Origin of the sequence: Halomonas sediminis (genome assembly GCF_044871105.1) — a bacterium.
GTDB lineage: Bacteria > Pseudomonadota > Gammaproteobacteria > Pseudomonadales > Halomonadaceae > Vreelandella > Vreelandella zhuhanensis.
Genome location: NZ_CP085246.1, coordinates 3,100,454 through 3,157,440 on the forward strand (window position 1 = coordinate 3,100,454; position 56,987 = coordinate 3,157,440).

Below are 56,987 nucleotides of genomic sequence, written 5' to 3' on the forward strand. Positions count from 1 at the left end.
ATGTGGAAAATGGTGAGCGTTTCACCACCTATGCCATTCGCGGTGAAGAAGGTTCACGGATGATTTCCATCAATGGCGCCGCCGCCCACTTGGCCAGCCCCGGCCACCGGGTAATCATCTGCAGTTACGCTCACTACAGTGAAGCGGAGCTGGATGCTCATCAACCCGCCCTGGTGTATTTACAGGAAGGCAATGTGGTCAGCCACACCAGTAACGCAATTCCGATACAGCTAGCGTAACTCCCCGGTTTTGCTTCCCTTTACGGGCCGACGTTGTCGGCCCGTTTTGCGTTACACGATGTAAACGAAAAGCTTATTGTCGCACTGCACTACCCTCCCCTATGCTGACAGGGTAATGTCACTAATCGGGCAGCCGCCCTCCGGCCTGTCTGCTCTATCCTGTTGAGGAGTTATGTTATGCAAGAAGTGGTAATTGTAGCCGCCCGCCGTACCGCTATCGGCACTTTCGGCGGCTCTCTCGCCGGTATTCCTGCTAGCGACCTAGGCGCGCTCGTAATCAAGGATATCCTGGCTTCTACCGGTGTTGCTCCCGACCAGGTGGATGAGGTCCTGCTGGGCCAGGTATTAACGGCGGGTGTCGGCCAAAACCCGGCACGCCAGGCTTCTATCAAGGGCGGATTGCCTGACAGTGTTCCAGCCATGACCATCAACAAGGTATGTGGTTCCGGCTTGAAAGCATTGCACTTGGCGACCCAGGCAATTCGCTGTGGCGATGCTGACTTGATTCTGGCTGGTGGCCAGGAAAACATGAGCCTCTCGCCCCATGTCCTGCCCAATTCACGCACCGGTCAGCGCATGGGCGATTGGAAAGCCCTCGATACCATGGTGCACGATGGACTGTGGGATGCTTTTAATAATTATCATATGGGCATTACTGCCGAAAATCTGGCAGAGAAATACGGGATCACCCGTGAGCAGATGGACGAATTTGCCGCAGCGTCCCAACACAATGCGGCCCAGGCGATCAAGGAAGGTCGGTTCAAGGGCCAGATCGTGCCGGTGGAGATTCCCCAACGCAAAGGCGACCCGGTCGTGTTCGATACCGATGAAGGGCCACGCGAAGTAACGGCGGAAAAACTCGGCGGCATGCGCCCGGCCTTCAAGAAAGACGGCGCGGTGACTGCAGGTAATGCCTCTTCGATCAATGATGGCGCTGCCGTGGCCATGCTCTGCTCGGCGGAAAAGGCCAAGCAGCTGGGCCTTGAGCCGCTTGCGCGCATCGTCGCCTATTCCAATGCCGGCGTCGACCCGGCGATCATGGGCCTGGGTCCGGCACCCGCTACTCGCTTGTGCCTGAAAAAAGCCGGCTGGAGCCTGGATGACCTGGACCTGGTCGAAGCCAACGAAGCCTTCGCCGCTCAAGCCCTTTCAGTCAACAAGGAACTGGGCTGGAATACCGACAAGGTCAATGTCAATGGCGGTGCGATTGCCTTGGGTCATCCGATCGGCGCTTCCGGCTGCCGGGTACTGGTCAGCCTGCTGCACGAAATGATTGCGCGTGATGCCAAGAAAGGCCTGGCAACACTCTGTATCGGCGGTGGCCAAGGCGTGGCACTCGCCATCGAGCGCAACTAACACCAAGCGGCTAAGACTCGCCTAAAACAAAACGCCCGCGACAAGGTTAGTGAAACCTCATCGCGGGCGTTTTCTTACTGCGCTTTCTTGCAGCGTGGCTACATCCTAACGGTTAGAGTTATTCCGTTGTCGCCACACCTTCCGCGTCGAAAGCCGTCTTTTCTTCTTCGGTGATTTCCTTGATCGAGAGCTTTACCCGGTTACGGTTATCGATGTCGAGCACCTTGACCACGACATTATCACCCTCGTTGAGGTATTCGCGCACATCATTGACCCGTTCCGGCACGATCTGGGAGATATGCACCAGACCGTCGGTACCCGGCATGATGTTGACGAAAGCACCAAAATCGGCAATACGCACGACCTTGCCCATATAGAGCTTGCCGATTTCCGCTTCTGCGGTGATTTCCAATACCGTGTCGATGGCACGTTGCGCAGCGGCCTTGTCTTCCGCGTAAATACGCACACTGCCGTCATCGTCGAGGTCGATGGAGGCACCGGTATCTTCACAGATCTTGCGAATGGTCGCGCCGCCCTTGCCAATCACGTCACGGATCTTGTCCGGCGCGATCTTGATGGTGGCCATCGAGGGAGCATTGTCGGACACATCGGTACGGCTCTGGCCAATGACGAGGCTCATCTGGTCGAGAATCTGCAAACGCGCCGTATTTGCCTGTTGCAGCGCGGTCTCCATGATTTCTTCGTTGATGCCTTCGATCTTGATGTCCATCTGCAGCGCGGTCACGCCTTCAGCGGAACCGGCCACCTTGAAATCCATGTCGCCCAGATGGTCTTCATCACCCAGGATATCGGTGAGTACCGCAAAACCATCGGCATCTTTCACCAACCCCATGGCGATACCGGCTACCGGCGCCTTGAGCGGCACCCCGGCATCCATCAGCGCCAGAGAGGTACCACACACCGAGGCCATCGAGCTTGAGCCGTTAGATTCGGTGATTTCCGACACCACACGAATGGTATAGGGGAAAGCCTCTTCCGAGGGCAGCATTGCCTGCACGCCCCGGCGAGCTAGACGACCGTGTCCGATTTCACGACGCTTGGGCCCACCCATGAAGCCCGCTTCGCCCACGCAATAAGGGGGGAAGTTGTAGTGCAGCATGAAGCGATCCTTACGCTCGCCTTCCAGTGATTCGATCAGCTGAGAGTCGCGCAAAGTGCCTAGAGTGGCAATTGCGATCGCCTGAGTTTCACCTCGGGTGAAAATGGCCGACCCATGTGCCTTGGGCAGCGCACCAACTTCAATGGCCAACGGACGAACGGTAAAGTTGTCACGACCATCGATGCGCGGTTCGCCTTTGATGACACGCGAGCGCACCACCCGCTTTTCAAGAGCGGAAAAGGCGGAAGCAACGTCTTCGGCACTGAAAGCGCTTTCTTCTCCAGCCAGGACTTCGATAGCCTGGGCCTTGAAAGCACTTAACGCATCCTGGCGCGCCATCTTGTCGATAATGCGATAGGCTTCACCGACCTTGGCTTCAAAGGCATCGGCAACGGCGGCTTTCAGAGCGACGTTTTCTTCCGCCGGCTGCCAACCCCACTTGGGCTTACCCGCTTCGGCCGTCAGTTCCTTGATGGCACTGATAGCGATCTGCATTTCCTGATGAGCGTACAAGACGGCGCCCAACATCTCGTCTTCGAGTAGCTCCTGGGCTTCCGATTCCACCATCAGGACAGCTTTTTCAGTACCCGCCACCACCATGTTCAGCTCGGAGGAGGCCAGTTCTTCCACTGTCGGGTTGAGAAAGTAACCCTGCTCTTCGTTCAAGCCCACGCGTGCCGCGCCGATCGGCCCATTGAACGGCACACCGGCAATCATCAACGCCGCCGAAGTGCCCAGCAGCGCGGCAATATCGGGGTCGTGATTACGATCCGTCGAAAGCACCGTACAGATCACCTGAACTTCGTTCATGAAGCCTTTGGGAAACAGCGGACGAATCGGGCGGTCGATCAATCGCGATGTCAGGGTTTCTTTCTCGGTCGGGCGACCTTCACGCTTGAAGAAACCGCCAGGAATCTTGCCTACCGCGTAGGTTTTTTCCTGATAGTGGACCGACAGCGGAAAGAACGGCTGAGAGGGCTTGGCTTCTTTCTTGGCTACGACCGTACACAACACCACGGTATCATCCATGGTGACCATGACAGCGCCAGTGGCTTGACGGGCGATACGCCCGGTTTCGAGAGTAACGGTACTACGACCGTACTGGAACGTTTTCTTGACCGGATTCACGGCGACTTCCTTCAGCATTATCGATATCTACTTGTCTATTCTGTTTGGTCGTTTTGACTCTCGTCATTCTAGGCGCTGTAGCGCCCGAGGGCTACCATCGTTGCTCACCACCCCCATAGCAAAACGGGCAACCCCTTGGGGTTGCCCGTTTTGGTACCTCGGCTGCGTGCTGTTTAGCGACGCAGACCCAGACGCTGGATCAACGCTTGATAACGCGCCAGATCCTTACGCTTGAGGTAATCCAGCAGCTTACGACGCTGGTTAACCATACGGATCAGGCCACGACGAGAGTGGTGATCCTGCTTGTTGGTCTTGAAGTGATCCTGCAGGCCATTGATGTTGGCGCTCAAGAGTGCGACTTGCACTTCAGGGGAACCGGTATCGTTGTCGCCGCGTGCGAAATCGTTGACGATTTCGGCTTTCTGTTCAGCGGTCAGTGCCATCTGTTTCTCCAGTAAGCAATATGCCTAATAAATGAATGTGTGAGACCACGCATATTTGCAGTCTCAAGCGTGCTGTTCCATTTTACGTTCGTTGCCTGGCCCCATTTCAAGAAATGGCCACCGTACTCAACAAACGCTTGGGCGCGACTTCCTGTGCGCCCTTCACCACACCGAGACCGATAAAGGCCGCGTCATGGTAAAGTCTTGCCAGCTCACCCGAGCCTAACGGCAAGGTATCAAGCTGGGCACTCTGGCCATGGCTCAATCGAGCAGAGGCTTGAGCATCCACCGTCAATACCGGCAAATGCTCAACCAAGGCATCCACCGAAAGCAGCTGCGCTTCGCGCGCGGCCTGATCCGGTAGCGCCTCAAGGGCTTCAAGCGTCCACATGTGGTGCGCCGTGAAGGGGCCTGTCTTGAGCCTGCGCAGTGCGCTGATGTGCGCCCCGCAGCCCAAGGCATGCCCGATATCTTCAGCCAGGGTACGGATGTAAGTGCCCTTGCTGCAGTTGACTTCCAGCTCGAAAGCCAGCGCTTCACATGCCAGCAGGCGCGCATCATACACGCTTACGCGACGCGCTGCACGCTCGACCGTCTTGCCCTCACGGGCCAGTTCGTACAACTTGCGGCCCTGGTGCTTCAACGCCGAATACATCGGGGGAACTTGCTCGATTTCACCACGAAAACGCTCAAGCACCGCCTCTATTTCGGCATTTGCCAAGAGTGGCACCTTACACCGTTCGATGACCTCACCTTCGGCATCTCCGGTCTCGGTTATCACCCCTAGCTCGACACGGGTACGGTAAACCTTGTCGGCTTCCAGCAAGTGTGCAGAAAACTTGGTCGCCTCCCCCAGGCACACCGGCAGCAAGCCGGTCGCCATGGGATCGAGCGTGCCGGTGTGCCCCGCCTTTTGCGCCTGAAACAGGCGCCGAACACGTTGCAAGGCATGGTTGCTGGAAAGCCCTTTAGGCTTGTCCAGCAGCAGTACGCCATTCACTGGCAAACCGCGACGTTGACGCGCCACTAGCGAGTTTCCTCACTTTGCTCGGTGTCAGTATCATCCTCATCGCCTTGATAGCGTGCACGGTCAGTGGTGACGGCCTCATCAATCAGTGAAGAGAGATGCTGACCGCGTACCACGCTCTCGTCGTAGTGAAAGCGCAATTCCGGTACGTGGCGCAACTTGATGCGTTTAGCGACCTGGCTTCTCAGAAACCCGCCGGCACGCTTGAGTGCCTTCAGGTTTTCCTTGATGTCCTCATCGCTATTTTCACCTAGTAGCGTGATATAGACATCGGCGTAGCCCAGATCGCGGCTTACAGTCACACCACTGACAGTCACCATGCCCAGACGTGGGTCTTTCACTTCACGCTGGATGAGTACCGCCAGCTCCTTCTGGAGCTGGTCGGCGACTCTGTCGGTACGCTTGAATTCACGCATCGTTATCTCCCGCTAGGCGTTACAGGCTACGCTCGACTCTGATCTGGTCGAAGACTTCGATCTTGTCGCCGGCCTGAACATCGTTGTAGTTCTTCACCCCGATGCCGCACTCCATGCCGTTACGCACTTCCTGGACATCGTCCTTGAAGCGACGCAGCGATTCGAGCTCGCCTTCGTAGATGACGACGTTTTCACGCAACACACGAATCTTCTTGTTGCGATGCACGCTGCCTTCGACAACCATGCAGCCTGCCACGGCGCCAATCTTGGGTGCGCGGAACACATCACGCACTTCGGCGATACCGACGATCTCTTCCTTCCACTCGGGCGCGAGCATACCGCTCATCGCCTGCTTGACCTCGTCGATCAGCTGATAGATGACGCTGTAGTAGCGCAGATCCAAGCCTTCACGCTCGATGATCTCACGGGCCGCGACATCAGCACGCACATTGAAGCCGACCACGATAGCGTCACTGGCCAAGGCCAGGTTGGCATCGGTACCGGTGATACCACCCACACCGGAAGACACCACCGCCACTTCGACTTCATCGGTGGACAGCTCTTCAAGCGCGCCCTTGATCGCTTCCAGTGAGCCTTGAACGTCAGCCTTGAGCACGATGTTGACCTTGGCCACTTCATCCTGACCCATCTGGCTGAACATATTCTCCAGCTTGGATTTCTGCTGGCGTGCCAGGCGTACTTCGCGGTACTTGCCTTGACGGAAGTTGGCGACTTCACGCGCCTTTCTTTCGTCCGCGACGACCATGAAGTCATCACCGGCATCAGGTGTGCCGTCTAGCCCTTGAATTTCCACAGGCATTGCCGGGCCGACTTCCGCAACTTGTTTGCCAAGTTCGTTGGTCAGAGCACGTACGCGGCCGTAATGCAGGCCAGCCAGCACGATATCGCCCTTCTTCAAGGTACCGTTCTGTACCAGCACCGTGGCGACCGGGCCGCGGCCCTTGTCCAGGCGTGATTCGACCACCACACCTTTACCCGGCGCTTCCGGCACGGCTTTAAGCTCAAGCACTTCCGAGACCAGCTGAATGGCTTCCAGCAGTTCTTCGATGCCGTCACCGGTCTTGGCGGAGACATACACGAACTGCGTATCGCCACCCCACTCCTCAGAAATGACGCCGTGTTGCGACAATTCATTACGGATACGATCGAAATCGGCACCTGGCTTATCGATCTTGTTGACCGCCACCACCATGGGAACTTCGGCAGCCTTGGAATGCTCGATCGCCTCGACCGTTTGCGGCATAACGCCGTCATCGGCCGCCACTACCAGAATGACCACATCGGTTGCCTTGGCACCGCGAGCACGCATGGCGGTAAAGGCCGCGTGGCCGGGTGTATCCAGGAAGGTGACACCACCGTGCTGATCTTCAACATGGTAGGCACCGATATGCTGGGTAATACCGCCGGCTTCGCCGGTTGCCACCTTGGCGCGACGAATATGATCCAGCAAAGACGTCTTACCGTGATCAACGTGACCCATCACCGTGACCACCGGTGAACGAGTGATCTCTTCGCCTTCATAGGAGATGCCCGCGAGCATTTCAGTCTCGAGCGCATCGTCCTTGACCAGCTTGGCCTTGTGACCCATCTCTTCGACAACGACCGCAGCGGTGTCCTGATCGATAGTCTGATTGATGGTGACCGCGGCGCCCATATTGAACATCGCCTTGATCACTTCATTGGACTTGATCGACATCTTGTCCGCCAGCTCAGCAACGCTGATCGATTCAGGAATCGACACTTCACGCACGATCGGCTGCGTAGGCTTCTGGAAGCCATGCTTGCCGCCGCCCTGGCTGCCACCGCCACTGCGACGGCCACCACGACGCTCGGCGCGCTTGACTTTTTTAGCGCCGCCGCCCCGTTTGCGCTCTTCGCGATCACCACGGTCCTCGTCATCCCGATGCCCTTTCTTGGCTTTCGCCGCGGTCTTCTTGGGCGGTGCGGTACGACGGTCGCTGCGACCTTCCTTGGGCGGTGCCGGAGGCTGCTCCTCGGAAGGCTGATTGTCGTCAAGCTCGGGAACCGGCACCTCAGGTACTTCTTGAGATTTGGCAGTGGCGAGTCTCACGGCAGCCTCACGCGCTTCTTTCTCAGCGGCCTGAGCCTTGGCTTGCTCGGCTTCACGCACGCGAGCTTCTTCAGCGTCACGGACTTTCTTTTCAGCCTTGGCTTGCTGGGAATCCGCCATATCACCGACCAGCTGACGCGGTCCGCTATGTTTGGGTTCCGGTGCCTTGGGCTTTTCTTCCTCGTCACTCTTGACGTAAGTACGCTTCTTACGCACCTGAACTTCAATCGTCTTGCCACGTTCACCGGTTTTTATCCGGCTGCGCGTCTTACGGGTCAGCGTGACCCGATTCTTGCTGGCATCACTTTCATCACCATGACTTTTCTTCAGAAAACTCAGCAATTTATGCTTATCTTCTTCGGACACCACGGCGTTTTCAGACGCGTGTTCCAATCCGGCTTCTTTCATTTGTTCCAGCAGGCGGGGCACATCGCGGCCCACCTTTGCTGCAAAATCTTTTACTGTCATATCTGACATCTCGACCCTCCTCAGCCCGTGACCTGTTTACTGTGTGTTTGATTCCGACACGGCGTCGTCTTCAAACCAGGGCGCACGGGCAGTCATGATCAGTGCCGCTGCGCGCGCTTCGTCCAACTCCTCGATATCGACCAGATCATCGACAGCCTGCTCGGCAAGATCTTCCATTGTGACAATACCGCGACTGGCAAGAATGAACGCCAGATGACGCTCCATGCCTTCCATTTCCAGCAAGTCTTCTGCCGGCTGGGCCCCGTCGAGTGCTTCTTCCGAGGCAATCGCCATGGTCAGCAGTTCATCCTTGGCGCGCGCTCTGAGCTCTTCCACCGAATCTTCGTCCAGCTCCTCGATTTCAAGCATTTCTTCCAGCGGCACGTAGGCAATTTCTTCCAGGGTAGTGAAGCCCTCTTCCACCAGCAGCCGGGCAACATCGTCATCGATGCCCAGGTGCTGAACGAAGGAATCCACTAACGTATCAATTTCCTGATCGCGCTTTGACTCGGCTTCGCCCTCGGTCATGACGTTGATCCGCCAGCCGGTAAGCTCCGACGCCAGGCGTACGTTCTGGCCACTGCGACCAATCGCCTGAGCCAGATTATCTTCGGCCACCGCGACATCCATGGCGTGGGCATCTTCATCCACCAGGATGGAACCCACATCCGCCGGTGCCATGGCATTGATAACCAGTTGCGCTGGGTTGTCGTCCCATAGCACGATGTCCACACGCTCATTTTGCAGCTCACTGGACACCGCCTGCACCCGCGAACCACGCATGCCGACACAGGCGCCGACCGGGTCAATGCGGCGATCGTTGGTCTTGACCGCGATCTTGGCCCTTGAGCCGGGATCACGGGCTGCGCCCTTGATCTCGATAAGTTGCTCGGCAATTTCCGGCACTTCGATTTTGAATAGTTCAATGATCAGCTCGGGGCAAGTGCGTGACAGCAGCAGCTGTGCGCCACGTGCCTCCGGATCCACCTTGACCAGCAACGCCCGCACTCGTTCATTCATGCGGTAGCGTTCGCCGTGGATCATTTCCTGGCGCGGCAGGAACGCTTCTGCGTTATCCCCAAGGTCGATGATCAAGCCGTCGCGGGTCGTCTTCTTGACAATACCCGCCACCAGTTCGCCTTCGCGATCGGTATATTGCCGCACGACTTCCGCTCGCTCGGCCTCGCGCACTTTCTGCACGATGACCTGCTTCGCGGTTTGTGCCGCAATGCGTCCGAACATGGCATTGTCGATCAGTTTTTCAACCACATCGCCACGCTTGAGCGGCGGATCACGCTGCTCGGCAATGCTTTCCTTGATTTCGTAATCCGGGGTTTCGAACTCATCGTCTTCTACCACCGTCCAGAAACGAAACGTTTCATATTCGCCGGTGCGCCGATCGATATGCACGCGCACATTAGCTTCTTCGTTCTCGAACCGCTTACGCGACGCGCTAGCCAATGCTGCCTCGACCGCTTCGAAGATTACATCTCGCGGGACGCCTTTTTCATTGGAGATCGCGTCAACGACCATTAGAATTTCTTTACTCATGCGTTTGCCTCGCCAGAAAACCTGTCCTTATGTGCATCAGCCCGGCTGCCTGCCGACGGCGTCACCCCATAGAGCACTACTCGAACTGCGGTACAATATGCGCCTGGTCAATACTTTCTATGGGAAAACAGTACTCTTCACCTTCGAACTGGAGCAGCACGTCGTCCCCTTCAACACCGGCTAGCAATCCTTGAAATTTGCGTCGTCCATCAAAAGGAAGACGTAACTTCAAGGCTATCTGGTGCCCCTGAAAGCGGATGTAATGGTCCAGGGTATAAAGTGGGCGCGCCATACCCGGAGAAGAGACTTCAAGCCGATATTCACCAGCAATGGGATCTTCCACATCGAAGACAGCGCTTACTTGACGACTGACATCGGCGCAATCTTCAACGCTGATGCCACTATCGCGTTCAATGTAAACTACCAGTCGCGAGTGCTTGCCTTGGGACAGATGGTCGATACCCCATAGCTCAAATCCCATGGCGGCAACGACAGGCTCGATCAGCGCGTGAAGCGCAGCGTGTTTAATGGCCACAGACAAAGCTCCTATAGCCGTTGCATCAGGCACCTGGCCAGGCGTTGAAAGAGAAGCTAGGTGGCTGATTGGCATTACCCGGAAACGTGTCTCCGGTAAACCGGCAGACATCCGCTATTGAGAAGGCTTGCTAACAAAAAGCCCCTTCACAGGAAGGGGCTTTTTGAAAGAAACCTGTTGTACCACTTAGGCTATCCCCACATGCTTCCACTCAAGTGGACCAACAAGTGACTGCCTAAAAAATGGTAGCGGGGACCGGATTTGAACCGATGACCTTCGGGTTATGAGCCCGACGAGCTACCAGACTGCTCCACCCCGCATCAATCTAGGTTGACGATAATAGACCTACTTGGCGCTTACGTCAAGCTAATCTTTTTCGTCTCAGGTACCAAACCTGAATTCTGGAGAACTGACGTTAAAGCTGTCAGTAAATCAGATGGTGCCGAAGGCGGGACTTGAACCCGCACGACCATACGGTCACTACCCCCTCAAGATAGCGTGTCTACCAATTCCACCACTTCGGCATCAGGGGAGGCTCAAGAAAGCTAGTCGCTGCTTTCCTCAAGCACTGGCGCGGTATTATCCACACTTGGGGCTTCGTCGTCAAGCGTTGGCAAACTGCGTTGTTGATCGATTAAACGTGCATCCGGCACACCGGCCTCAGGCGCCTGACCGGCCTGGGTGGCGAAATACGCCAAGGTCATTGATGTCACGAAGAACGCCGCTGCCAGGAAGGCGGTAAAACGCGCAAGAAAACTTCCGCTACCGCGTGAGCCGAATACGGTTTGCGAGGCCCCCCCACCAAAAGCGGCACCAGCTTCTGCGCCCTTGCCCTGCTGTAACAGGATCAAGACAACCAGGGCGATCGCGATCACCACATGAATCATGAGAATTGCAACTTGCATGGAATTATCCTGCTGACTGACAAATGGCGTAAAAGTCTTCGGCCTTGAGCGAGGCTCCCCCCACCAGGCCGCCGTCGATATCCGGCTGAGCAAGCAGCTCAGCCGCATTTTTGGCGTTCATGCTACCGCCGTAAAGCAAGCGCAACTGCTGCGCCAATTCTTCATCATAACCCGCTTGATGGTGGCGAATCCCGGCCATGACCTCCTGAGCCTGCTCAGGCGTTGCCGTGCGACCGGTGCCAATGGCCCATACCGGCTCATAGGCGACTACCAACTGGGCACGCTGCACTGGACCCAGAGGCGCCATCACACACCCCACCTGCCGCAACACCACGTCCATGGTGCGCCCGGCATCACGCTCTTCAAGTGTTTCTCCGACACACAAGATAGGCTTTATATCCGCATTCAAGGCTGCCAGCACACGATCGTAAACGTGGTCATCGCTTTCACGATACAGCTCGCGCCGCTCGGAATGGCCGATGAGCACGTATTCGACACCCAGTTCCTTGAGCATGCCTCCACTCACTTCGCCAGTATGCGCTCCAGAGTGCAACGGGTTCAGTGTTTGCGCGCCCAGGGTAAGCCGCGTATCGGCGAAGGCACGCCGCGCCGCTTCCAGATAAGGGAAAGGCGGATGAATCGTAACGTCCACGTTCGCCGGCAACCCTGGCTGTGAGAATACCTTACCAAAAGCTTCCACCAACGCAGTGGAGCCATTCATTTTCCAATTGCCGGCAATCAAGGGCGTACGCATCGTACTTTCCTAACTCAAGGTGGAGCGAAATGGTATAGGAGCGGCCTTGTCAAGACAACCGCTGACGCAAGCACAGCTGGACTAATCGAGCAAGGCTTGTACCTTTCGGGCCAGCGTCTGCGCCAGCGCCTCGACATCCAGATGCGCCCTGCCTTCGACCATCACGCGGATCAAAGGCTCGGTGCCCGAGGCCCGCAGCAAGACACGCCCCTGATCGCCGAGCTCGGCTTCCAGCGCTATCACCGCCTGCTGCAACGGCTCCGATGCCATTACCGTCTTGGCATGAGTGCCGGTCGGCAAACGTACATTAACCAGCACCTGAGGCACTTTCTCCAAACCGGCGAGCAGTTTCGACAAGGGCCTGCCCTCGCGCATCATTATCGCCACCACCTGCAGCGCAGAGACGATCCCGTCACCAGTAGACTGTACATGGCCACAAACGATGTGCCCGGAGGATTCCCCTCCCAAATACCAGCCATTGGCCGCCATGCGCTCCACCACATAGCGGTCGCCAACCTTGGCCCTCTCGAAAGGAATGTCCAACTGCTCCATGGCCATGGCCAACCCAAAGTTGGACATCAGGGTGCCCACCACGCCGCCGTTGAGATTGCCTTGCGCATGACGGTTCGTGGCAATCAGATACAAAATGTCGTCGCCATCGATCTCACGGCCATCGGCATCCACCAGCAAGACACGATCGCCATCGCCGTCAAAGGCGATACCCAGCTGCGCGCCCTGCTGAATCACTGCGGCGCGCAGAGCCGCCGGATGGGTGGAACCCACTTCGTGGTTGATGTTCAAGCCATCCGGGCTGGCGCCGATGACACTGACATCGGCGCCCAACTCCCTGAATACATTAGGCGCGATATGATACGTCGCCCCATGCGCGCAATCGAGTACGATCTTCAGCCCATGCAGGCTCAAGCGATCCGCTAGCGTTGATTTACAAAACTCGATATAGCGACCTGCTGCATCGTCGATACGCGCCACCTTGCCCAGCTGTGATGCAGCCACCGTGGTCAACGGCTTTTCGAGTTCAGCTTCGATCCGCTCTTCGATTCCGTCGTCAAGCTTGGTGCCTTCCGAAGAGAAAAACTTGATGCCATTATCGGCAAAAGGATTGTGCGAAGCAGAAATTACGATGCCCGCATCGGCACGAAATGTACGCGTCAGGTAAGCAATACCCGGCGTCGGCATCGGCCCAAGCAGTGACACATCGACACCTGCCGCCGACAACCCTGCCTCCAGAGCAGATTCGAACATATACCCCGAAATCCGCGTATCCTTGCCGATCAAGACCCGGGCGCGCCCACGCTCGCGATTCAACACACGGCCTGTCGCCCAGCCCAGCTTGAGCATGAAGTCAGCGGTAATCGGGGCTTGCCCGACTGTCCCTCGAATACCGTCGGTACCAAAATAACGTCGAGTCATGAGCCGGCCCTCTCTCTTGCCTGCTGTTCATTTCCTTCCTGGAGCACCGCCCACGCCATGTTGATGGCATCCACTGTAGGGGCGACGTCATGCACCCGTAGAATTCTGGCACCGCGCTCCACCGCCATGGCGCTTAACACCAATCCACCGGCCAGGCGCTCTTCCACGGGGCGTCCGAGCACTTTGCCGATCATGCTCTTGCGCGACATCCCCACCATCAGCGGCAATCCTAGCTGGGTTAATCCCTGCATACGGCTGAGCAGGCGCAGATTGTGCTCCACGCTCTTGCCGAAACCAAAACCTGGATCCACAAGTAACCGCTCTCGACGCAGACCGGCGGCTTCGCATTGGGCGACTCGCTGGATCAGGTACTCGGCCACTTCCTCTTCAATCGGCAGCGTATAGTACGGCGCCTGCTGCATATCCTGCGGTTCACCCTGGCGATGCATCAAACATACCGGCAGACCACTTCCCATGGCCGCCGCCAGCGCCCCTTCACGTTCAAGCGCCCGCACATCATTGATCATGCTTCCCCCCAAGGCGGAAACCTCACGCATCACCTTCGGGCAACTCGTGTCCACCGATACCAACGCATCCAGCTCGCGCACCAACCGCTCAACAATCGGCGCAACGCGGTCCAGTTCCTGTTGAGCACTGACCGGCGATGCGCCAGGACGCGTCGACTCCCCGCCGACATCGATGATTGCCGCCCCTTCGGCCAACATCGTCTCGGCATGGCGCAGGGCATCCTCCTGAGCCAGATGCTGGCCGCCATCGGAAAAGGAGTCCGGCGTTACATTAAGGATTCCCATGACGCGGGGAAAGGAAAGATCCAGAAGGTGTCGCCCACAACGCAAATGGGGCTCGTGGTCGGTATGGGTGTCAACCGTGGATTGCATGTCGTCGCCTGGTTAAAAAGAAGAAATGTTACTGATTCTCTCCAGAATAGCAAAAAGGCGCCCCACTAGGGACGCCCATCAGTACGAAAGTAGATATCAAGCGGACCAGCGACTAGGAGCCGGCCGGCCCACCCAAGGGGTCGGAGGGGCGACGATTCGGCTCGTCATCACCTTCCCCATCGCTATCGTCACTTGGCTTGGATGCCTTGGTATCGTTTCGAACATCATCTTCGACCTTGGCACCTCCACTGGAATCACCTTCATCCCAGTCCTTGGGCGGCCGAGGAGCACGCCCTCCCATGATATCCTTGAGCTGGTCGGCATCGATGGTTTCGTACTTCATCAATGCTTCGGCCATGGCATCAAGTTTGTCGCGATTGTCTTCCAGGATTTGCTTGGCCTGGTGGTAACAACCATCGATGATCTTGCGCACTTCCTTGTCGAGCCGCGTGGTCGTGTCACCGGACTTCATCTTGGAGCCGCCCTGACCCGGACCACCGAGGAACTGATGTGACTCGTCCTCATCGTACATGATCGGGCCCATCTCATCGGAAAGGCCCCACTTGGCCACCATGTTATGGGCCAACTCGGTAGCACGCTTAATGTCGTTGGAGGCCCCGGTGGTCACGCCATTCGGCCCCAAGGTCATCTCTTCGGCAATGCGCCCGCCGAACAGTGAACATATCTGGCTGATGATCTGCTGGCGCGACAGGCTATAGCGATCCTCTTCCGGCAAGAACATGGTCACACCCAGCGCTCGACCGCGCGGAATGATAGTCACCTTGTAGACCGGGTCGTGCTCCGGCATCACAAGACCGATCACCGCATGACCGGATTCATGATAGGCGGTATTGAGCTTTTCCTTGTCGGTCATGACCATGGATTTGCGCTCGGCACCCATCATGATCTTGTCCTTGGCAAGTTCCAGCTCGTCCATACCCACCAGACGCCGATTACGCCGTGCGGCGAACAGTGCCGCCTCGTTGACCAGGTTGGCCAGGTCGGCACCGGAAAAGCCCGGGGTACCCCGTGCGATAAGTTGCGGCTTGACGTCATCCGCCAGCGGCACCTTGCGCAGGTGAACGCCCAGAATATGCTCGCGACCACGAATATCGGGCAGGCCCACCGTTACCTGGCGATCGAAGCGGCCCGGACGCATCAGCGCCGGATCCAGCACGTCGGGACGGTTGGTGGCAGCGATGACGATAACGCCTTCATTGGCCTCGAAACCGTCCATTTCCACCAGCAACTGGTTCAGCGTCTGCTCACGCTCGTCATTGCCGCCGCCCATGCCTGCACCGCGTGAACGGCCTACGGCATCGATTTCATCGATAAAAATGATGCAAGGCGCTTGCTTTTTAGCCTGCTCGAACATGTCACGCACACGGGATGCACCAACACCCACGAACATCTCGACGAAATCGGAACCCGAGATCGAGAAGAACGGCACCTTGGCCTCGCCGGCAATCGATTTGGCCAGCAGCGTCTTACCGGTACCCGGTGGCCCCACCATCAGCACGCCACGGGGAATGGTACCGCCCAGACGCTGAAACTTGGTGGGTTCGCGCAGGAAGTCGACCAGCTCTTCAACTTCTTCCTTGGCTTCATCGCAGCCGGCTACATCCGCAAACGTCGTCTTGATCTGATCTTGGGAAAGCAGCTTGGCCTTGGATTTACCAAAGCTCATGGGGCCACCCTTGCCGCCGCCAGCACCGCCCTGCATCTGGCGCATGAAGAACATGAAAATCGCCAGGATCAGCAGGATCGGGAAGCTCGCGATCAACAGTCGCGTCCAGATACTTTGCTGTTCGGGTTCCTTGCCTACCACGGTGACGTCATTAGCCAGCAAATCATCCATCAGCTTGGGATCTTCCGCCGCCGGACGGATGGTCTGGAACTGCGAGCCATCCGCACGCTCACCGCTGATGGTGTAACCATCGATGGTGACGCTGCGTACCTGCTGATTTTGCACCTGTTCCACGAACTGAGAATAGTTCATGGTCTGAGGAGCGCTTTCCGTCGTGAAATTATTGAACACTGTCAGCAGAACGGCCGCGATGACCAACCACAGAATCAGGTTCTTCGCCATATCATTCAAGGGAGTACCCTCATTGCAAGAATCTGTCAGTTAAACGTTGATGGTTTGACCTACTCCGGCATCAAGCGTTCAACCATTACCGAAGCCGACCGGCTTCGGGCCATCTGTGTCACGCCTGTCAATGCTGCCTAATGTGACACACCTTGCGCTGCCTGTCCGGCAATCGCTTCGATTAATTCAGTCTATTGCAGCTTCAATCCATTCAAGAGAAAACATTCACCTTGGCATTGATACAGCTAATATCGAGTTTAGCCACGAAAGCCTTCCGCCAACAGATACACTTCCCGCGAACGCGCACGAGAGGCCTCTGGTTTGCGCGTTACCACACGTTTGAAGTGGACGCGCAGCATTTTCAGGTAGGCATCAAATCCTTCCCCCTGAAACACCTTGGCCAAAAAACGGCTTTGCGGAGAAAGCGTTTCCCTCGCCAATTCCAGCGCCAACTCGATCAGGTACATCGCTTGAGGCTGATCAATGGCCGCCATACCACTCATATTGGGGGCCATATCCGACAACACAAGATCAACCGGCCGATTCCCCAGCGTTGAGAGAATCGCATCCAGCACCTTCTGCTCGGTAAAATCGCCCTGTATGAACTCAACCCCCGCCAGGGCATCCATTTCCAGAATATCCGAGGCAATCACAACCCCTTCGGGCCCTACCTTTTCCGCGGCCACTTGACTCCAGCCACCGGGCGCCGCCCCCAAGTCGATTACCGTCATCCCGGGACGAAACAACGCATCCTTGGCATCCAGCTCCAACAGCTTGTAGCTGGCCCGCGAGCGGTAACCATCTTCCCAGCTGCGCTGTACATAGTGATCGTCAAAATGCTCTTTCATCCAGGTGGAACTGGTTTTTGTCTTGCTGGTTTTTTTGTGGCCACCAGCAGCTTCATTGCTACTAGGCTTTTTACTGACATTGGTACGCTTGCGACTTGAAGGCTTTTGTTGCATGAGGGATCTAGGCACGTCGGAAAAATAAGAGCGCTTTCACCCTAAGGCGTTTCACCGTAAGATGGAGCGTTAAGCGCTAACTGGGATACCGCAAGATACCATGAGCTTGTCACAGGCACAAAAGAAAGCATTTCGCAGCATCGGCCATCACCTCAGCCCCGTCGTCACCGTTTCCGAGAATGGTGTGTCGGAGAATCTGCTGGCGGAACTCGACCGCGCCCTCAACGATCACGAACTCATCAAGGTCAAGCTAGCCTTGCCGGAGCGCGATGATCGGGCGGTGATGATCGGGGAGCTACTGGCTGATAGCCGCGCCGAACTGATCCAGACCATCGGCAAGATGGCGCTGCTGTATCGTCACAACCCTCAGGTCAACCCGAAGCTTTCCAACATCAAGCGCTTCGAGAATCATCACGGCCGCCACTGAACGCACTGCTCGCCCCTAACCGGGGCTAGCCGTACGCAAAAGCCCGCGACTTGGTCGCGGGCTTTTTTATGCCGACAAGACGCTAGCTATGTTCGACGTTGCCAATCTCGTACTCGACTTCACCGCCGGGGGTTTTCACCACGACGACATCGCCTTCCTCCTTGCCGATCATGGCTCGCGCAATGGGGGACGTCACGGAGATACGCCCTTCTTTAATATTGGCTTCGTCTTCACCCACGATACGATAGGTAACTTCCTCATCGGTATTCAGGTTGATCAATTCGACGGTGACACCAAAAATCACCTTGCCCGTTCTGGGCAGCTTGGTCACGTCGATCACCTGAGCAGTGGAAAGCTTGCTTTCGATCTCCTGAATCCGCCCTTCGATGAATCCTTGCTGCTCACGGGCGGCATGGTATTCAGCGTTTTCCTTGAGGTCGCCATGCTCGCGGGCTTCGGCAATCGCGGCGATCACCCGAGGGCGCGCTTCACTCTTGAGATGATTCAGCTCATCGCGCAGATTTTTCTCACCAGCGACGGTCATCGGGACCTTATTCATTGCGTTGCTCCTGCATGCAGTTCCTGTAACCGCCGTACGGTAATGTCACTGCCGTATTCCAGTGCCATGCACACCGCATTAGCGCCCGCCAAGGTGGTGGCATAAGGCACCTTGCGTGCAAGTGCGGTACGGCGGATGACCGAAGAGTCGTTGATCGCCTGACGACCTTCGGTGGTATTAACGATATAGGCTATCTCGTCGTTCTTGAGTAGATCGACGATATGCGGGCGGCCTTCAAAAACTTTATTGACACGCTCCACAGCAAGTCCGGCCGCCTCCAAGGCTGCCGCCGTGCCGCTTGTGGCGCACAGCGTGAACCCTAATGCTAGCAGAGAACGGCCAACTTCGATAACACCCGCCTTGTCCGGCTCACGCACCGAAAGAAACGCCTTGCGCTCGCCGCTAAGCGCCGGAATGGCTTCGCCCGCCCCTAGCTGCGCCTTGTAGAAGGCCTCGGCGAAGGTGTCGCCGCTTCCCATGACTTCCCCAGTAGACTTCATTTCCGGCGACAGGATGGGGTCGACCCCGGGAAACTTGTTGAACGGGAATACCGCTTCCTTGACGCTATAGAAATGCGGCACGATTTCACGCTCAAAGCCCTGATCGGCCAAGGATTTCCCTGCCATGCAGCGTGCGGCGATCTTGGCCAGCGACGTGCCGATGCACTTGGAGACGAAGGGTACCGTGCGCGAGGCACGCGGGTTGACTTCGATCACGTAGATCTCGCCATCCTGCCAGGCCAGCTGGACGTTCATCAGCCCCACCACACCCAGCTCCACGGCCATGCGCTTGACCTGGGCACGCATTTCATCCTGCACCTCGGCAGGCAGCGAATACGGCGGCAAAGCGCAGGCGGAGTCGCCGGAGTGAACGCCTGCTTGCTCTACGTGCTGCATGATGCCGCCGATCACCACCTGCTTGCCGTCGCTGACCGCATCGATATCGATCTCGACGGCCGCACTCAGGAAGTAATCCAGCAGTACCGGCGAATCGTTGGACACCTTGACCGCATTGGTCATGTAGTTTTCAAGCTCGGAGGCGTCGTAGACGATCTCCATGGCCCGACCGCCCAGCACATAACTGGGACGCACCACCAATGGATAGCCGATGTTCTCCGCCTTGGCAAAGGCCTCATCGAAGCTGCGCGCCGTGGCGTTGGGTGGCTGCTTGAGACCTAGCTTTTCGATCATCACCTGAAAGCGCTCGCGATCTTCAGCACGGTCGATGGCATCCGGTGTGGTGCCAATGATCGGCACACCAGCGGCTTCCAGCTCACGAGCAAGCTTGAGCGGTGTCTGACCACCAAACTGCACGATCACACCGACCGGTTTTTCCTTGTCGGCGATCTCCAGAACGTCTTCCAGCGTCACCGGCTCGAAATAGAGACGGTCCGAGGTATCGTAATCGGTGGAGACGGTTTCCGGATTACAGTTGACCATGATGGTCTCGTAACCATCCTCGCGCATCGCCAGCGCCGCATGCACGCAGCAATAATCGAACTCGATCCCCTGACCGATACGGTTGGGCCCGCCGCCCAGCACCATGATTTTCTGGCGATCGGAAACCTCAGCCTCGCACTCTTCCTCATAGGTGGAATACATGTAGGCGGTATCGGAGGCAAATTCGGCGGCACAAGTATCCACGCGTTTGTAGACCGGGCGAATGCCGTGTTTCTGGCGTGTCTTGCGGAACTCTTTATCCGAGACGCCCAACAGGCTTGCCAGACGCGCATCGGAAAATCCTTTGCGCTTGATGGCATACAGTTCGCTTGCGCTGAAGTCGGCCAAAGAGCGCTTGGCGACTTCCTGCTCGGTGCGTACCAGGTCTTCGATCTGCACCAGATACCAGGGATCGATATTGGTTAGCTCGAAAATTTCCTCGACGCTCATGCCAGCACGCATGGCATCGGCGATATAAAAGATGCGCTCGGCGCCAGCGGCCTGAAGCTCACCCTTGATACGCGCCATGGCATCCGGTGTGAAATCGGTAATGATCGGGTCGAGTCCGTCGTTGCCGGTTTCCAGACCGCGCAAAGCTTTGTGCAAGGACTCCTGGAACGTGCGCCCGATGGCCATCACCTCGCCTACCGACTTCATTTGCGTGGTCAGACGGTCATTGGCCTGAGGAAATTTCTCGAAGGTGAAACGCGGAATCTTGGTGACCACGTAGTCGATCGAAGGCTCGAACGACGCCGGGGTGCGGCCGCCGGTAATGTCGTTTTGTAGCTCATCCAGGGTGTAACCGATGGCAAGTTTGGCGGCGATCTTGGCGATCGGAAAGCCAGTCGCCTTGGAGGCCAGCGCCGACGAGCGACTGACGCGGGGGTTCATCTCGATGACCACCATGCGCCCGGTTTTGGGGTCGACTCCGAACTGGACGTTGGAGCCACCGGTCTCGACACCGATTTCACGCAGCACCGCCAGGGAGGCATCGCGCATGATCTGATATTCTTTATCGGTCAGCGTCTGGGCCGGGGCCACGGTGATGGAATCGCCGGTATGTACGCCCATGGGGTCGAAGTTTTCGATCGCACAGACAATGATGCAGTTGTCGTTCCTGTCGCGAACGACCTCCATCTCGTATTCCTTCCAACCCAGCAGCGATTCATCGATCAGCAACTCATGGTTGCTGGAAAGCTCGAAGCCGCGCCCACAGATTTCCTCGAACTCTTCCTTGTTGTACGCCACCCCGCCGCCGGAGCCACCCATGGTGTAGGAGGGTCGCACGATGGTCGGAAAGCCGAGCTCGGCCTGGATTTCCCAGGCCTCGGCCATGGAGTGAGCCACCTTAGCCTTGGGGCACGCCAAGCCGATGTTTTTCATCGCCTTGTCGAAGAGGTCGCGATCCTCGGCCTTGTTGATCGCCTCGGCGTTGGCGCCGATCATCTCCACCCCGTATTTCTCGAGCACGCCATGCTCGTCCAGCTCCAGGGCGCAGTTGAGCGCGGTCTGGCCGCCCATGGTGGGCAAGATCACATCGGGGCGCTCGGCTTCGATGATCTTCTCCACCGTCTGCCAGGTAATCGGCTCGATATAGGTGGCATCGGCCATGGCCGGGTCAGTCATGATGGTGGCCGGGTTGGAGTTGACCAGAATGACTCGGTAGCCTTCCTCGCGCAGCGCCTTGCACGCCTGGGCGCCGGAGTAGTCGAATTCACAGGCCTGGCCGATCACGATCGGGCCGGCGCCAATGATAAGAATGCTATTGATATCGGTACGCTTGGGCATGACGGTTCCCGCAAAAAAGTGACGAATGACGACGGATTTCGGGCTCGCGTTAGCGACGCGCCTGCATCATCGCGACAAAACGATCGAACAAGGGTGCGACATCGCGCGGGCCAGGGCTGGCTTCCGGATGGCCTTGAAAACTGAAGGCCGGGCGATCGGTACGCTCGATTCCCTGCAAGGTGCCGTCGAACAGCGAACGGTGCGTGGCGCGCAGTGTCGCGGGCAGCGTCGACTCATCGGCAGCGAAGCCGTGGTTCTGGCTGGTGATCATTACCTTGCCGGTATCCAGGTCTTGCACCGGATGGTTGGCGCCATGATGGCCATGGCTCATTTTCACTGTCTTGGCGCCACTGGCCAGGGCCAGCAATTGATGGCCCAGACAAATACCGAACAAGGGAATATCGGTTTCCAGAAGCTGCTCGATCGCCTTGATGGCGTAATCGCAGGGCTCCGGGTCGCCCGGGCCGTTGGCCAGGAAAACCCCATCGGGGTTCATCGCCAGCACCTCGGCGGCCGGTGTTTGCGCCGGCACCACACTCAGGCGGCAACCGCGTGACGCGAGCATGCGCATGATGTTGCGCTTGATTCCATAATCGAAGGCCACCACATGGAAGGGACGCTCGCCCTGGGGGGTATCGGCATGACCACTACCCAGATCCCATTCACCTTCTGACCACTGGTAAGGCGCCTGACAGGAGACCACCTTGGCCAGATCCATCCCCTTGAGCCCCGGGAACGCTTTGGCTGCTTCAAGCGCACGCTCGACAGCGTCTTCACCTTCGGCATCCGGCCCCGCCAGAATCGCCCCTTTCTGAGCCCCCTTGTCGCGAAGAATCCGCGTCAGGCGGCGAGTATCGATATCGGCGATACCCAGGACGTTCTGGCTTTTCAGGTAATCGGAAAGAGTCTGTTCACTGCGAAAATTGCTGGCGATCAAGGGTAGGTCACGAATTACCAGGCCGGCGGCAGCGATACCGTCGGACTCCACGTCTTCAGCGTTAACCCCGGTGTTACCGATATGCGGGTAGGTAAGGGTAACGATCTGCCGGGTATAGGAGGGGTCGGTCAGAATCTCCTGGTAACCGGTCATGGCCGTATTGAACACCACCTCACCGCTGGTTTGTCCATCGGCACCGATGGCCGTGCCATGAAATACACTGCCATCTTCCAGAGCCAGTATCGCGGGTTTGTTCAATGCGGGTTTGTTCAAGACAAGATCCTCCCATGCTGGTGGAGCCCGTGGGCGCAGGCTCGGCAATCCTGCGGATGCGAACGTTCGCACCCACGATCAACGAATTTCGGGTCGTAAAAAAGCGGGACAAAGCCGATGGAAAAATCGGTTTCATCCCGCTTGTTGTTCGATGCTCGGGTTGGCCAACGCAACAAGCGCGTCGCTTTATGACTTCTCTACTTCAGGCACCCGGCCAAAATTTTTGCAATTTTACAGGATTTAGCACCCCTCGACTACCCCCAAGGAGCCTCAGTTCAATGCCAGCACATCCTGCATGTCGTAACGGCCGATTTCCTTGTCCGCCACCCAGCGCGCCGCACGCACTGCGCCTTTGGCGAATGTCATGCGGCTACTGGCCTTGTGAGTGATCTCGATGCGCTCGCCTTCTGTCGCGAACATCACCGTATGCTCCCCCACGATATCGCCGGCCCGCACCGTGGCAAAGCCGATTTCCTTACCGGTGCGCGGCCCGCACCGCCCTTCGCGAGTGAATACCCCGTGTTCATCGAGGCTACGCCCCAGGGATTCAGCCACTACTTCTCCCATCTTGAGCGCGGTACCCGAAGGTGCATCCACCTTGTGGCGATGGTGGGCTTCGATCACTTCGATATCGTAGCCTTCGTCGCCCAGTGCCTTGGCAGCGGTTTCCAATAGCTTAAGCGTCAAATTGACCCCCACGCTCATGTTGGGCGCGAATACCATGGGCAACTTGGTACGATAGCCGTCCAGCTGGGCAAGCTCGGCATCGTTCATGCCGGTGGTGCCGATCACCATGCGCTTGCCGTGCTCGGCACAAAACGCCAGGTTGGCAAGTGTCACCTGGGGAGCGGTGAAGTCGATCAACACGTCGAAGTCATCGACGATCGCGGCCAGCGAATCCACCGCCGTCACGCCCAGCTTGCCCTGCCCGGCCAGCTCACCGATATCCGTCCCGACAAGCGAACTTCCCGGCTCGACAATACCGCCGGCCAGGGTGGCACCAGCCTCTTGTTCAACAGCGTTTACCAAGGTGCGGCCCATGCGGCCGGCGACACCGACAATGGCGATACGAGGGGCGTGACGGCTCATGCGGACTCCTGCAAAGTTCAATGACATCGACAATGGCGGTGAGTATACCAGAGCCACCCCCTTCTCGGGCAGCAGGCTGCTGGGCAAGCACAACCGAATCAACCACACTGGAGATACCCCGGCAAGCCGACACGAGGAGCCGCCATGCAGCCAATCCCTAGCCCTCTTTCGACAGACCACCCTCTAGTTCTACGGCTGAAGCGACACTCGCGAGTGTTATTGACCGGCCCTTCCGGCAGCGGCAAGACCACCCTTGCCCGAGCTGCCGCAGCCAGCCTCGCCGATCAGAACCTACCTTGCTACTGCCTGAGCGCCGACCCCGGCCTGCCTGGTTTCGGCCCGCCCGGAGCGCTGTGCCTGGGAAAATGGCAGCAGGATGAACATGGCGCAGGTGACTGGCAGCTCAAGAAAATGGCGGCCTTGGCGACACTCGACGCTTCGCGCTTCCGGTTGCCGTTGATCGAGGCACTGCGCCACCTCTGTACCTCCTTGGCCGAAGCGCCCTTGATCGTCGACGCACCCGGTGTAGCACGAGGCATTGGTGGCGCCGAACTGCTGCCGGCACTTGTCAGTGCGGGGCACATCGATACCTTGGTCAAGCTGAAACCCAGTGATGCTCCCGATACATTCAGCCAGGAATATCGCGCTCTGGTCATCGAGCAATTGACAATCACCCCCGACCCCCAGGCGCAGCATCCGGGCAAGCAATTGCGCACCCAACGCCGTACCCAGGCCTGGGACGCTTACCTAGCCAGCGCCACCGAGCAGAGTATCGAGCTTTCACACCTGGCCGTGATCGGCACACCACCCCCGCGCAGCGCCACCGACGCCTGGCGTGGCCAACAGCTCGGCTTACTCGATGTCCAAGGCAATACACTGGCCCTGGGCGAGGTCATTGAGCTTCGGGACGGCAGGCTGCACTTTCTAGCCCCAGCCCTTGAACAGCCTCCCCACACCCTGGTGGTCCGCGATGCGCAACGCCGCCGCAATGGTCAGCTAGGTACCGCTCGACCTTACCGGGCACCTCAGCCAGCGTCGACTATTGAGCCGGCCATGGCGCTCCCCCCACTCGACGCCCAAAACGGCCCGCGTCCGACGGTGCGTCTCAATGGTTACATGGTGACCCTGATGAACGGGGCTTACGGCGACCCTTTGCTGCATTTACGCATACGGCACCAAAAGCGCAGCCTGCTTTTCGATCTGGGCGACCCTGGCCGCTTGACATCGCGCCTCGCCCACCAAGTGAGCGATGTGTTTATCAGCCATGCGCATATCGATCACATTGGCGGTTTTCTCTGGCTACTGCGCTCGCGAATTGGGGACTTTCCCGCCTGCCGATTTTACGGCCCGCCCGGTCTTGCCGAGCACTTGGCTGGCCTGGTAGGCGGGATACTTTGGGACCGGGTGGCCGACAGGGCGCCACGCTTTGACATACAGGAACTTCATGGAGACACTCTCAAGCGTTATTTGCTGACTGCCGGTCAAGCGCTGACAGCACTTCCCGCCCGCCCGGCCCGAGATGGCGTATTGCTCGAAGAACAGGAGTTTCGGGTACGCGCCACGACGCTCGATCACGGCACGCCAGTGCTGGCGTTCGCTTTCGAACCCCAAACCCAGCTAAAAGTGCGCAAAGAGCGACTTGAAGCCCATGGCTTGGCGCCGGGGCCTTGGCTGGGCGAGCTCAAGCACCACGTTCGAGCGGGCAACAGCGATACTCGGATGACCCTGCCCAATGGCGGGACTGCACCGATAGAAGCGCTGTCCCAAGCCTTGCTGTTTACCGAGCCAGCTAAACGGTTGGTGTACGCCACCGACCTGGGCGACACCGAAGATAACCGCAAGCGTTTGATTACCCTGGCTAGAAATGCTCATGTGCTATTCTGCGAGGCGCCCTTTCGTGAAGATGAAGCCGACCAGGCCAAGCGTACCGGCCACCTTACCGCTCGCGCCTGCGGCGAAATAGCCACCGCCGCAGGTGTCGGCCAGTTGGTGCCCTTTCATTTCTCACGGCGCCACGCCAACGATGCTGAAACGCTTTATGCCGAAATCAGGCCCTATTTCCCCCGCCTGGCCGAGACGCTTGGCCGCGAGCCGGACTGAGCTAAAGGCATTAAAAAACCCCGGCTTCTTGCGAAGGCCGGGGCTTGTTCAACATGCAAAGCACATTGCCTGTTACGGCTTCATCTCTTCGAAGAACTTCTTCACGCTGTCGAAGAAACCGCTCTTCTTGGGCGAATGACTGTGCTTGCTGGTGCTGCTTTCCAGGCTTTCCTGAAACTGGCGCAGCAGGTCTTTCTGCTCTTCATTGAGCTTGACCGGGGTTTCCACCACGACCTTGCACAGCAGGTCTCCAGGCGGGCCGCCACGTACCGGCTTGACACCCTTGCCACGCAAGCGGAACAGCCTGCCTGTCTGGGTCTCGGGTGGAATCTTGAGCTTCAACCGCCCATCCAGCGTTGGCACCTCCAGCTCGCCGCCCAGCGCCGCGTCAACGAAGTTGATCGGCACCTCGCAGTGCAGGTGACGCCCTTCCCGCTGGAAGATATGGTGCGGTTTGATGGCCACCTGGACATACAGATCCCCGGGTGGGCCACCGTTGATTCCCGCTTCACCTTCGGCATTCAGGCGAATTCGGTCGCCGGTATCCACACCGGGCGGAATCTTGACCGACAGGGTGCGTGTCTCGCGTACACGGCCTTCGCCGTTACACTTGTGGCACGGCACCTTGATGTGTTGGCCGCTGCCATGACAGGTCGGGCACGTCTGCTGGACGGCAAAGAAACCCTGCTGCATGCGCACCTGGCCATGCCCGGCACAGGTCGGGCAGGTTTCCACGCTGGAGCCCGGCTCGGCGCCGTTACCATCGCAGCGGTCACATGCCACATGACGCGGCACGCGGATATCCACTGTGGTCCCCGATACCGCGCTTTCCAGGTCAAGCTCCAGGTTGTAGCGCAGGTCCGAACCGCGGGCTGGGGCATTGGGCCCGCGCCGACGGCCTCCTCCACCTCCACCGAAGATATCGCCGAACACATCGCCGAAGATATCGCTGAAATCGCCGGCGCCACCTCCACCGAAGCCGCCACCGCCGCCCTGGCCATCAACGCCTGCATGACCGAATTGGTCATAGGCAGCCCGTTTTTCGTTGTCGCTAAGCACTTCGTAGGCTTCGGAAACCTCACGAAATTTTTCGGCGGCAGTACTATCTTCCGGGTTACGGTCAGGGTGGAATTTTTGCGCCAGTCGGCGATAGGCCTGCTTGATCTCTTTCTGATCGGCCCCTTTTTCCACACCCAGGACTTCGTAATAATCGCGTTTGGACATGGGTCCTTTGCGCCTCCTGGTTTAAGCAAAGAGTCTTGACCACGGATACAGCAACGCGGGGGCTGGCCCCCGCGTCACTGCATTCCTTGGCAGAAGCAGAAAGAGTGGTTACTGCTTTTTCTTGTCGTCGTTGACTTCTTCGTACTCAGCGTCAACCACGTCTTCTTCCGGCTTGGCTTCGCTTTCACCGCCTTCTTGCTGGGCGGCATCGGCTTGCTCGGCATAGAGCTTCTGCGCCAGCTTGCCTGAGGCTTCGGTCAAGGCGTCGACTTTGGTCTGGATAACCTCGCGGTCATCCCCCTTGATCACTTCCTCAAGCTCGGTAATCGCAGTTTCGATCGCCTGCTTCTCGTCATCCGAGGCCTTGTCACCGGCTTCTTCCAACGTCTTGCGCGTGGCATGAATCATGCCATCGGCCTGGTTACGCAGCTGCACCAACTCTTCGAATTTCTTGTCCTCGTCGGCATGCGCTTCGGCATCGCGTACCATCTGATCGATCTCTTCATCGGTCAGGCCGCTGGACGCCTTGATGACGATGGACTGTTCCTTGTTGGTGGCCTTGTCTTTCGCCGAGACGTTAAGAATACCGTTGGCATCCAGGTCGAAGGCAACCTCGATCTGCGGCACACCACGCGGTGCCGGTGGAATGTCGGCCAGGTCGAAGCGACCCAGAGACTTGTTGCCGGTGGACTGCTTGCGCTCACCCTGCAGGACGTGAATGGTCACGGCCGTCTGGTTGTCATCCGCGGTCGAGAAGGTTTGGGTCTTCTTGGTCGGGATGGTGGTGTTCTTTTCGATCAGCGGTGTCATCACGCCGCCCATGGTTTCGATACCCAGGGTCAGCGGTGTGACGTCAAGCAGCAGCACGTCTTTCACGTCGCCGCCCAATACGCCACCTTGAATGGCGGCGCCCACCGCCACGGCTTCGTCCGGGTTGACGTCTTTGCGCGCTTCCTTGCCGAAGAATTCAGCCGCCTTCTTCTGCACCATCGGCATGCGCGTCTGGCCGCCGACCAGAATCACTTCGTCGATCTCGGAAGCGGAAAGGCCGGAATCCTTGAGCGCCATCTTGCACGGCTCGAGTGAGCGCTGAACCAGCTCTTCGACCAGGGCTTCCAGCTTGGCGCGGGTCACCTTGACGTTGAGGTGCTTCGGACCGGTGTTGTCAGCCGTGATGTACGGTAGGTTGACGTCGGTCTGCTGGGCGCTGGAAAGCTCGATCTTGGCTTTTTCTGCAGCTTCTTTCAGACGTTGCATGGCCAGGTTGTCGCCGGACAGATTGATACCGCTATCCGCCTTGAACTGGTCGACCAGATAGTTGATCAACGCCAAGTCGAAGTCTTCACCACCCAGGAAGGTGTCACCGTTGGTGGCCAGCACTTCGAACTGAGTTTCGCCGTCGACATCGGCCACTTCGATGATGGAAATATCGAAGGTACCACCCCCAAGGTCATAGACCGCGATGGTCTTGTCGCCACGCGATTTGTCCATGCCGTAGGCCAAGGCGGCTGCGGTAGGCTCGTTGATGATGCGCTTGACGTCCAGACCGGCGATGCGCCCAGCATCCTTGGTCGCCTGACGCTGGCTGTCGTTGAAGTAGGCCGGAACGGTAATGACAGCTTCGGTGACGGTTTCACCCAGGTAGTCTTCCGCGGTCTTCTTCATCTTCTTCAGTACTTCGGCACTGACCTGCGGTGGCGCCATCTTCTTGTCTTTCACTTGCACCCAGGCATCACCGTTGTCGGCCTCAGTGATGGTGTAAGGCACCATCTTGATGTCTTTCTGAACCACGTCATCCTTGAAGCGACGGCCGATCAGACGCTTGATGGCGTAGAGGGTATTTTCCGGATTGGTGACCGCCTGGCGCTTGGCCGCCTGGCCCACCAGGATTTCACCCTCATCGGTGTAAGCAATGATGGAAGGCGTCGTGCGACCGCCTTCAGCGTTTTCGATGACCTTGGCGCTGTCGCCGTCAAGCACAGCAACACAGGAGTTAGTGGTGCCCAGGTCGATACCAATGATGCGTCCCATAGCGAAAACCTCAAAATTAGTTGTGACAAAAAATACAAAGATGTTAAGTGCGGCATTTACCGCGGGTTGCCCCTCTATTTGGGGGCCGCCGGCAGCTTTTCAAGGGCTTTTTTACCGATTGAGCATCTGCCCTGCGACTTAACCGGCCTTCTGGCTGACCACTACCATGGCAGGACGAACCAGGCGTCCATTGAGCAGATAGCCCTTCTGCATCACTTCCATCACAGTATTGGGCTCAAGCTCAGGGTTAGGCACCATGGCTATGGCTTCATGCACCTGGGGGTCGAACGGCTCACCTTGCGGCTCGATGCTTTCCACGCCGAACTTGCCCAGTACGTCCAGCTGCATCTTCAGCGTCATCGCCACGCCTTCGCGGTGAACTTCGGAAGCATCCTCGCCCATGGATTCCAGGGCTTTTTCCAGGCTATCGACCACCGGCAACAGTTCTTTCACGAAGCGTTCCAAGGCGAACTTGCGCACTTTTTCGGCTTCCTGCTCGGCACGTCGACGTACGTTCTGAGCCTCGGCAGCGGCACGCAAGACCTGGTCATTGGCCTGCTCCAGACTCTGTTCCAGCTCTTGCACACGGGCCGCCAACACATCGGCTTCCGCTTCGCTGCCCGAGGCCGGCTCCACCAGCGGCTCTTCATCTTCAATCAAGCCTTCAAGCTCCCCTTCCACTAGGCGCTCTTCGGCTTCCTGTTCGGGGGTTTCCGGCTTTTCATCGCGCCGCTTCAGCTCTTCATCAAGGGGGGTCTGTGGATCTTTAGCCATGCGAGTCTCCTGAAAATTTGAGTGACACCGTGCCGACATAAACCCTGGCATCGCGAGCAACTGTCTAGAAATTATCGTGTGCGGGGCTATATGGGGGCCATGCGCTTGAAGTCAAGAGGGCGTTGCAGCGACTTTTCGGCTACTGTATAAATCAACAATTCATGTATACCTATCCAGCTGCTCTATCAGACTCGGTGCCAGGAGGAAACATGCTCACGCAGCTTGCCATTCAGGATTACGCCATCGTCGACCGCCTTGAACTCGACTTCATGAGCGGCATGACAGCCATTACCGGCGAAACCGGCGCAGGGAAATCCATTCTGCTGGGTGCCTTGGGGCTATGCCTGGGTGAGCGCGCCGATGCCGGCAGCGTGCGTCATGACTGCCCCCGGACGGATATCAGCGCACGCTTTGACATTGCTCATCTGCCTGCGGCACAGGCATGGCTGGAAACCCGCGAGCTGCCCACGGATGATTGCCTGCTGCGCCGTGCGGTAACCGCCAATGGCCGCTCGAAGGCCTGGATCAACGGCCAGCCCGCCACTATCAGCGACCTCAAGGCACTCGGCGAATGTTTGGTCCAGGTACATGGCCAGCACGCGCATCAGGCGTTGTTACGTGAAGATACCCACCTGACACTGCTCGACGACTACGCAGGTTTGGGCAAGGACGTTGACCAACTCACCGAAACCTACCGTCAATGGCAAGCTGCGCGGCGAAGGCTCAAACGCCTTACTCAGGACGACGGTGAGCTGGAAGCCAAACGTCAGCTACTGCGCTATCAGGTCGAAGAACTCGATCAACTGGCCCTGGCAAGCGGTGAATTGGACCTACTTGAAGAAGAGCAGCACACCTTGGCGCATGCCGAAGAGACCTTACGCGAAACGCAGCTTGCCGCGGATTGCTGTGCCGGCGAAGAAGGCGGCGCGCTATTCTTGCTTAACCAGGCCTTCACGCATTTAAGTGCCTTGCCCGGCGCCGACAAGGGCACGCTGGCCAATACTCTCGCCATGCTGCGTGATGCCCGCATTCAGGTGGAGGAGGCCACCAGCGAGCTTAACCAACTGGCCGCCGCCACCGAGCTCGACCCCGAACGCCTGGCCTGGGTGGAAGAGCGGCTTGGCGATATTCATCGCATCGCACGCAAGCATCATGTGGCGCCGGAAGAACTCTGTACGCTGCACGCTCAGCTAAAGACGGAATACCATCAACTCGATAGCGGTGAACAAGACCTGGAAGCATTGGGCGCTGAAATTGCCGCGTTACGCGAGCATTGGCGCGCCCAGGCCAAAAAGGTCAGTGCAGCGCGCCAGCAGGCCGCAAAGCGTTTCGGCAAGGATGTTCAGCAGCAACTCGCGCTTCTAGCCATGGACAAGGCCCGCTTCGAGGTCGCGGTCAGCCAACGCGACTCCTCCTGCGCCATGGGCATGGATCACGTTCAGTTTCTTATCAGCGCCAACCCCGGCCAGCCGGCACGCCCACTGGCAAAAGTTGCCTCCGGGGGTGAACTTTCACGCCTGAGCCTGGCCATTCAGGTGGTAGCCGCCACGCATTCGACCATTACCAGCCTAGTATTCGATGAAGTCGATGTAGGCGTTTCGGGGGCCACGGCGGAAATCGTCGGCAAGCTGTTGCGTCGGCTAGGCGATACCGGCCAAGTGATGACCGTCACTCACTTGCCGCAGGTCGCGGCCCAAGCCCACCAGCATGTACATATCGAGAAACAGGCCAAGCGCGACACGACGCTTACGCGCATGGCGGTGCTCGATGAAGGGGGGCGGATCAGTGAATTGGCGCGCATGCTGGGTGGGGTCACGCTTTCCGAACAGACCTTGGCTCACGCCCGCGAAATGCTCCACGCCAGCCAGCGGGCACCTCACTAATTATTTGGTCTGACTTACTTGGTCTGAAACATCGACACCACAAGCGCCCTGGCAGGTCAGGGCCTGCCAGGGCGCTTGCCAAGCAAATGAATCCATTTACTTTCGGTTGATTACTTCTTGTTAACCGGCCCGCTGTCCTGGCGAGTCACATTGGAGCCTCGCGGACGCACATACAGTACCAGCGCATGGTCGACCAGTTCGTAGCCATGTTCTTCGGCAATTTCCTGCTGACGGCGCTCGATGATGGGGTCCACGAACTCGATGATCTGCCCACTTTCCAGGCACACCATATGGTCGTGATGGTCTTCCTGGGTCATTTCGAAGACCGCGTGACCGCCATCGAAATTATGACGAATCACCAGTCCCGCCGACTCGAACTGAGTCAGCACCCGGTAAACGGTTGCAAGACCTACGTCTTCACCCGTATCGATGAGTGTTTTATATACTTCTTCGGCACTCAGATGGTGCTGGCCAGAAGCATTCTCGAGGATTTGCAGGATCTTGACGCGCGGCAGGGTGACTTTCAGCCCGGCTTTGCGTAATTCATGGTTCTGATGGGCCATGGTTGCTCTTCGCAGTGACAGGTTAGGTCGGGTATGATCGACCGAAACCACGATAGTGAAGAACAGGCCCAAATGCAAAAGTTGACTAGAATCGTAACGCTTTCCGTTGCCCTTTCCGCCACTGTGCTGATAACCACAGGCTGTAGCTACTTAGGGGTATACAAGCGGGATTTACCTCAAGGCAACCTGGTGACCCAAGAGATGGTCAGCCAATTACAGCCCGGCATGACCCAGGACCAAGTCACCTACCTCATGGGTAGCCCCCTGCTGCAGGCCCCTTTCGAGGCCAACGAATGGGACTACGTCTTTCGACTCGACAAAGCTTATGAAGGTGTGGAACAGCGTCGTGTCACCCTGGTATTCGGTGAGGACGGCCGCCTGGAGCAAATTCAGCGCGACGGAGACTTTGCCGGGGACCTCGAGCTTCCCACGGCTGAAGATCGCGCCCCTGCGAGACAACCCGGCGTTCTGGATGACCCCTTACCGGAGACACCACGCACAGCACCTGACCCAGAAGCAGTGCCGATCTATGTCCCCGACGAAGAGTAAACAGTCGCCTGGCGCCGTGCGCGTGCCAGGCGGGCCTGTTTAGGGTCAATCAACAGAGGTCGATACACCTCAACGCGTTCACCCTCACGCAATTGATGCGTATCAGGATCGCGCAGCGCCTTGCCAAAAATCCCCAAGGTTGCCTGGGTGAATGTTTCCACCGGCATTTCCGGGAAAAGTTGCGGCAACTGTGCAAGGACCACCGCCTCGCGAGCGGTGGTGCCCTCCATCACGCGCAAGGCGACGATCCGTTGCTTGTGAGGCAGCGCAAAAGCGACTTCCACGCGCAGTTCAACGGCCATACAGCTCATCGGCCCGCTGATGGAAAGCGTCGACCAACTGCCCGGCGATCTGCTGAAAAATCTTGCCGAATGCCATGCTCAGCAAGCGGTTGGAAAATTCGAACTCCATATCCAGGCTGATCTTGCACACGCCCTCACCCACCGGTATGAACCGCCAATGGCCTTTCAGATGTTTGAAAGGGCCTTTGACCAGCGTCATGTCGATTCGCTCGGGCGACTCCAGGTCATTGCGTGTGGTGATGGTTTGTTCGACGCCCGCGCGTCCCAGGGTCATTTCCCCTATCAGGTGTGTCTCGTCGCGTTCAAGCAAACGCGCTCGCCGACAGCCGGGCAGGAACTCTGGATAATGCTCGAAGTCATTAACCAGTTCGAACATTTGTTTGGGGGTGTGCCGCACCAAGGCGGAACGATTGACGGTTGGCATTGACCTCTCCGCTGACTTCACAGTGCCCAAGGCGTATCATGGGAATTATTTTCCAGGCCTTGAATGGTATCACGCCTTCCTGTTCAACCAAGGATAGGCAATCGACAGAGCAAACATGAGGTTCCATGGCCACAAAGAAAGGTAAAAACAAGGGTACCGGCACCAGCATCATTGCCCAGAACAAGAAAGCACGCTTTGAATATCATATCGACGAGACATTCGAAGCGGGATTGGTTCTGGCGGGCTGGGAAGTCAAAAGTCTGCGTGCCGGCAAGGCACAATTGACCGATACCTATATTCTGATTCGTAATGGCGAGGCCTGGCTGCTGGGCTGTCATATCATGCCGCTGAATACCGCCAGCACCCACGAGCTCGCTGACCCCACCCGTACGCGCAAGCTCCTGCTACATAAAAAGGAAATTGCCAAGCTCTTTTCAATCACCCAGGACAAGGGCCATACCTGCGTGCCGCTCAAACTGTTCTGGAAGCGCAACAAGGTAAAATGCGACCTGGCGCTGGTTACCGGCAAGAAACTGCACGACAAACGTGCCACGGAGAAAGACCGCGACTGGACACGTCAAAAAGGACGCATCATGCGGGAACAAAACAAGGCATGACGGGTCTATCTTTTCAGGAAACGACGCTCCCGGAAGAAAGAAGAAAATGTCCGGGAGTCGACAAAAATGTCGCAGCATGCGGAACCTAATACAGCATCGCTGGTCAATGTAGTACAAGCGCGTTAGAATAGCGCTTCATTAAGGGGGCGACATGGTTTCGACGCCGGTGACAACCCCTGCGGTGCATGCCGAGAGCGTGATGTATCTCGTAAATCCAACATCACGACAAATAGTCGCAAACGACGACAACTACGCTCAGGGCGCGCTGGCAGCTTAATAGCTGTTAGCTTCTTGTCCGGCCCCGAAGTGCTGTGCCCATTCAGCACGGACGGGATACGAGCTAAAAATAATGGGATCGCAGTTGGTGGTGTCTTCGCGCCAATTGCTAAACCTTAAGAAGACTCGCGTTGCCGGATCCTGATCGTCGGAGCCGGTAGCGTTAAAACAAATGACGTAATCTAAGCATGTAGAGCCAATGGGCGAGTGCTGGCGGACGCGGGTTCAATTCCCGCCGCCTCCACCAAACATGTCGACAAATCAAGCACCTACGGGTGCTTTTTTTGTGTATTAGCCATCCCCGGCGTGGTAGCTGAAGTCCTGCTATGCCTAGGGCTTCGTGGGTCGCAGAAGTCCGTTATCTATCCGTAGCTGCGCGTGTTGGGCCAGTTCCGCGCCTTGATCCCAAGTCAGCGACTTACGCAGCTGAGTAAGCTCATCGTGACCGATACCGTCCCGCCAACACCTCGAGGTGGTCAGCGCCGCCCCGCTCTTTGCCGAGGCAATCCGCCGCGCCCATGAGAATGGCTCACTTACCGAACTGCTCGAGGGCCCGGCGTAACGGCAACGCCTATCCCGCCCGAATGGCAGGGGATTCAGGCAGGTTTTTTGCTGGTCCAGTGATATCGACCTGGCCCTCGAAACTGGCGTAAGCCTGGGGACTCGACAGGAACGCGACCTTGTCGAACCGGAAGCTTCGGCTGCTCCGCCCGATGCCGGTCAGGACAGGGCAATAAAGCACGACACACGCTGAACGGCCTCACCGCTCGCCTTGCCACTCCAGCACCAGCCGGTTATGGCCGTCCTGCCGCACCCGAGTGCCGAGCGGCCGTCCCTCCCGGTTCAGCATCCGGCACAGCCACTGCTCGTCCTCGCGGGAGGCCCGGTTGAGGCGAAAATTCCGACGCTTCAGGGGCACCATGATCAGCCGTTCCAGTCGGCCGTCCGTCGGGCTGAGCGTCGGGAAGTAGAGCAGTGCCAGGTCGTCGCGGAAGCCCTCATGGCCGGTGATGCCCTCATAGTCGTTGATCAGGTCACCGCAGCCGTAAAGGATCAGCCTGCCGCGGTACACCTCGATGCCCAGCGCATGATGGGAAGAGTGGCCCCAGACCAGGTCCACGCCGGCCTCGTCGATCAGCCGGTGGGCGATCCCCGATGCGCATCGGGGATCGCATAGCCCCAGTTGCCGCCCCAGTGCAGCGAGACCAGGGCCAGTTCCTGCGGTTCGCGCCCTCGGGCGACGTCGGCGGCGATGGCTGCCACGGTGACGGACGAGAGGTCGGACAGCACATTGACCCCGGGCCGAGTGTCATTGGCCACCCAGTCACGTGGCACGCCACTGCTGGGAAGCCCGAAGGCCAGCAGCCGCAGGCGCCCGCCGGGAACCTCGAAGCGTGCCGGCACCCTCGCCTGACGCCAGTCAAGGCCGGCACCTACCGTGGCGTAGCCGGCCTCCCCGAGTACCTTCAGCGTCTCGCATAGCCCGTGCCGACCCCAGTCCAGCACATGGTTGTTGGCCAGCACGCAGGCATCCACCCCCGCCGCGGACAGCACCGGCAGGTTGGCGGGATGCATGCGGTACTGGATCCCCTTGGGCTCGGCCTCGTCGCTGGAGGTGACCGCCGTCTCCAAGTTGATCAGGCGCAGGTCGGGGGCCTGGCGGTCGAGCCACAACAGGGCAGCGCCCCAGACATAGGAAAAATCAACGGGATGCGGGATGGGGCCGGTCACTCGCTCGGCCAGCCGGACATAGTCGACGGCCGAGGTCATGTAGGCCTCGAAGATCCGAGGGTTGCCGGGATGCGGCAGAATCTGGTCGATGCCGCGTCCGGTCATCACGTCTCCGGTCAGCCATAGGGTCACGCCGGCCATCGCCTTCCCCCCAGTGACGGTCATCGGCTCCCGGCCCTACCTCTGCGGGGAGAGGGGCTCCCGGGGCAGCCGCTCGGGTAGGTGTGCCCGGATCTCCTCGGAGCTAAGGGCCGTGAGGTCCTTGTGCAGCTCGAGCACGAGGCACTTCCGGACCGCCTCGGGCAATGTCTCGCGCAGCAATCCCAAAAAGCGCGGCGTAGCGCTGATGATCAGGTGCTGGCAGGCGCCCGTCGTGCAGGCCGGCGGCCAGGTCCTCCACCTCCTCCAGCGGCCCTCTCTGGTCGGATGTCGAGAAGAGCCGTGCCCGTGCCTGGTCGGCGACTACCACCCAAGTGGTCTCCATGTTCGCTCCCTCATGCTAGGGAAGCCGCCAGGCCGGAATATCCGGCCCGACGGTCATTCCGGATGGTTACTTGACCTCGACTTTGCGGCGGTTGGCCTGCTTGAGCTTGGGCAGGGTCAGCTCGAGGACGCCGTTCTTGAAGCTGGCCGCCGCCTTGTCGCCATCGATCTCGCTGGGCAGTGCCACTGTCCGGGTAAAGGAGCCGCGGGAGATCTCGGAGTGGAAGTACTCACCCTCGTCCTTCTTGGTCTCCTCGCGGTGGTCACCCTTGATGGTCACCGCGCCGTCGGTTACCGAGACGTCGAGCTCCTCACGCTCAAAACCTGGGACTTCGGCACGCACCACTACCTCAGTATCGCGGTCGATGACGTCGACCTTTGGCATGCCCTTCTCGAAGGCGGCAAAGCGCTGCCAGAGGGGATGCTCCCAGCGCGATGGCATACCACCACGATCGAAGAAGGTATTGAGCATGTGTTCGAACTCCCGGAACGGGCTCATCACCCTCGACTCAACCTGCGGTGCGGACTTTTCGGTCGAGACAGGGACGTTCTCGGCATCTTGGGAAGTTTTTTCGGCATCTTGGGAAGTTTTCTTGGCATCTTGGGAAGTTTTCTTGGTCATAATAATAGTCCTTTGAATCCAGAATGTAGTTCACAAATGGCGAAGCCCAGCGAAACTTAAGATGTCAGGGTCGAAAAACATCTATTTTCCCTCTTTTTTAGACACCCCCTTCATTGTCAAGATAGCACAGCCCTGGTCGGCCGACTTGACACAGATCAGCATGATTGTCGTCATGCCCTGAACGCCGCATGCGCAGCGCGTGAGTGACTCGGGTGGCTAGAACGCCACCAACGCGACCTGCGGTTCAATCCGGCCAGGGGCAACCTACAGGCCCACGCCGAACAGCGCCTGTGCCAGATGGCCGGTGAGGAAGGCCAGCCCCGCCGCGGCCCCACCGATCAACAGGGTGCGCAGCCCCGACTTCAGCACCGGCTGGTGATAGATCAGGCTCTTGCCCATACCAATCAGAAAAAACATCAGTCCGGCCACCGCCAGGCTCGACAGGAACTGACGGGTGGTATCCAATCCCGGTATCGCATAGGGCAGCAGCGGCATGGCGCCCACCACCAGGAAGGCGATGAAGGTGGCCAGCGCCGAACGCAGTGGGCTCAACCCTACGGTCTGCAGGCCATGTTCCTCGGAGACCATGGTCTCCACCCACACCTCGCGGTCGCTGCAGATGGTCTCCACCACCCGTTCCAGGGTCTCACCCGCGAACCCCTTGCGCTGGAAGATCTGGCGGATCTCCTCGCGCTCACCCTCCGGGACCACGTCGATATGATGGTTCTCGCTGCGACGCACCCCGTCGACATGCTCTCGCTGGGCCTGGATCGCCTCGTAGTTGCTGACCGCCATGCTGAAGCCATCGGCCAGCAGGTTGGCGACGCCCAGCACCAGCGCGACCGTGGAGGAGAAACCCGCACCGAATGCCCCGGAGACCACGGCGAAGGTGGTCACGCAGCCGTCGATGCCGCCGAGGATGGCATCGGGCAGGTGCCGGAGCCGGGAGGGGGCACGCAGCCGCCGCTCGATCACCTCCGGGCGATGCTCGTGTTCCAGCGCCTCGCGCCGCCGATCGTTCATAAAGCCTCCCGTCGATGCGTCATTCATACTGTTTTCAGCTTGGCACACCCGGCCAGAGACGGGTAAGGCCCGACACCGACGCCCCCTTCCGAAGAATGCGCCATACTGACAGCGCAACACGGCACGGCGAGGCATCGGCATGACCCAGGACACACTCAAAGCCTCCTTCCGCCACCGCTACCTGAGCCATGAGGCGCTGACCCACCAGCTCGAAATCTGGGCCCGGAACCAGGTCAACAATGGCCAGCGGCTGTTCCGTGACTGGTGACCGCTGACGCATCTCCAGCTGGGCGAGGCGGAGTTCGGCGGACTGGATTCCTGTCTCAGCACCTGGAACCCGCCGCCAGCGGCGAGGTAACCATGCGGATCGGGAAGCTCGCGGCTCGGTGAGGTACGCTAGACGATCCTTCGGCCCACGACGATCGGCCGACTGCCTACAACATCTTCCGACTCATGGTCGACCGACGCCACCAGGGAAGAGGCATCGGACACAGGGCCATGCAGACGAGATCAGGGCACGGGGCCCCTTCGAGCGGATCGCGATCTGCTATGTGCCCACCAACCAGGTCGCCCGGGACTTCTATGCCAGCCTCGGCTTCCAGGAGACGGGGCTGAGTGAGGAGACCGGCGAGGTCATCGCCGAGATCTGGGGGTAACAAGGAGCGCATCCTGCACGCCCGGTGTGCACCACGCTTGACGGACGTGTGACCGGCGGTCCCAAAATAGGCCATGTTCTCCGAGGAGTTCGCCCGCGCCACCCCCGCCTGACGACTGCAAAGGGATGCCATGCCGATCGGGAAACAACGACTCTGGCGCAGCCGAATCAAGAACGGCCTGCAGACCCTGCTGATCATAGCGGGCCTGGCCCTGATTCTGGCCGTGCCCGGCTACCTGCTGGCCGGCGGCCTCGGGATAGTCGTGAGCCTGGGGGTCGTGGTGGCTGGGGCCCTCGCCGGCAGCTGGGTGCCGGCTCGCTATATCCTTGCCGATACCGGGGCCGGGCTGCTCGACCGTCACCAAGCACCGTCGCTCTACCGCCTGCTTGATACGCTCTATCACCACGCCGGTCTCACCCAGCCCCCGCAGCTGTTCTATGCCCCCTCGCCGGACCTCAACGCCTTCGCCGTGGGCACCCGGCACGATGGCGGCATTGCCGTCACCGAAGGCCTGCTGCACACCCTGACGCTGCGCGAGCTGGCTGGCGTCCTGGCCCACGAGGTGAGTCATCTGCGCCATGGCGACACTCGAGTGATGTCCATGGCCGCGGCCATGACCCGCCTGACTTTCTGGCTGACCACGGTGCTGCAGATCAGTCTGCTGTTCATGGCACCCTTGATCCTGGTCGGTGACGTTCGTCTGCCCTGGGGCCTGCTGCTGGTGGTGGCCTTTGCGCCCAGCCTGAGCACCTTGCTCCAGCTGGGCCTCTCCCGCAACCGCGAGTACACCGCAGACCTAGAGGCAGTGACTCTGACGGGCGACCCTGTGGGGCTCGCCTCGGCGCTGGCAACCCTGGAACGCCACCAGGGACGCTGGCTGGCCACGCTGTTCGGCCGCCACCCGCCCGCGGGACTCGACTGGCTGCGTACCCACCCGCCGACCGAGGAGCGCATCCGCCGGCTGATGATGGTCGACGAGCCGCCGGAATCCTCCCTGCATGATAATCTCGAGGGCCACGCCCACGAGCCACCGGTGATCACCGAGCGCCCGGGGCCCATGGGCCGGCGCTACTGGATACGCCGCCGGCGCTGAAGCGCTCGCCCCTTCCAACCCCATTGACTGACGAAAGAAAGAACACCATGAGCGATACGCCGAAGCCCTGGAACAGCCCCATGCCCAATCCGTACGACCTGATGCGACGCATCCTGTCTGCGCCCAGCCCGGTGGGGCTCAAAGCCGCCATGGCCTACGGCGTCCTCAAACCCCACTTCGAGAGCTTCGCCCCGGCCGGCTGGCAGCTGCAGCAGTTCATGGGCCATGCCGTCACCCATACCGACGCCCTCCCAGACCCGCACCGCTAGCCGAGCGAGGCGAGCGCCTCCGCCAGCACCGGCGCCATGGCGATAGCATTGCTCTGATGCGCAATGCAGTCGGTGCTCCAGACCTCGCCGACGCCGCCGCGCGCATCCGGGTCGAACTCCAGCATCCGTCCGGCCAGGCGCAGCGCCTTCTGCCGCAGGTCCATGGGCGCCTCGGGTGGTGGGTGAGCACGCGAATCACGTCGCGGGCCTCCAGCACGGACCCGATGCCGCGCCCCACCGGCTGACTGCCATCGGTGATCACCACGTCCAAGGTCAGGCCATGCACCCGGCCACGAACTCGAAAAGCCAGCGCAATTGCCGCGCCTCGGGCATGGAGCGCACCTTGGCGTTGGGGCCCACTGGGATATCGAGCAGCAGGTGACTGAAACCGGCAGCCACCTTCTTGGAGAAGATGAAGGCGACCATCTGGCCCGGCGAATCAATGGAAAGCGGGCGCTCCACCGAGATCAGCACGTCGTCGGGCGAGAGCTCGCTGGTGCCGCCCCAGGCCAGGCAGCCGCGGTGAGTGCCCCACGATATCGCCCAGCACATCGAAGGGCAGATCGACGTTGGCCAACACCTCCATGGTGTCGGCGGTACCCGAGGGCGAGGTGATGGCCCGCGAGGCACAGCAGGCCGTGAGCAGCGACGATGGGCACCACCAGCATGGAAGTGCAGTTGCCCGGAACCCCACCGATGCAGTGCTTGTCGACCATCAGATGTTAGTGCCAGTCGAGGCGGCGCCCGACCCGGCTCATGGCATCGCTCAGGTAGAAGACCTCCTTCCGGTCGAGCTCGCCGCGCTCACAGCCGACCACGAAGGCCGTCAGTTCGACCTTGGAATAGCGCAGCTCGACGATGTCGCGGATGATGTGCCGGAAGTCGTCCCGGAAGAGCCGTTCGCCGGCGAGTTTGCGGTGTAGGGCGGGAATCGACGTCGGGAGCTCCGCCTGGGAGACGCTGACCGGATGGCCCTCCTCCACGCCCAGAGCCTCAGATGCGCTGGCCGTTGGCACGGACCTCCACCTTGGAGAGCTCCTGGAAACCCTCGGCGCGATAGAGGTCGCAATCGCGATGCAGGTAGGCCACGTTCTCGCGGTAGGTATCGATGCCGACCCGCTTGAGGGAGAGCGGCGAGAGGATGTCGTCCAGGGCTTCCGCCCGGGTGGCATCGGTCTTCGTCATGACAGTCTCCCTTGCGGCGGACGCCGGCCTGCCGGGCCGCGCATTCCGCAGATGACGGATAGCCCCATCCTAACAGCACCCCGCCGGCATGCGACTGTCCATTGACCAGCCTACGACAGCGCGAGAACATAAATCGATAAAAACCGCCAGGTAAAGCCACCCTTCCCGTGCCGATATGTGGGTGATATCACCCACATAAGCCTGATCGGGCTCTTCTGCTGTGAACTTTCGATCCAGCAGGTTGGGAGCAACCGGTTTGTCGTGCTTTGAGTTCGTCGTCGACTGACTGCTTCGTCCTCTGCAGAGCTTCTTCTGGATACGCCGTGTCCAATACGTTGCCCTAGAAAAGCGCGAAATCTATGCACGTTTCTCTGGCCACAGGGCTTCTCCCTAGCTCTTCCAGCACGGTATCTAGTTAGTCTCCCAATATCTTGTTCAGTTACTTTGCGCTTCCTTGGAAGGCGGATAGCTGATGGACAGTTTCGCGATCGATGATGAATTCCTGGGAAAGCTGCTTGGCCAGGCGATGGTAAGGCACGTCAGTTCTAGGTGCCGACCTGATCGGCCACCTTTCGGGCATAACTGAACCCTGTCAAAGAAAAAACCACAATTATCAATACGTTTTAATTACTAAAAAAAGACCGGATCAAGGGGCTATGGCTTGTTTCCTTTCGGATTTTTTCCATATTGCAGCGCAATATAGCCTGTTAGAATAACGCCGATTTTTCCTCCTTCTATAAACACACTTTAGGAAGCTCAACGCCATGCTCACTTTGAGTAATTTCTCCTTCAGGCCCCGGCTAGGTTCTCGGCGGTCGTGGCTTGCCATGCCCGCCATTCCCATTCTCCTCACGCTACTGTTTTTCAGCCCTGGCGCTTACGCCGTTACTGGCAGCATTGACCTGACCAGTACCGGTGTCGGATTTTTTGCCATTGCCATCTTTGTGCTCGCTTACTTGCTGGTGATGTTCGAAGAAAAAATCCATATGCGTAAGTCCAAACCGGTGCTGGTTGCCGCCGGTATTATCTGGGGCTTGATCGGCTGGGTATATGTGCAAAACGGCATGTCGACCGACTCCGAACATGCGTTCCGCGCCACCTTGCTCGAATTTACCGAGCTGATGCTGTTCCTTTTGGTGGCAATGACTTACATCAATGCCATGGAAGAGCGCAAAGTGTTTGATGCGCTACGCTCCTGGATGCTGCGCAAGGGTTTCAGCTACCGCACGCTGTTCTGGCTGACTGGCGGCCTGGCCTTCGTGATCTCACCGATTGCGGACAACCTGACCACGGCGCTGCTGATGTGCGCTGTGGTCACCAAAGTGGCCGAAGGCGACAAGAGCTTTATCAACCTGTCTTGTGTGAATATCGTGGTGGCAGCCAATGCCGGCGGTGCCTTCAGTCCGTTCGGCGATATCACCACCCTGATGGTGTGGCAGGCCGGCATGATCGAATTCCAGGAATTCTTCGTGCTGCTGATTCCCTCCCTGGTCAACTTCCTGATTCCAGCGATAGTGATGAGTGCCTTCATCAAGAACGAGAAGCCCAAGAGCGTTTACGAGGATGTGTGGCTCAAGCGCGGTGCACGCCGTATTGTGGCGCTTTTCCTGCTGACAGTGGCTACCGCGGTCATGTGCCATGTCTTCCTGCATTTGCCGCCGGTACTCGGCATGATGACCGGCCTGGGCTACCTTCAGTTCTTCGGTTACTACCTGCGCCGCAGCTTGCCACGCTCCCTGGAACGCAAGCGCGAACGCTATAGCCGCCGAGGCGATAATAAAAAGCTCGAACAACTGGGCAGCGTGGTGCCGTTCGATGTCTTCAACCGCGTGGCACGCGCCGAGTGGGATACCTTGCTGTTCTTCTACGGGGTAGTGATGTGTGTCGGTGGCCTGGGCTTCATGGGCTACCTGGGCCTGCTCTCAGAGGCTCTGTATATGGGATGGAATGCTACCTGGGCCAACATTGCACTGGGCGTCATTTCAGCGGTAATCGATAATATTCCGGTGATGTTCGCCGTTCTCACCATGGAACCGGACATGTCCCACGGGCACTGGCTATTGATCACCTTGACGGCAGGTGTCGGCGGCAGTCTTCTGTCGATCGGTTCAGCGGCGGGTGTCGCGGTAATGGGTCAAGCACGCGGCTCTTATACTTTCATGGGCCATTTGAAATGGGCACCGATCATAGCGCTGGGGTATGTCGCCAGTATCCTCGTCCACCTGTGGTTGAATGCCGAAACGTTTACCGTGTTTGGCTGATTCGCTTAGTTACCTTACTTCGCGACGTTATCTTCGCTACTTCCCCCACCTTCGTGGTGGGGGGGTGTCAAGCAGCGGCCCATGGCAATGCTCCCGCTTACAGCCGGCTCAACGAATTCCACCCCTCTCGCCGAGGCCAGTTTCTCAACCATTGGGGAAGCTGGTCAGCGGGCATCGGGCGTGCGATACCATAACCCTGAGCCAGCCTACAGCCCAGCCCAACCAACGCCTTGGCATGTTCCAGGGTTTCCACGCCTTCGGCGAGCATGGGCTGTTTGATGCGATTCGCCATATAGATCACGCTTTCCACGATTGCCATGTCATCTTCATCGGTCAACATATCGCAGACAAAACTCTTGTCGATCTTGATCAAGTTGACCGGCAGCTGGCGCAGGTGAGTCAACGATGAAAAGCCGGTGCCGAAATCATCAATCGCAAAACTCACGTCCAATTCCTGACAGCGCGCCATGGTGGCTAACGCTGCCTGAATGTCGTGCATGGCGGCGGTTTCCAGCACTTCCAGTTTAAGCATGCCAGAAGGCACCGATGCATGACGCTCCAGCAGTTGCTGGATACGGCTACTGAAATCCTCGACCAGCAAATGTGTTGGGCTGATGTTGACGTTGACGGGCAGATGAACTCCCTGCGCCTGCCAGCGCTCCTGTTGCAACATGGCTTGTTCCAGCACCCATTCACCCAAGTCCACTTCTAGCAGGGTAGCCTCGATGATCGGCAAGAACATGCTCGGCGCCAGCAACCCTTCTTGCGGATGCTGCCACCGGATCAAGGCTTCCACTCCCACTACCCGCCCGCTACACATCTCGACCTGTGGCTGGTAATACAGGCATAGCTCGTCGTTTCGCAACGCCTCGATGAAGCGTTGACGCTGCTCATGACGCACCTGCAAAAGACGGTCCTGGCTCGGGTCGAAAATATGGAAGGTATTGCGGCCACGCTGTTTGGCGCGATACATGGCCTGGTTGGCATGGCGCAACAACACATCGCCCTGGACGTGATCATCGGGGTAGAAGGTTACTCCCAGGCTGGCTGTCAGATTGACGCAATGCCCCCCCACCATCAATGGTTGGCGAATGGCTTCCAGCAGGTTGTGGAAGGACGCTTCATCCAACCCGTTATGCAACAACAATACAAATTCGTCGCCACCCACACGAGCCAGAACGTCGTCACCAAATAAAAGATGGCTGATACGATGCGCAAAGGAGCAAAGCAATAAATCGCTCATGCTCGCTCCGAGACGGTCGTTCACCTTCTTGAAAAAATCGATATCCAGTGAACATACCGCCATGGGCTTTTGGGTAGCCTGCGCATGCTGCATGGATTTTTGAATCAGTTGGGTCAACAATTGTAAATTGGGCAAGCCGGTCAGCGCATCGAAGAATACTTCGCGGCTCAAATGCCAGGCATGAGAGGGAATCGTGGAAAGCTCCACCAGCACAATGACATGGTGGCGAATATCGCCCTGCTTATCGCGCACCCGATTGATCGACATCATGCCCGGATATACGTGTCCCTCACGATTCTTGTAACTCACCTGCCCCTTGGTGCGATCATGCAACTGTATCTCCTTTTGCATCACCCGGGTGGTTTGAGCGACCTCCAGCGGCAATATGCTGAATTTTTCCAAGGGTTTGCCTAGCACCTCCTCAAGCGTGAACCCAGTCAACTCGGTAAAGGCAGGGTTAACATCAAGCACATGATTTTCTTCATCCGTGAGAATAATTGCTTCATTGGCATGACAGAACACACTGGCGGAAGCCAGCTCATGCAGGCAAGGCATGGCCAACGGCGGCTCTCGCCTTTTCTTGGAACAAGAGCCACTGTCATTACTTAGGTGTAAAAGTTGGCACATAAACGTTAACTCTCCCTATTGCCCATATCCATGCCATGTGCCGGCTGAGACAAGTGATGTTAACTTTCCTCACAGCTTAACGGTTTCCGACATGCCACCACCTGATTGCGGCCTTGATGCTTGGCTTGGTAGAGAGCCTTATCTGCACGCACCAGTAGCCTATCCTGATGCTCACCGGGCCAGTGTTCAGCAATACCGATGCTGATGCTGATGGTGATGTCATGCCCGGAGAAGGAGCGATTGGCCACGCGCCGCCGGATGCGCTCGGCAAATATCTCACCACCCTCCAAGCCGGTACCGCGCAGCAAGACGGTAAATTCCTCACCGCCCCAACGCGCCAGAACATCACTGTCTCGCAGGCAGTCCTTGATGCATACGACCAGCTGCTTGAGTATCTCATCCCCCATCTCGTGACCATGGGTATCATTGACGCTCTTGAAGTGGTCGATATCAAAAATCAACAAAACAAACGTCTCATCGGAGTGGGCCACTTGGGCAACGTGCTCGCTTACAACACGATCAAAGGCCCGACGATTGTAGGCGCCGGTCAAGTGATCGCGTGTCGCCTGGTCTTCCAGTTCGCGCTCAAGAGACTTTCGCTCATCGATATCATGAAATACCGAGACATAATTACGCACACTGTTCTCAGCATCCATCACCGCGGTGATCGATTGCCATAAGGGATAAATATTCCCGTACTTATTGCGGTTCCAGATCTCTCCTTGCCAATGCCCGGTCTCTCGCAAGGCCATCCACATTCGCTGATAAAAGCTTTTATCATGCCGCCCGGACTTGAACAACTTGGGAGTTCTCCCGACCATTTCTTCACTGTGATAGCCGGTAATATCGGTAAAGGCCTGGTTAACACGCTCGATCACCATATCCGCATTGGCAATCAGCGTGGCCTGGCCCGTTTCGAACACCGTCGCCAATAATCGCAGTTCGCTTTCTTGCTGGCGACGCAAGGTGATGTCTTCCTTTACCGCGACAAAGTTGACGATCTCGCCCTCGGCATTCTTGACCGGAGTAATGATTTCCGAGTCCCAATAAAGCTCGCCATTCTTGCGCCGATTAAGCAGTACTCCTTGCCATACATCCCCGGCTCGTAGCGTTTTCCACATATCTTGATAAACCATATGCGGCGTCATGCCGGACTGAATCACTGCCGGCGTCTTGCCCACCAGTTCCTCACGACTGTAGCCGGTGATGGTGCTAAAACACTGGTTAACGAATTCGATGACACCCTCGGCATCGGTAATGGCTGTGGCGGTGGGGCTTTGTTCCACCGCGACATAGAATTGCTCAAAACGTTTTTCCAATGCTTTATAAGCAACATCCAGGTTCGCCTCCGGCGAGGACGTCAAGGATGAAAGGGAAGCCGGCTCAGTCATCATGATGGTTCTCCTGCTACCGATCAGCGTCATCTTTCGCCTGATTGAGATGCAATTTTTATCCTGTTATGTGCATTCATCAAGACGTATGACAAGGTGTGACAAGCGTTGATCATAGCAAAACTAGACAGCGAAAATTACACACTCATGCTTTTTGACCTGTCTGATCACCTCGTCTATCGGCATGCATCAATTTCGCCCGAGATACCATCGGCATCTCGGGCTGTCCTTTACTCCTTGAATTAATCCGCGACAACATCCAAGGCCAAGCGTGATATAACAACGGTGCCGAAAAATGACAGCGACGGATTTACTGGCACTCCTGGCAGTTGCCGCGTGCCATGATCGCCTCGCTGATACGTTCGATACCTTGGTGATAGGCCGCTTGACGGTAGGTAATGGCGTCTTTCTCCGCTCGATCCAGCACTAGGGTGGCGGCCTGCTGCAAGCGCAATGTCATGCGGTTATGCACGTCCGTTTCCAACCAGTGGTCGCCGGTGCGATTCTGCACCCACTCGAAATAACTCACGATTACCCCGCCGGTGTTGGCCAGCACATCCGGCAGCACTGGAATGCCGCGCTTGGCCAGGGTGGCATCGGCAGCGCTGGTCAAGGGGCCGTTGGCAATTTCGAGTATCAGGCCCGCCCGTACTTCATCCACGTTATCGCAGTGAATCTGATTTTCCAGTGCTCCCAATGCCAGCACGTCCACGTCCAGGGTCAACAAGGTATCGGGAGGAAAGATCTCGACATTGGAGGCATCACTCACCTTGCCGTTACGCGCCTTGGCTGCCTTGACCTCATTCGGGTCCAGGCCTTGCTCGGCGTAGATCGCCGCGCGGGAGTCCGACACTGCCACCACCTTGTAGCCTTCGGCATGGGCCAGTCGAGCAAAGTGATACGCCGCATTGCCGAAACCCTGAACAGCTATACGGATATCTTGCGGACGGCGCTTTTTACGCTCGACCCATAGATTGAGCACCTGCAACGCACCGCAACCTGTCGCAGCCACCCGGCCACGCGAGCCTCCCAGCGAAATAGGTTTACCGGTAACCGCCGCAGGCGCCTGAGCACGCACGATGTGCGCGTATTCATCCGCCATCCAGCCCATCACCGTGGCATTGGTATTCACGTCCGGCGCGGGAATGTCCCGGTCAGGCCCCATCACATCGGCAATGGCGCGCACGTAACCCCGCGCTAGACGTTCAAGCTCCAACAGCGAAAGCGCCTTGGGGTCCACTTGCACGCCGCCCTTGCCGCCGCCATAGGGCAGCCCGACCACGGCGCACTTGATCGCCATCCAGAAACTCAGGGTGGTCACTTCCTGCTGGCACACCTGGGGATGAAAGCGGACCCCGCCTTTGGCCGGTCCCAGACTGGTGTCGTATTGTACGCGCCAACCGGGAAACACTTTCAGGCTGCCGTCATCCATGCGCACCGGGACGCTAACTTGCAACGCAAGGCTCGGCTGCATCAGCCGCTCCCGGGCATCAGGATGTAGGGCCAGCGCATCGAACACATCTTCCAGTCGCGAACGCGCATCCTCGAACAGCGCGGTTCCAGTTCCAGGCGTGACGGCATTATCACCCATCACCGAAGCTCCTTTTGTGTAGACACTTTCAGCGTAGCAGTTACCTTTCACAGGACGCACGACAACCCTGCCACTTTCTTCGTGGAAGAATTTTCGACAGATACCGCAAGTTCGGGGAACGATGCGAAGCGTAAAAGGCCTATCCTTCCGTACTGCTGCGCCCTACACCTAGATAGCGCATTCCGGCTCCTTGTACGGCTTCCGGGGTGTAGAGGTTGCGGCCGTCCACGATCACTTTTGCCTTGAGTTGTTCGCTGAGCCAGGCGAAATCCACGCTGCGAAATTCCTTCCATTCCGTACAGATAACCAGAGCATCGGCGCCTTTTACCGCCTGAATGCGATCACCGACCAGTACCAGATCATCGCGCTCGCCGTAGAGGCGGCGACACTCTGCCATGGCTTCCGGGTCGAAGGCTTGTACCCTGGCACCGGTTTGCCATAGCGCTTCCATCAGGGTGCGGCTGGGCGCTTCACGCATGTCATCGGTATCGGGCTTGAAGGCCAGCCCCCAGACAGCGATGGTCTTGCCTTCCAGCTCACCCAAGGCGCTTTCAAGCTTGGTATACAGGGTGTGCTTCTGACGTTGGTTGACCGCTTCCACGGCACTGAGCAGTTGCGGCGTGTAGCCGTATTGGTGGGCGGTGCGTTCCAACGCCTGCACATCCTTGGGAAAGCAGGAGCCGCCGTAACCGCAACCGGGGTAGATGAAGTGATAACCGATGCGCGGGTCGCTGCCGATACCGCGGCGCACGTCTTCTACATCCACCTCCAGGCGTTCCGCCAGGTTGGCGATTTCATTCATGAAACTGATCTTGGTGGCGAGCATGGCATTGGCGGCGTACTTGGTCAGCTCGGCGGCGCGCACGCTCATGAACATCAGCTTGTCGTGGTTGCGGTTGTAGGGGGCGTAGCATTCGCGCATGCGCTGCTTGACCCCTTCACTCTCGGTACCCACGATAATCCGCGCACCACGCGTGAAGTCGTCGATCGCCGCACCTTCTTTCATGAATTCAGGATTCGAACACACATTGAAGGCGTGGTTGGCGCCGCGTGCTTCCAGCGCCGCGGTAATCTCGGCGGTGACTTTTCCCGCGGTACCTACCGGCACGGTGGACTTGTCGATCACCAGTTTGTAGCCCTGCATGTGCTCGCCAATCGTGCGAGCCACCTCAAGCACGTAGCGTAAATCGGCGCTGCCGTCTTCATCTGAGGGCGTTCCCACGGCGATGAACAAAAGCTCCCCTGCATTGACGGCGGTGGCGGCATCCGAGGTGAAGCGCAGCCTGCCGGCCGCCACATTGTGCGCCACGAGAGTACTCAGGCCGGGCTCGAAGATGGGCACTTCTCCGGCTTCCAGTTGGGCAATGCGCCGGGCATTGACATCCATGCAGATGACCTGGTGGCCCACTTCCGCCAGACAGGCGCCGGCCACCAGGCCGACATAGCCGGTTCCGAATACACTGATATACATGAGGTTTCCTGTTTGCTGGTAGCTGCGTAAAAACGAGCTTAGCATGTCGGCCAAGAGGAGTTGAGGCCGGCGGAAAAAATAGAGGAATAACGACTTTAGTCTGAGTAAGACTTTGGTTTATAATGCGTCGCAGCAACTTATTTTTACCAGGGGCTTCCCCTAGGAGATCATCTCCATGTCTTACGATACGACCACTCACCTGCAACGCAGCCTTCGCCAATGCCTGTCCACCGTGGCGGCACTACTTTACGACCACGGCCATGTGCTGGAAAGCATCACTCTGTCTCACCGCGGGCTGGACCAACGCGAGCTTAGCTCCCTAGGCGCCGCTTCGCGCCAATGGAAAGCTTGCCAGCAAGTGCTGGAAAGCAGCGAAGCCGCCACCTACAACGAGCACGAGCGCTTCGTATTGACCCATCTGGGCCGTGAGTTGATGTTCGATATGTTCGGCCAAGGCGCCGCTGATTGTGCCTGAGGGCAAACAGGCGCTTATTTAATCGCTCGATGAAGCGCCCCACGGCCGGGACTTCATCTTGGTGGCGACCGTGGGGGTTCATCAGGTCTTTATCCCACATCCAGCGCTAGCGCAATCCCAGCAGGGAAAGGATAAACAAGACAACCACGATCAACCCGATGATGTAGATAATATTACGCATAGCGACACTCCTTGCTTTATTAGCTTACAGGGGTGGTCTGGCGCAATGCCGACCAACGCTCTCAGCCTAACAGCCCTTCCAGCAACGTGCCTGAATTCCCGCCGCACTACCTGCCATCACTGCGCCAACAAATAGTCGACAGTTACCAACTCACAAGGGACACTGCGGCCGTGGGTATGAATGTTTCCACGAGCCGAATACAGGGAGTCTCTTATGCAAGAAGGCCGCTATTGGGGCACGACCCTCTTGCCTCAGCTGGCGCATTTTACCTGGCGTGTGCTGTGCGCCTTTGTGCGTAACCGCGGCATTTTGCTCGCCGGTGGTGTGGGTTACAACGTGATGCTTTCAATAGTGCCCCTTCTGGCGCTGCTCGGCGTATTGCTGACCCATATCGTCGACGAACAACAGCTGCTCGGCGTGATCGCGATCCAGGCGCAGCACCTGACACCGGCACATGGCGATATCCTGATCGATGCAGTGCGCGCCCTGCTCGATTCTCGCGAGGCCATCGGAAACTTCGGGATCGTGGTACTGCTGGTGTTCAGCTCCTTCGCTTTTCGCATGCTCGAAGATGCCATGGGGATCATCTTCCACCAACCCGACAACCCCATCCGGCGCAGTGCCTGGGTATCGGCGCTACTGCCTTACGCTTTCATGCTGGTGCTGGGCAGCGGAATTCTCAGCCTGACACTGCTGGTCTCGGCGACAAGCGCCATCAATGAACTGTTACTGGTGATCTTCGGCCATGGCCTGCCCTTGGCGGGCCTCTCGGTATCGCTGCTTAACCTGCTCAGTTTTGTCGGTGTTTTCGTGCTGTTCAGCGGCATTTACAAGGTGTTGCCGGTGGTACGCATCTCGCTACACCGTGCGGTGGTGGGAGGGTTCGTCGCAGCGTTGTTGTGGGAAGGCGTGCGCCTGTTGTTGATTTTCTACTTTGCCCAGGTGTCATTCGTCAATGCCGTCTACGGCTCGTTGGCGACCTTGATCGTGGTATTACTCAGCCTGGAGGTAGGCGCCATCATCTTGCTGCTGGGCGGCCAGGTAATCGCTGAGCTTGAGCACAGCCATCGGGTGGGCGTGGCCTGGCACATCGACCCACGCCGGGCGGTGGTGACTCACGTCGACTGACGTTCTTCTTCCACGCTCAGCTTGGTACGGATGAAATCACTGTGCCCGACATGCAACAGATCCGCCAGGCGACGGATACGGTGCTCCTCCAGCGAGTCGACCTTGCCGTCGGCCCAGGCCAGCTGCCACATCAACCTGACCAGTTCCACACGCTGTTCATAGCCGTAATGCTCCTTGATCAGGCTGACGAACTGATAATGATCCACGGCGTCTTCGACTTCCTGTCGCGCCAGCTCCATCAGCTCGTCCACCGCCGTGTCGCCAAGATGATAACGCTCTCGAAGCAGGTGCCTCAGGGTGGAAAGCTCCGCCTCACTGACCTGATGGTCGGCGCGCATCACCTCGCAGAGAAGCGCGGCGGAGGCCAGTTCCAGTGTGAAGGCACTGTCCTGGCGGTTTTCCGGCTCGGCCAAGCTACGCTGGAAAAACTGCTGAATGGCATCAAGCATCTATCGGGTCTCCATTGGGGTAGGATTCTTGGACCAGCAAGCCTGGGTCAGCGGCCCTGGCCCAAGTGCGCTTTCTTTTCTCGGGAAGTCACTTTATCGATCACCACTTCGGGATGATGGCGGCGAATCACCGCTCGATAGTCACCTTCGCGGTCATCGGGAACATCCGCCATCATCAGCATGGCGCCGCCCTTGATGGGTTTCTCGAACTCGCTGATCTTGACGTCATGCACCGAAACACCCAGCATCGTACTGGTCCAGACCCCGAACAGCGCGCCGAAAATCGTCATGCCCACCAGCATCCAGACCAAGTTGGTGCCTTCGAGTATGTAATGGATGACAAGACCCAATACCGCGCCTATCGCCCCCCCTATCACCAGGCCGCGCTTAGACGCATTGGCGACATCGGTGGTCTGGATAAGCGTGGCAGTCGGCACGCCTTCCTTTTCCAGCGGTCTCCAATCCTTGCCCAGAACATGCAAGTGGTCCTTGGTCAAGCCCATGGCATTGAGCTCATTGGCGATATTGGACGTGGTTTCCTTGTCGGGGATCAGAAAATACAGACGTTGCATGGCCTCTTACTCCTTATCCTGCCACGCCGAGGCGTGGCCCAAGATGATCTTGTTGTTCTTTGTAGAGCAAGCCCTCTGAGGACAAACCTCCTGCTGGATGGTTTACATTCATATCAGCACGGCTCGATCAACGCCGTTTAAGCTGATCACGCAACTGGGTTGGAACCTTCTTGATGATCAGCCGATCCTGCGCTTCGTCATACTCGATGCTTGAGCCTAGCAAGTGCGAATCGAAGCTGATCGAGACGCCGCCGGCGCGCCCTGTAAAACGCCGAAACTGGTTCAACGTACGCTTGTCGGGCGGGATCTCCTCTGCCAAACCATAGTCGGCATTACGGATGTGATCAAAAAACGCCTTGGGCTTTTGCTCGTCGACCAGCCCGGAAAGCTCTTCAAGAGTGATCGGCTCGCCACGGCGCAACTGCTCATCGGCATAGCCTACCAGGGCGTCGGTTTTTTCACGGCTGGCCGCGTCGTCGAAGTCTTCCTGCTCCACGTAGTCGCTGAAGGCCTTGAGCAAGGTGCGGGTTTCGCTGGGCGCATCGATACCTTCTTCCATTCCCAGAAGCTCGGCCATCGCCTCGGCGAGTTTCTTGCCGCCACGATCCTTGAGAAACGACACATACTGGGCCTCAGGGGCCGCGTTTTGCCATTGCGTCAGGTTGATGCGTGCCGCCAGGGTCAGCTGGCCGAGATTGAGCTGTGCGGCGGGCACCGCCGTGTGGCTGTCGTCGATACCGATACCGTGGCGCTGGTGCACAAGCGCCAGGCTCAGGGTTTCAGTTTCGCCTTGGCGTGCATGGCCGAATATCAGATAACCCCCCACGGCAAGACGCTCTTCAAGCACCCGGCACAGCCGCTCGCCGATCTCATGGCTGAGCTGGGAAAAGTCCTGGTCACCGGCCAGATAAGCGGCCAACCAACCGGAAAACGGGCTGGCGCCCTCGCCTTCCACGAAGCGACCCCAGCCCTTGGGCTTGGTGTTGTAGGCATCGCTGACCGCCGCCATCAAGTCATCCATCACGGCGCTCGAGGGATGCGCCTGCGGCGCGGCGTGGAGTTTCAAACGATCGCCTTCAGCGCTGGGCTCAAGGCGATGCACTATGCTTTGCAGTAACGGCATGACTCACTCGGCTAGAACGAACGGTAGGTGGGCAAGAACGGACGGCGGCTTACGGCTTGAGGCGATAGCCGGTGCGAAATATCCAGCTGATCAGTGCCAGGCACACGCCCAGAAACAGCAGAATCATGGCCACACTGGCCGCCAGGCTGACATCGCTGGTGCCATAGAAGCTCCAGCGAAAACCACTGATCAAGTAGAGCACCGGGTTGAACAGAGTCACGCCTTGCCAGAACGGCGGCAGCATGTCGATGGAATAGAAGCTGCCCCCCAGAAACGTCAGGGGAGTGATCACCAACAGTGGCACCAGCTGCAGTTTATCGAAACCGTCGGCCCAGATGCCGATGATGAAGCCCAATAGACTAAAGGTGATCGCGGTGAGCACCAGAAACGTCATCATCCACAGCGGATGCGCAATCTCCAACGGCACGAAGAAGCCGGCGGTGGCGAGTATGATCAAGCCCAATACCACCGACTTGGTCGCCGCCGCCCCGACATAGCCGATCACGATTTCCAGATAGGAGATGGGGGCCGACAGCAGCTCGTAGACGCTTCCCGAAAACTTGGGAAAGAAAATGCCGAAAGAAGCATTCGAGACACTCTGGGTCAGCAGCATCAGCATGATCAGGCCGGGCACGATGAAAGCCCCGTAACTGATGCCATCGATCTCGCTGATTCGTGACCCGATAGCCGCCCCGAACACCACGAAATACAACGAGGTGGAAATGACCGGCGAGACAATGCTCTGTAACAGGGTGCGCCGGGTACGCGAAAGTTCCGCCATGTAAATGGCACGAACGGGATAGAGGTTCATCAACGCTCCTTGACCAGGTCGACGAAGATATCTTCCAGTGAGCTCTGGCGGGTATGCAAATCCTTGAAGACGAGACCGGCCGCCTCAACGTCGGCCAGAAGCGCAGAAATAGTACTGCTTTCCTGGCCTTCCGCACCGCCGGTCCGAGAGGCATCGTAAGTGTAGATCAGCTCGCTGCCATTGGCGGCAAGTTGCAGGTCATAGGCGGCAAGAGCCAGCGGCACGCTATCCAGCGGCTCGTGCAGGTGCAGGGCCAGCTGCTTACTGCCCAGCTTGCGCATCAGGGCGGCCTTATCTTCCACCAGCACGATTTCACCGTTGTTGATGACGCCGATACGGTCGGCCATTTCCTCGGCCTCTTCAATGTAATGCGTAGTGAGAATAATGGTTACCCCGCTTTCGCGCAGCTGGCGCACCACATCCCACATCTCACGGCGCAGCCCGACATCCACGCCGGCGGTGGGCTCATCCAGAAACAGAATGCGCGGCTCATGAGACAGCGCCTTGGCAATCAGCACCCGGCGCTTCATACCCCCGGAAAGCGTGATCAGGCGATTATGGCGTTTGTCCCACAGGGTGAGCGATTTGAGTACGCGTTCGATATGCTCTGGATCGGGCGGCTTGCCGAACAGTCCGCGGCTGAAATTGACGGTGTTCCAGACCGTTTCGAAGGCCTCGTTGGTCAATTCCTGCGGCACCAGGCCGATACGTGAGCGCGCCTCTCGGTAATCGGCCCGGTTATCGAAGCCGTCCACCACTACCTGACCGCTCGTGGCATTGACCAGCCCGCATATCACGCTAATCAGAGTTGTCTTGCCTGCGCCATTGGGACCGAGCAGGGCAAATATTTCGCCCCGCTGAACGTCTAGGTCAATCTGTTTGAGCGCCTGGAAGCCTCCCTCGTAGATCTTGTTGAGGGCACTGACACGGATGATTGGTTCGCTCAAGACAAACTCCCATCGACCGCGGCGAAACCGCCACGGTCGAGTAGTGTAGTGGTACAGGAAACGTTTACCGCTCTCCGACTAGCGTCAAGTACGGCTGGTGACTTCCAGCAAGTGATAACCGAATTGCGTCTTCACCGGGCCTTGAACCTGGTTCAGGTCGGCGCTGAATACCACCTTATCGAACTCCGGCACCATCTGACCGGGGCCGAAGGAACCCAATTCACCGCCCTGCTGGCCGGAGGGGCAAGATGAGTGCTGCTTGGCCACTTCGGCGAAGTCCTTGCCATTCTCGATCTCTTGCTTGAGGGCGATACATTTGTCTTCGCTGTCTACCAGAATGTGACGTGCGCTGGCCTTTGCCATGGGATGCTCCTGTGTTTAGTTACGTGATCGTTTTACGAGAAAGGGCTAACAACTACTCCCCAAGCTTACCATGCAAATCGGCTGGGATTCGGCCTGGCGTTGTGTCCCTGAATTCTCCAGCATGTTTCACGCCCCTGTCCGGACTGCTATCTTCTTGTCACTTTCGTTTACCCGAGGATATACGATGCCGACCTCCGATTTCTCCCCGCATGCTCATCAAGGCTATTCGCAATTCCGCCTGGTTACCCGTAGTGATTTCGATGAGCTGGTGTGCAATGTACTGCTCAAGCACTTGAACTTGATCGATGAGATTACCCTCGCGCATCCTAAGGACATGCAGGACGGCAAGGTCGCCATTGCGGACGCTCCCTCGGCGGCACGTCTAGTGTGGCAGCAATACGGCGGCCATGACGCCTTTCCGGCGCGTTGGGACGCCATGATTGAAGCCGTGGATAAAGGCGATTCCGCCCAGTTCAACCGGCAGGAAATTCTCGCCCCCCAAGGCTGGGTGTTGCTCAATTTCATCATGGATGCAGGCACCGGTCTCGAGCGTTTCCGTGAGTTTCGCATTCCCCACTATCAGCTGATGATGCAACTGATCGATTACTGTCGCGACCATAGC

General features: G+C 58.2%; 54 protein-coding genes, 2 tRNA genes, 1 other RNA gene and 3 pseudogenes (2 of these 60 running past the window's edge). 15 read left to right on the forward strand and 45 right to left on the reverse strand.

Annotation, left to right across the window (positions count from 1 at the left end; genetic code table 11):
• Both panD and LG290_RS14630 read left to right on the forward strand, forming a co-directional pair.
• Positions 1-239, forward strand: the 3' portion of a protein-coding gene (gene panD, locus LG290_RS14625; protein WP_499835419.1) for an aspartate 1-decarboxylase. Its footprint begins 142 nt before the window's first position; only the last 239 of its 381 coding nucleotides appear in the window; its start codon lies off the left edge, out of view; the stop codon is at positions 237-239.
• Positions 240-416: 177 nt separating this feature from the next.
• On the forward strand, positions 417-1,595 hold the full coding sequence (locus LG290_RS14630) for an acetyl-CoA C-acetyltransferase (protein WP_499835420.1): 1,179 nt from the start codon (positions 417-419) through the stop codon (positions 1,593-1,595).
• Positions 1,596-1,713: 118 nt separating this feature from the next.
• Here the strand turns inward: LG290_RS14630 and pnp are convergent, their stop codons facing one another.
• The 15 genes from pnp to rlmE form a co-directional block, all read right to left on the reverse strand.
• Positions 1,714-3,861 (reverse strand): polyribonucleotide nucleotidyltransferase, encoded by a 2,148-nt coding sequence (gene pnp, locus LG290_RS14635; RefSeq protein ID WP_499835421.1) that lies wholly within the window; start codon positions 3,859-3,861, stop codon positions 1,714-1,716.
• A 155-nt stretch (positions 3,862-4,016) separates the two neighbouring features.
• Positions 4,017-4,286 carry a 30S ribosomal protein S15 gene (gene rpsO / locus LG290_RS14640; protein WP_499835422.1) on the reverse strand — a complete coding sequence of 90 codons (270 nt, stop codon included), beginning with the start codon at positions 4,284-4,286 and terminating at the stop codon, positions 4,017-4,019.
• A 106-nt stretch (positions 4,287-4,392) separates the two neighbouring features.
• Complete coding sequence (gene truB / locus LG290_RS14645; RefSeq protein ID WP_499835423.1) at positions 4,393-5,313, reverse strand: tRNA pseudouridine(55) synthase TruB; 921 nt, start codon at positions 5,311-5,313, stop codon at positions 4,393-4,395.
• The gene (rbfA, locus tag LG290_RS14650; RefSeq protein ID WP_499835424.1) at positions 5,313-5,729 is read right to left on the reverse strand and encodes a 30S ribosome-binding factor RbfA; all 417 of its coding nucleotides are present in this window, start codon (positions 5,727-5,729) and stop codon (positions 5,313-5,315) included. The genes truB and rbfA overlap by 1 nt, the downstream gene beginning before the upstream one ends.
• Positions 5,730-5,748: 19 nt before the next feature.
• Entirely contained in the window at positions 5,749-8,298 is a 2,550-nt protein-coding gene (infB, locus tag LG290_RS14655; protein ID WP_499835425.1) for a translation initiation factor IF-2, read from the reverse strand.
• Between the two features lie 27 nt (positions 8,299-8,325).
• Complete coding sequence (nusA, locus tag LG290_RS14660; RefSeq protein ID WP_160418066.1) at positions 8,326-9,840, reverse strand: transcription termination factor NusA; 1,515 nt, start codon at positions 9,838-9,840, stop codon at positions 8,326-8,328.
• A gap of 76 nt (positions 9,841-9,916) precedes the next feature.
• Positions 9,917-10,375 carry a ribosome maturation factor RimP gene (gene rimP / locus LG290_RS14665; RefSeq protein ID WP_160418067.1) on the reverse strand — a complete coding sequence of 153 codons (459 nt, stop codon included), beginning with the start codon at positions 10,373-10,375 and terminating at the stop codon, positions 9,917-9,919.
• A 243-nt stretch (positions 10,376-10,618) separates the two neighbouring features.
• Positions 10,619-10,695, reverse strand: a tRNA-Met gene (locus LG290_RS14670).
• A 117-nt stretch (positions 10,696-10,812) separates the two neighbouring features.
• Positions 10,813-10,899, reverse strand: a tRNA-Leu gene (locus LG290_RS14675).
• A 21-nt stretch (positions 10,900-10,920) separates the two neighbouring features.
• Entirely contained in the window at positions 10,921-11,280 is a 360-nt protein-coding gene (gene secG / locus LG290_RS14680; RefSeq protein ID WP_499835426.1) for a preprotein translocase subunit SecG, read from the reverse strand.
• A 4-nt stretch (positions 11,281-11,284) separates the two neighbouring features.
• Positions 11,285-12,034 (reverse strand): triose-phosphate isomerase, encoded by a 750-nt coding sequence (gene tpiA, locus LG290_RS14685; protein WP_499835427.1) that lies wholly within the window; start codon positions 12,032-12,034, stop codon positions 11,285-11,287.
• Between the two features lie 81 nt (positions 12,035-12,115).
• A complete protein-coding gene (gene glmM / locus LG290_RS14690; RefSeq protein WP_499835428.1) occupies positions 12,116-13,465 on the reverse strand; it encodes a phosphoglucosamine mutase in 1,350 nt (449 codons plus the stop codon).
• Positions 13,462-14,364, reverse strand: a complete 903-nt coding sequence (gene folP, locus LG290_RS14695; protein ID WP_499835429.1) for a dihydropteroate synthase — start codon at positions 14,362-14,364, stop codon at positions 13,462-13,464. The genes glmM and folP overlap by 4 nt, the downstream gene beginning before the upstream one ends.
• Positions 14,365-14,476: 112 nt before the next feature.
• The gene (ftsH, locus tag LG290_RS14700) at positions 14,477-16,462 is read right to left on the reverse strand and encodes an ATP-dependent zinc metalloprotease FtsH (RefSeq protein WP_160418077.1); all 1,986 of its coding nucleotides are present in this window, start codon (positions 16,460-16,462) and stop codon (positions 14,477-14,479) included.
• Between the two features lie 248 nt (positions 16,463-16,710).
• Positions 16,711-17,415: a 23S rRNA (uridine(2552)-2'-O)-methyltransferase RlmE gene (gene rlmE, locus LG290_RS14705; protein ID WP_499835430.1), complete on the reverse strand. Its 705-nt coding sequence runs from the start codon at positions 17,413-17,415 to the stop codon at positions 16,711-16,713.
• Between the two features lie 100 nt (positions 17,416-17,515).
• Between rlmE and yhbY the strand changes: the two genes are divergently transcribed.
• A complete protein-coding gene (gene yhbY / locus LG290_RS14710; RefSeq protein ID WP_160418082.1) occupies positions 17,516-17,842 on the forward strand; it encodes a ribosome assembly RNA-binding protein YhbY in 327 nt (108 codons plus the stop codon).
• 82 nt (positions 17,843-17,924) lie between these two features.
• Here yhbY and greA read toward each other — a convergent pair whose 3' ends face one another.
• The 4 genes from greA to dapB form a co-directional block, all read right to left on the reverse strand.
• Positions 17,925-18,401, reverse strand: coding sequence for a transcription elongation factor GreA (greA, locus tag LG290_RS14715; RefSeq protein WP_160418085.1), 477 nt, complete (start codon positions 18,399-18,401; stop codon positions 17,925-17,927).
• A complete protein-coding gene (gene carB, locus LG290_RS14720) occupies positions 18,398-21,628 on the reverse strand; it encodes a carbamoyl-phosphate synthase large subunit (protein ID WP_499835432.1) in 3,231 nt (1,076 codons plus the stop codon). The genes greA and carB overlap by 4 nt, the downstream gene beginning before the upstream one ends.
• Before the next feature lie 49 nt (positions 21,629-21,677).
• Positions 21,678-22,823 carry a glutamine-hydrolyzing carbamoyl-phosphate synthase small subunit gene (gene carA / locus LG290_RS14725; RefSeq protein ID WP_499837119.1) on the reverse strand — a complete coding sequence of 382 codons (1,146 nt, stop codon included), beginning with the start codon at positions 22,821-22,823 and terminating at the stop codon, positions 21,678-21,680.
• A gap of 285 nt (positions 22,824-23,108) precedes the next feature.
• Entirely contained in the window at positions 23,109-23,927 is an 819-nt protein-coding gene (dapB, locus tag LG290_RS14730; protein WP_499835434.1) for a 4-hydroxy-tetrahydrodipicolinate reductase, read from the reverse strand.
• Positions 23,928-24,071: 144 nt separating this feature from the next.
• On the opposite strand from dapB, the gene LG290_RS14735 reads away from it, so the two are divergent.
• Positions 24,072-26,027: an MBL fold metallo-hydrolase gene (locus LG290_RS14735; RefSeq protein ID WP_499835435.1), complete on the forward strand. Its 1,956-nt coding sequence runs from the start codon at positions 24,072-24,074 to the stop codon at positions 26,025-26,027.
• A gap of 72 nt (positions 26,028-26,099) precedes the next feature.
• Here the strand turns inward: LG290_RS14735 and dnaJ are convergent, their stop codons facing one another.
• From dnaJ to grpE, 3 genes are all read right to left on the reverse strand, one after another.
• Positions 26,100-27,251, reverse strand: a complete 1,152-nt coding sequence (gene dnaJ / locus LG290_RS14740; protein ID WP_499835436.1) for a molecular chaperone DnaJ — start codon at positions 27,249-27,251, stop codon at positions 26,100-26,102.
• A gap of 108 nt (positions 27,252-27,359) precedes the next feature.
• Positions 27,360-29,282 (reverse strand): molecular chaperone DnaK, encoded by a 1,923-nt coding sequence (gene dnaK, locus LG290_RS14745; protein WP_499835437.1) that lies wholly within the window; start codon positions 29,280-29,282, stop codon positions 27,360-27,362.
• Positions 29,283-29,420: 138 nt separating this feature from the next.
• Complete coding sequence (grpE, locus tag LG290_RS14750; RefSeq protein WP_160418098.1) at positions 29,421-30,056, reverse strand: nucleotide exchange factor GrpE; 636 nt, start codon at positions 30,054-30,056, stop codon at positions 29,421-29,423.
• Between the two features lie 209 nt (positions 30,057-30,265).
• Here grpE and recN point away from each other — a divergent pair, with 209 nt between their 5' ends.
• Positions 30,266-31,939, forward strand: a complete 1,674-nt coding sequence (gene recN, locus LG290_RS14755) for a DNA repair protein RecN (RefSeq protein WP_499835438.1) — start codon at positions 30,266-30,268, stop codon at positions 31,937-31,939.
• Positions 31,940-32,049: 110 nt separating this feature from the next.
• Here recN and fur read toward each other — a convergent pair whose 3' ends face one another.
• Positions 32,050-32,502: a ferric iron uptake transcriptional regulator gene (gene fur / locus LG290_RS14760; RefSeq protein WP_160418101.1), complete on the reverse strand. Its 453-nt coding sequence runs from the start codon at positions 32,500-32,502 to the stop codon at positions 32,050-32,052.
• A 72-nt stretch (positions 32,503-32,574) separates the two neighbouring features.
• Between fur and bamE the strand changes: the two genes are divergently transcribed.
• On the forward strand, positions 32,575-33,051 hold the full coding sequence (bamE, locus tag LG290_RS14765; RefSeq protein ID WP_499835439.1) for an outer membrane protein assembly factor BamE: 477 nt from the start codon (positions 32,575-32,577) through the stop codon (positions 33,049-33,051).
• On the opposite strand, the gene LG290_RS14770 is transcribed toward bamE, so the two are convergent.
• Positions 33,030-33,353, reverse strand: a complete 324-nt coding sequence (locus LG290_RS14770; RefSeq protein ID WP_499835440.1) for an RnfH family protein — start codon at positions 33,351-33,353, stop codon at positions 33,030-33,032. The genes bamE and LG290_RS14770 overlap by 22 nt on opposite strands.
• The gene (locus tag LG290_RS14775; protein WP_499835441.1) at positions 33,343-33,777 is read right to left on the reverse strand and encodes a type II toxin-antitoxin system RatA family toxin; all 435 of its coding nucleotides are present in this window, start codon (positions 33,775-33,777) and stop codon (positions 33,343-33,345) included. The genes LG290_RS14770 and LG290_RS14775 overlap by 11 nt, the downstream gene beginning before the upstream one ends.
• Positions 33,778-33,902: 125 nt before the next feature.
• Between LG290_RS14775 and smpB the strand changes: the two genes are divergently transcribed.
• Together smpB and ssrA are read left to right on the forward strand one after the other, a co-directional pair.
• Positions 33,903-34,394 carry an SsrA-binding protein SmpB gene (gene smpB, locus LG290_RS14780; protein WP_499835442.1) on the forward strand — a complete coding sequence of 164 codons (492 nt, stop codon included), beginning with the start codon at positions 33,903-33,905 and terminating at the stop codon, positions 34,392-34,394.
• A 142-nt stretch (positions 34,395-34,536) separates the two neighbouring features.
• Positions 34,537-34,917, forward strand: a transfer-messenger RNA (tmRNA) gene (gene ssrA, locus LG290_RS14785).
• 49 nt (positions 34,918-34,966) lie between these two features.
• Here the strand turns inward: ssrA and LG290_RS14790 are convergent.
• From LG290_RS14790 to LG290_RS14810, 5 genes and pseudogenes are all read right to left on the reverse strand, one after another.
• Positions 34,967-35,099: pseudogene (locus tag LG290_RS14790) on the reverse strand (IS30 family transposase); the annotation flags it as partial.
• 331 nt (positions 35,100-35,430) lie between these two features.
• Positions 35,431-36,566 (reverse strand): annotated as a pseudogene (locus LG290_RS14795) (CapA family protein).
• Between the two features lie 12 nt (positions 36,567-36,578).
• Complete coding sequence (locus LG290_RS14800) at positions 36,579-36,728, reverse strand: host attachment protein (protein ID WP_499835443.1); 150 nt, start codon at positions 36,726-36,728, stop codon at positions 36,579-36,581.
• A gap of 223 nt (positions 36,729-36,951) precedes the next feature.
• Positions 36,952-37,506 carry an Hsp20/alpha crystallin family protein gene (locus LG290_RS14805; protein WP_499835444.1) on the reverse strand — a complete coding sequence of 185 codons (555 nt, stop codon included), beginning with the start codon at positions 37,504-37,506 and terminating at the stop codon, positions 36,952-36,954.
• A 264-nt stretch (positions 37,507-37,770) separates the two neighbouring features.
• Complete coding sequence (locus LG290_RS14810) at positions 37,771-38,529, reverse strand: VIT1/CCC1 transporter family protein (RefSeq protein WP_499835445.1); 759 nt, start codon at positions 38,527-38,529, stop codon at positions 37,771-37,773.
• A gap of 139 nt (positions 38,530-38,668) precedes the next feature.
• Between LG290_RS14810 and LG290_RS14815 the strand changes: the two genes are divergently transcribed.
• The 3 genes from LG290_RS14815 (at position 38,669) to LG290_RS14825 (ending at position 40,547) form a co-directional block, all read left to right on the forward strand.
• Positions 38,669-38,797 carry a hypothetical protein gene (locus LG290_RS14815; RefSeq protein WP_499835446.1) on the forward strand — a complete coding sequence of 43 codons (129 nt, stop codon included), beginning with the start codon at positions 38,669-38,671 and terminating at the stop codon, positions 38,795-38,797.
• Positions 38,798-39,315: 518 nt separating this feature from the next.
• Positions 39,316-40,278 carry a zinc metalloprotease HtpX gene (locus LG290_RS14820; RefSeq protein ID WP_499835447.1) on the forward strand — a complete coding sequence of 321 codons (963 nt, stop codon included), beginning with the start codon at positions 39,316-39,318 and terminating at the stop codon, positions 40,276-40,278.
• Positions 40,279-40,325: 47 nt separating this feature from the next.
• Positions 40,326-40,547 carry a hypothetical protein gene (locus LG290_RS14825; protein WP_499835448.1) on the forward strand — a complete coding sequence of 74 codons (222 nt, stop codon included), beginning with the start codon at positions 40,326-40,328 and terminating at the stop codon, positions 40,545-40,547.
• Here LG290_RS14825 and LG290_RS14830 read toward each other — a convergent pair.
• The 5 genes and pseudogenes from LG290_RS14830 to LG290_RS14850 all read right to left on the reverse strand — a co-directional run.
• The gene (locus LG290_RS14830; RefSeq protein ID WP_499835449.1) at positions 40,544-40,711 is read right to left on the reverse strand and encodes a hypothetical protein; all 168 of its coding nucleotides are present in this window, start codon (positions 40,709-40,711) and stop codon (positions 40,544-40,546) included. The two genes, LG290_RS14825 and LG290_RS14830, sit on opposite strands and share 4 nt — an antisense overlap.
• A 109-nt stretch (positions 40,712-40,820) precedes the next feature.
• Entirely contained in the window at positions 40,821-41,099 is a 279-nt protein-coding gene (locus tag LG290_RS14835) for a hypothetical protein (RefSeq protein ID WP_499835450.1), read from the reverse strand.
• A 170-nt stretch (positions 41,100-41,269) separates the two neighbouring features.
• Positions 41,270-41,563, reverse strand: coding sequence for a hypothetical protein (locus LG290_RS14840; RefSeq protein ID WP_499835451.1), 294 nt, complete (start codon positions 41,561-41,563; stop codon positions 41,270-41,272).
• On the reverse strand, positions 41,541-41,732 hold the full coding sequence (locus LG290_RS14845) for a hypothetical protein (protein ID WP_499835452.1): 192 nt from the start codon (positions 41,730-41,732) through the stop codon (positions 41,541-41,543). Before LG290_RS14845 ends, LG290_RS14840 begins: the two co-directional genes overlap by 23 nt.
• Before the next feature lie 81 nt (positions 41,733-41,813).
• Positions 41,814-42,026 (reverse strand): annotated as a pseudogene (locus LG290_RS14850) (DDE-type integrase/transposase/recombinase); the annotation flags it as partial.
• Between the two features lie 470 nt (positions 42,027-42,496).
• Here LG290_RS14850 and nhaD point away from each other — a divergent pair.
• Entirely contained in the window at positions 42,497-43,993 is a 1,497-nt protein-coding gene (nhaD, locus tag LG290_RS14855; RefSeq protein ID WP_499835453.1) for a sodium:proton antiporter NhaD, read from the forward strand.
• Positions 43,994-44,090: 97 nt separating this feature from the next.
• On the opposite strand, the gene LG290_RS14860 is transcribed toward nhaD, so the two are convergent.
• From LG290_RS14860 to LG290_RS14875, 4 genes are all read right to left on the reverse strand, one after another.
• Entirely contained in the window at positions 44,091-45,791 is a 1,701-nt protein-coding gene (locus tag LG290_RS14860) for a putative bifunctional diguanylate cyclase/phosphodiesterase (RefSeq protein WP_499835454.1), read from the reverse strand.
• Positions 45,792-45,922: 131 nt separating this feature from the next.
• Positions 45,923-47,257, reverse strand: coding sequence for a sensor domain-containing diguanylate cyclase (locus LG290_RS14865; protein WP_499835455.1), 1,335 nt, complete (start codon positions 47,255-47,257; stop codon positions 45,923-45,925).
• A gap of 307 nt (positions 47,258-47,564) precedes the next feature.
• Complete coding sequence (locus LG290_RS14870; RefSeq protein WP_499835456.1) at positions 47,565-48,845, reverse strand: Glu/Leu/Phe/Val family dehydrogenase; 1,281 nt, start codon at positions 48,843-48,845, stop codon at positions 47,565-47,567.
• Positions 48,846-48,984: 139 nt separating this feature from the next.
• Complete coding sequence (locus LG290_RS14875) at positions 48,985-50,316, reverse strand: UDP-glucose dehydrogenase family protein (protein ID WP_499835457.1); 1,332 nt, start codon at positions 50,314-50,316, stop codon at positions 48,985-48,987.
• A gap of 175 nt (positions 50,317-50,491) precedes the next feature.
• Here LG290_RS14875 and LG290_RS14880 point away from each other — a divergent pair, with 175 nt between their 5' ends.
• Complete coding sequence (locus LG290_RS14880) at positions 50,492-50,791, forward strand: hypothetical protein (RefSeq protein WP_499835458.1); 300 nt, start codon at positions 50,492-50,494, stop codon at positions 50,789-50,791.
• A gap of 394 nt (positions 50,792-51,185) precedes the next feature.
• Positions 51,186-52,100, forward strand: coding sequence for a YihY/virulence factor BrkB family protein (locus LG290_RS14885; protein WP_499835459.1), 915 nt, complete (start codon positions 51,186-51,188; stop codon positions 52,098-52,100).
• Here LG290_RS14885 and LG290_RS14890 read toward each other — a convergent pair.
• The 6 genes from LG290_RS14890 to LG290_RS14915 form a co-directional block, all read right to left on the reverse strand.
• Positions 52,088-52,549 carry a tellurite resistance TerB family protein gene (locus tag LG290_RS14890; protein WP_499835460.1) on the reverse strand — a complete coding sequence of 154 codons (462 nt, stop codon included), beginning with the start codon at positions 52,547-52,549 and terminating at the stop codon, positions 52,088-52,090. The two genes, LG290_RS14885 and LG290_RS14890, sit on opposite strands and share 13 nt — an antisense overlap.
• A gap of 47 nt (positions 52,550-52,596) precedes the next feature.
• Entirely contained in the window at positions 52,597-53,121 is a 525-nt protein-coding gene (locus LG290_RS14895) for a DUF1269 domain-containing protein (protein WP_160418123.1), read from the reverse strand.
• Positions 53,122-53,248: 127 nt separating this feature from the next.
• Positions 53,249-54,244 carry a nucleoid-associated protein YejK gene (yejK, locus tag LG290_RS14900; protein WP_160418125.1) on the reverse strand — a complete coding sequence of 332 codons (996 nt, stop codon included), beginning with the start codon at positions 54,242-54,244 and terminating at the stop codon, positions 53,249-53,251.
• A gap of 49 nt (positions 54,245-54,293) precedes the next feature.
• Positions 54,294-55,055 (reverse strand): ABC transporter permease, encoded by a 762-nt coding sequence (locus LG290_RS14905; RefSeq protein WP_160418127.1) that lies wholly within the window; start codon positions 55,053-55,055, stop codon positions 54,294-54,296.
• Positions 55,055-56,002 (reverse strand): ABC transporter ATP-binding protein, encoded by a 948-nt coding sequence (locus LG290_RS14910; RefSeq protein WP_499835461.1) that lies wholly within the window; start codon positions 56,000-56,002, stop codon positions 55,055-55,057. Before LG290_RS14910 ends, LG290_RS14905 begins: the two co-directional genes overlap by 1 nt.
• An 84-nt stretch (positions 56,003-56,086) precedes the next feature.
• A complete protein-coding gene (locus LG290_RS14915) occupies positions 56,087-56,365 on the reverse strand; it encodes a peptidylprolyl isomerase (protein ID WP_499835462.1) in 279 nt (92 codons plus the stop codon).
• A 184-nt stretch (positions 56,366-56,549) separates the two neighbouring features.
• On the opposite strand from LG290_RS14915, the gene LG290_RS14920 reads away from it, so the two are divergent.
• Positions 56,550-56,987, forward strand: the 5' portion of a protein-coding gene (locus tag LG290_RS14920; protein WP_499835463.1) for an exopolyphosphatase. 411 nt of this gene lie beyond the right edge of the window; 438 of the gene's 849 nt are visible here — the first part of the coding sequence; the start codon lies at positions 56,550-56,552; the stop codon falls past the right edge of the window.

Excerpts from the sequence above, each read along its gene's own strand:
- LG290_RS14845 (WP_499835452.1), bottom strand. The coding sequence starts at position 41,732 with ATGACGAAGACCGATGCCACCCGGGCGGAAGCCCTGGACGACATCCTC.
- LG290_RS14870 (WP_499835456.1), bottom strand. The coding sequence starts at position 48,845 with ATGGGTGATAATGCCGTCACGCCTGGAACTGGAACCGCGCTGTTCGAG.
- pnp (WP_499835421.1), bottom strand. The coding sequence starts at position 3,861 with ATGCTGAAGGAAGTCGCCGTGAATCCGGTCAAGAAAACGTTCCAGTAC.
- yejK (WP_160418125.1), bottom strand. The coding sequence starts at position 54,244 with ATGCCGTTACTGCAAAGCATAGTGCATCGCCTTGAGCCCAGCGCTGAA.
- LG290_RS14825 (WP_499835448.1), top strand. The coding sequence starts at position 40,326 with ATGAGCGATACGCCGAAGCCCTGGAACAGCCCCATGCCCAATCCGTAC.
- recN (WP_499835438.1), top strand. The coding sequence starts at position 30,266 with ATGCTCACGCAGCTTGCCATTCAGGATTACGCCATCGTCGACCGCCTT.
- fur (WP_160418101.1), bottom strand. The coding sequence starts at position 32,502 with ATGGCCCATCAGAACCATGAATTACGCAAAGCCGGGCTGAAAGTCACC.
- LG290_RS14865 (WP_499835455.1), bottom strand. The coding sequence starts at position 47,257 with ATGATGACTGAGCCGGCTTCCCTTTCATCCTTGACGTCCTCGCCGGAG.
- rbfA (WP_499835424.1), bottom strand. The coding sequence starts at position 5,729 with ATGCGTGAATTCAAGCGTACCGACAGAGTCGCCGACCAGCTCCAGAAG.
- infB (WP_499835425.1), bottom strand. The coding sequence starts at position 8,298 with ATGTCAGATATGACAGTAAAAGATTTTGCAGCAAAGGTGGGCCGCGAT.
- LG290_RS14815 (WP_499835446.1), top strand. The coding sequence starts at position 38,669 with ATGACCCAGGACACACTCAAAGCCTCCTTCCGCCACCGCTACCTGAGC.
- nusA (WP_160418066.1), bottom strand. The coding sequence starts at position 9,840 with ATGAGTAAAGAAATTCTAATGGTCGTTGACGCGATCTCCAATGAAAAA.
- LG290_RS14860 (WP_499835454.1), bottom strand. The coding sequence starts at position 45,791 with ATGCCTTGCCTGCATGAGCTGGCTTCCGCCAGTGTGTTCTGTCATGCC.
- LG290_RS14885 (WP_499835459.1), top strand. The coding sequence starts at position 51,186 with ATGCAAGAAGGCCGCTATTGGGGCACGACCCTCTTGCCTCAGCTGGCG.
- LG290_RS14915 (WP_499835462.1), bottom strand. The coding sequence starts at position 56,365 with ATGGCAAAGGCCAGCGCACGTCACATTCTGGTAGACAGCGAAGACAAA.
- dnaJ (WP_499835436.1), bottom strand. The coding sequence starts at position 27,251 with ATGTCCAAACGCGATTATTACGAAGTCCTGGGTGTGGAAAAAGGGGCC.
- LG290_RS14735 (WP_499835435.1), top strand. The coding sequence starts at position 24,072 with ATGCAGCCAATCCCTAGCCCTCTTTCGACAGACCACCCTCTAGTTCTA.
- LG290_RS14880 (WP_499835458.1), top strand. The coding sequence starts at position 50,492 with ATGTCTTACGATACGACCACTCACCTGCAACGCAGCCTTCGCCAATGC.
- dnaK (WP_499835437.1), bottom strand. The coding sequence starts at position 29,282 with ATGGGACGCATCATTGGTATCGACCTGGGCACCACTAACTCCTGTGTT.
- LG290_RS14895 (WP_160418123.1), bottom strand. The coding sequence starts at position 53,121 with ATGCAACGTCTGTATTTTCTGATCCCCGACAAGGAAACCACGTCCAAT.
- glmM (WP_499835428.1), bottom strand. The coding sequence starts at position 13,465 with ATGACTCGACGTTATTTTGGTACCGACGGTATTCGAGGGACAGTCGGG.
- secG (WP_499835426.1), bottom strand. The coding sequence starts at position 11,280 with ATGCAAGTTGCAATTCTCATGATTCATGTGGTGATCGCGATCGCCCTG.
- LG290_RS14810 (WP_499835445.1), bottom strand. The coding sequence starts at position 38,529 with ATGAACGATCGGCGGCGCGAGGCGCTGGAACACGAGCATCGCCCGGAG.
- rlmE (WP_499835430.1), bottom strand. The coding sequence starts at position 17,415 with ATGCAACAAAAGCCTTCAAGTCGCAAGCGTACCAATGTCAGTAAAAAG.
- LG290_RS14875 (WP_499835457.1), bottom strand. The coding sequence starts at position 50,316 with ATGTATATCAGTGTATTCGGAACCGGCTATGTCGGCCTGGTGGCCGGC.
- folP (WP_499835429.1), bottom strand. The coding sequence starts at position 14,364 with ATGCAATCCACGGTTGACACCCATACCGACCACGAGCCCCATTTGCGT.
- LG290_RS14630 (WP_499835420.1), top strand. The coding sequence starts at position 417 with ATGCAAGAAGTGGTAATTGTAGCCGCCCGCCGTACCGCTATCGGCACT.
- bamE (WP_499835439.1), top strand. The coding sequence starts at position 32,575 with ATGCAAAAGTTGACTAGAATCGTAACGCTTTCCGTTGCCCTTTCCGCC.
- LG290_RS14905 (WP_160418127.1), bottom strand. The coding sequence starts at position 55,055 with ATGAACCTCTATCCCGTTCGTGCCATTTACATGGCGGAACTTTCGCGT.
- tpiA (WP_499835427.1), bottom strand. The coding sequence starts at position 12,034 with ATGCGTACGCCCTTGATTGCCGGCAATTGGAAAATGAATGGCTCCACT.
- grpE (WP_160418098.1), bottom strand. The coding sequence starts at position 30,056 with ATGGCTAAAGATCCACAGACCCCCCTTGATGAAGAGCTGAAGCGGCGC.
- nhaD (WP_499835453.1), top strand. The coding sequence starts at position 42,497 with ATGCTCACTTTGAGTAATTTCTCCTTCAGGCCCCGGCTAGGTTCTCGG.
- LG290_RS14770 (WP_499835440.1), bottom strand. The coding sequence starts at position 33,353 with ATGGCCGTTGAACTGCGCGTGGAAGTCGCTTTTGCGCTGCCTCACAAG.
- LG290_RS14820 (WP_499835447.1), top strand. The coding sequence starts at position 39,316 with ATGCCGATCGGGAAACAACGACTCTGGCGCAGCCGAATCAAGAACGGC.
- LG290_RS14835 (WP_499835450.1), bottom strand. The coding sequence starts at position 41,099 with ATGTGCTGGGCGATATCGTGGGGCACTCACCGCGGCTGCCTGGCCTGG.
- dapB (WP_499835434.1), bottom strand. The coding sequence starts at position 23,927 with ATGAGCCGTCACGCCCCTCGTATCGCCATTGTCGGTGTCGCCGGCCGC.
- rpsO (WP_499835422.1), bottom strand. The coding sequence starts at position 4,286 with ATGGCACTGACCGCTGAACAGAAAGCCGAAATCGTCAACGATTTCGCA.
- carB (WP_499835432.1), bottom strand. The coding sequence starts at position 21,628 with ATGCCCAAGCGTACCGATATCAATAGCATTCTTATCATTGGCGCCGGC.
- smpB (WP_499835442.1), top strand. The coding sequence starts at position 33,903 with ATGGCCACAAAGAAAGGTAAAAACAAGGGTACCGGCACCAGCATCATT.
- LG290_RS14830 (WP_499835449.1), bottom strand. The coding sequence starts at position 40,711 with ATGGACCTGCGGCAGAAGGCGCTGCGCCTGGCCGGACGGATGCTGGAG.
- yhbY (WP_160418082.1), top strand. The coding sequence starts at position 17,516 with ATGAGCTTGTCACAGGCACAAAAGAAAGCATTTCGCAGCATCGGCCAT.
- LG290_RS14890 (WP_499835460.1), bottom strand. The coding sequence starts at position 52,549 with ATGCTTGATGCCATTCAGCAGTTTTTCCAGCGTAGCTTGGCCGAGCCG.
- greA (WP_160418085.1), bottom strand. The coding sequence starts at position 18,401 with ATGAATAAGGTCCCGATGACCGTCGCTGGTGAGAAAAATCTGCGCGAT.
- LG290_RS14775 (WP_499835441.1), bottom strand. The coding sequence starts at position 33,777 with ATGCCAACCGTCAATCGTTCCGCCTTGGTGCGGCACACCCCCAAACAA.
- LG290_RS14805 (WP_499835444.1), bottom strand. The coding sequence starts at position 37,506 with ATGACCAAGAAAACTTCCCAAGATGCCAAGAAAACTTCCCAAGATGCC.